Genomic DNA, 57,671 nt, shown 5'->3' with positions numbered 1-57,671 from the left:
CTACTTCGTGTTGTTGTTCAGCACCCTGGGCTTTTACTTCCCGGTGTTTGGCGAGGGCAACACACCGATTGCCATCGTCTGCGCCTCGCTGTTGCTGTGGGCGGTGCATTTTCTGGTGCTGCGCGGCATCAAGGAGGCGGCGTTCATCAACCAGGTGACCACGGTGGCGAAGATCGTGCCGCTGGTGATGTTCATCGTGATTGCCGCCGTGGCCTTTCGCGCCGACATTTTCACCCGTGACATCTGGGGCCTGAGCAACCCTAAGTTCGGCAGCGTGCTCGACCAGGTGCGCAACATGATGCTGGTGACGGTGTTCGTGTTCATTGGCATCGAGGGCGCCAGCGTGTATTCGGGGCGAGCGCAGAAGCGTTCGGACGTGGGCAAGGCCACGGTGATTGGCTTTGTCGGTGTGCTGGCGCTGCTGGTGCTGGTGAACGTGTTGTCGCTGGGGGTGATGACCCAGCCGGAACTGGCGGGCTTGCAGAACCCTTCGCTGGCGACAGTGCTGGAACATATCGTCGGGCCATGGGGGGCGTTGCTGATCAGTATTGGCCTGGCGATCTCGCTGCTGGGGGCGTTGCTGTCCTGGGCGCTGTTGTGTGCCGAGATCCTCTTTGCCACGGCCCGCGACCAGACCATGCCGCGTTTTCTGGCGCGCGAGAACGCCAACCACGTGCCGGCCAATGCGTTGTGGCTGACCAACGTGATGATCCAGCTGTTCCTGCTGATTACGCTGGTGTCTTCGGGGACCTACACCAGCCTGATCTACCTGGCGTCGTCGATGATCCTGGTGCCGTACCTGTGGTCGGCGGCGTATGCGGTGTTGCTGGCGCTGCGAGGGGAGACCTATGCCGGGCATGCCGGGGCGCGGCGCAAGGACCTGTTGGTGGCGCTGGTGGCGTTGGTGTATGCGATCTGGCTGCTGTATGCCGGCGGGCTGAAGTACCTGCTGTTGTCGGCATTGCTGTATGCGCCGGGAGTCGTGTTGTTTGCCCGGGCCAAGCATGAGCAGGGTTTGCCGCTGTTCACCACATGGGAAAAGTTGATATTCGCTGCGGTGCTGATCGGTGCAGGGTTGGCCGCGTATGGGCTGTTCAGCGGAATGTTGAGCCTGTAGCCGCTGCCGTAAGGCTGCGCTCGCCTGCAACGCAGGCGCCTCATTTGGGAGTCCATGCGGACTCCAGCGCAGCCTGTCGGCAGCGGCTACATAAAGGTGTGCAGGACAGTCACACCTTGAACTGATCAACCAGCGTCATCTGCTGGGTCGACAAGGCATTGAGCTGATTGCTCACCTTCGCCGACTCCGCCGCCTGCCCGGTCAGGGTTTCAGTCACGCTGCGAATCGCCGAGACATTGCGGTTGACCTCTTCGGCCACCGCACTCTGCTGTTCGGCCGCGCTGGCGATCTGCAGGTTCATGTCGCTGATCACCGTCACCGCCTCACTGATACGGTCCAGCGCTTCCACCGCCTGATGAATCTGCCCGGCGTTCTCCTGGGCCTTGCCATGGCTGGAATGCATCGTCGCCACCACGCCACGGGTGTTGCTCTGGATACGCTCGATCACCAGGCGGATTTCCTCCACCGAATCCTGGGTACGCTTGGCCAGGTTGCGCACCTCGTCGGCAACCACGGCAAAGCCACGCCCGCTCTCACCGGCACGCGCCGCCTCGATTGCCGCATTGAGCGCCAGCAGGTTGGTCTGCTCGGCAATGCTGCGGATCACCTCCAGCACCGAACCGATCTGCTCGCTGTTGGCCGCCAGGGTCTCCACCTCGCCAACCGCCTTGCTCACTTCCTCAGCCAGCAGGGTGATGTCGCGGGTACTGCGCTCGATGATGGCCATGCCGTCTTTGGCCGAGCGGTCCGCTCCCCGCGCCGCATCGGCGGCGCTCGCGGCACTGTTGGCGACGTCATGGGCGGTGGCGCTCATTTCATTGGAGGCGGTTGCCACCTGGTCGATCTCACGGAACTGCACCTGCATGCCGTCGCTGGTACGGCGGGCGATTTCCGATGACTGATCGGCCGTGGCGCGGGCCTGGGTGATGCTCTGCTTGATCTGCGCAACTGTCGGCTGCAGCTTGTCGAGGAAACGGTTGAAGCCGCTGGTAAGGCGCCCCAACTCGTCCTGGCGGGCGTAGCGCAGGCGCTGGGTGAGGTCGCCGTCACCGCTGGCGATGTCTTCGAGCATGCTTGCCACGGTGTTCAGCGGACGGGTTACGCCAGTGGCGGTCAGCCACATCAGCAGCAGGCCCACCAGGCCGGCAACGACGGCGAACAGCACGACCTTCAGGGTGCCGCTAGTGCGCGCTTCGTCGAGCATGTTTTGCAGGTTGATGGCGTCAGCCAGCAGCACATGGCGCGGCAGGTCGATGAGAATGCCCCAGGCCTTGCTGTCATTGATCGGCTGCACCGGGTACAGCGCGAGTACGGTGTCACCTTGCTCCAGTACCTGCGGCTGACCGCTGGCGAGCTTCTGCAGGGCCTGTTGCCCCTCCTGGCCGATGTGCTTGCCGACCTTGCCGGCTTCGTTGCTATTGGCCGCCAGCAGGCCGCTGGGGGACACGATCAGCAGGTGCCCGGCACCGTCGAAGAGTTCCTGCTGGGCCTTGGCCGCAGCCGCCTGCAGTGCGTCGAGGGAGATATCGACCCCGGCCACGGCGATCACCTTGCCGTTTTGCAGCAAGGGCACGGTGATGCTGGTCATCAGCATCTGCTTGCCGCCGACGGTGTCGGAGTAGGGCTCCAGCAGGCACGGCCGGGCGCTGTTGCGCGAGCAGGTGAACCAGATGTTGTAGGGCGTGCCGCTGAGGTTGATCTCGGTCTTGGCCAGGTCCACGTCGCTGATCACGGTGTTCAGTGCCTGGCCCTGGGCGCGGCTCCAGTAGCTGGCGAAGCGGCCACTTTCGTTGCTCAGGCGTGCCGCGTCGTTGACGAATTCGCTGTCGTGGCTGTCCAGGGCGTTGGGCTCGAATGCCATCCACACGCCGAGGACATCCGGGTTGCGCTTGAACGTGGTGGCCAGGGCCTGGTTGACCGCTTCGCGCAGGTCGGCCGCGGGCAAGCCACGGCTGCTGGCGAGCTTTTGCAGGTCTTGTACCTGGTCGGCGAGGGCGGTGATCAGGGTTTCGCTGTCACTGAAGGTGCGGCGCAGCATCTCGGCTTTTTCGCCAGCGCGTGCTTGCAGCAGGGCCTGCACATTGCGCGTGAGCATGGCGCTGCTGGCCTCGCCGACTTGCTGGTCGGTCTGGCTGGACTGGTAGAGGTTGATGCCGACCACGAGGCTGACCACGCCAAGCAGGCAGAGGCCGGAGAGCAGGACGATTTTCAGGCGGATGGAGAGCGTGTCGAACATGGACGTACTCGCAAAGGGACGTGGCCAATAGCTGACCGAGCCGAGGTGGCTCGACTCGCTGCGTCCATTTAGCGATATAAGGTCATCGGCTTTATGGCTTTAACCGTTAATGCTCGCCGATGAGCGGTCGGCGGTGCTCTGCGGTACGGGTTCCGGGCGTGACCAGATCCACAGGTTGCCCAATGTCATGCCGCCAATGGCCAGAAATACCGGCCAGCGATGGTCGAGGAACGCCAGCATGACCCCGGCACACAGCAGCATGCTGATGGTGGCGCTGACCTTGGCACGGCGCTGGATCAGCTTGCCGTTGCGCCAGTTGCTGAGGATCGGGCCGAACAATCGGTGGTTTTCCAGCCAGGCGCTCAGGCGCGGCGAACTGCGGGTAGCGGCCCAGGCGGCGAGGAGGATGAATTCAGTGGTGGGCAGGCCGGGCACGACGATGGCGACCAGGCCGATGGCCAGGCTCACGTAGGCCAGCAGGCCGAACAGCAGGCGGGAGAGTTTCGAGGCGGGTAGGCGGGTCATGGGCTCATTGACTGCATAGGTAATGTCGGCCACCGCAAGCGGTGGCCGGGCGCAGCGCTTAGGCCAGTTCAGCCTTTGGCGCGGTCGCGTAAGCGTGTTTGAGCAACTCGGTGAAGCGTTCGAACGCAGCCACGGCGCCTTTTTCGGCAGCGGCTTCTTCTTCGGCGCTCAGTTCCAGGCCGTCGAGGATTCGGGTGAATTGCTTCCAGCCTTCGGCACGACCGCCGGCCGGTTCGCCCAGGTGACGGGCACCGAAGGTGTCCGACAGGCCCAGGCCGACAGCGCGCTTGATCAGGAAGGCGGCGCCCAGTTTGGAGCCTTCGGAGACGAAGATCCAGCCCATGGCTGCACCCAGGCTCGGGTTCTGTACGGCGCCGGCGAATTCGCCAGGGACTTCGGTGTCCAGGTCAGCCAGGTCCAGCTTGGCTTGTTCGGCGCGGCAGCGTTCGGCCAGGTCGGGGACGATGGCGATCAGTTGCGGGTCGGTGTACAGCGCCTTGAGTTCCTGTTGGAACAGGTACTGGGCGACGACGAAGCGCGCGAAGCTTTCGCGGGTTTCGAAGGGAGCGTGGGATTTGACCAGTGCATCCAGCTCGGTGTGCGGGGCGTGGGTGAGCTGGTTGAGGCGTTGCGAGCGCAGTGCAGCGCGTTCGGAGTTCGGAGCGGCGGTCATGGTGATTCCTTGCGAAGTGGGCGTGCCTAGTGACTAGACGAATGAGAAGACGCGCGACAGTAAAAAAACCTCACCTGGTGGCGCCCCGTTTGCTGCCTGACTTGTGGGAGCCGGCCTTGCCGGCGATAAGGCCGGCAGTGCGAGGCAACCTATCGCTGGCAAGGCCAGCTCCCACAGAGGCTTGTGCATGACAGCTCTGGTGGGAGCGGGCTCGTCCCGCGATGCGGGGGTCAGATATCCCAGATCAGGTTGATCGCGACATTGCGGCCCGGCATGGTCAGGCGATCGAGGTTGGCGGGTGCGGTGGCACCTGCTTCGCCCAGGCCGTCGTAGCCGCGCACGTCATCCCACTGCCAGTATTTCTTGTCGGTCAGGTTGTACAGGCCGGCGTTGACAGTGATGTCGTTGGTGACTTTGTAGTAACCAGTCAGGTCCAGTACGCCATAACCCGGTGTACGGAACTGCTTGCTGGTGCCGTCTGGCGCAAAGAAGGTGGTGTCGTCGACACGGTTTTTACGCTTGACCAGGGTCCAGCTGAGCAATGCGCCGTACTGATCCTGCTCGTAACCCAGGCCCAGTACGCTGGTCAGTGGGTTGACGCTGTTGAGCGGTTGGCCGGTGTCCTTGTTCTCGCCACGGGCATAGGCAATCGAGCCCTGCGTGTACAGCCCGGCGGGTGCACCGAAGTAATCCAGGTTCAGGCGACCCTTGAACTCGGCACCCTTGATGGTGGCGTGCTTGATGTTGTTGGCTTCGAAGTTCTTGCCAATGTCAGTGCCTTGCACGGCATCTTCGTTGATGAAGTCGCTGTACTTGTTGTAGAACACCGCGACATCGAAGTTGCCCGCGTCGAAGTTGCCGCGCAGACCGGTTTCGTAGCTCTTGCTCGACTCCGGCTCAAGGTTCGGGTTGCCTTGTACGCTGTAGCCTTCACCTGGGTTGTTGAAGCGACCATAAAGCGCCTTGGCCGTTGGTGTACGGAAGCCCTCGGCGTACTGGCCGTACCAGGTGTAGTTGTCGTTGAAGGCATAGGTCACGCCAAGTTTTGGCGATACCTGGTGCCATTTCTTGTCCTCAAGGTTGACCGGTTCGCCGCTGCCGGCGCCAATCCCGCGCAGGAAGTCATCGGTCGCTTTCGGTTCAAGCTTGGTGTAGTCGTAACGTACGCCTGGCAGGAAGGTCCACTGGTTCCAGCGAATCTCGTCCTGGGCAAACAGGCTGTAGGTGTTGACGGTCGGGTCCGGGAAGTCGCTCACACGGGCCAGCGCGGCGGATGGGAAGGGCTGGCCGGCGACGCAACCGAAGCCGGTGGTCAGGCAGGTGGCGTTACCGCTGCGTGAACCAGTGACCTTGTTTTGCTTGAAGGTGGTGCCGTAGGTCAGCAAGTGCTCGGTTTCACCTACGCTGAAGGCTTTGTCCAACTGCAGGTCGAACTGCCACTGGCGGTCCTTGTAGGTGGTCTTGCGATCACGGTTCAGCGTGTAGCGTGGCTGGTAGATTTCTTCCGTACGCTGGTCGGTCTTGCCGATCTGATAGTTCAGGCTCCACTTCACGTTGTCGGCAAGCAGGCTATCCAGCGCAAAATCGTGGTTGATACCGAAGCGCTCACGGGTAACGAGATCGCTACCCGTACGTGCTTTGTACATATTCAACGGGCTCGGTGTGAATGGGCCACCTACAGCGCTGCGCTGGTTAAGGTCGCGATCATCCTTGTAGTGCTCGTACGTCAGCGCCAGGCGCGAATCGTCGGCATAGTTCCAGCCCAGCTTGGCCAGGACGTTGGTGGTCTTCACGTCTTCCGGGTTGGCGGCGGTGCGGCCAAGGCCAGTGCCGCCATGATCGCCATAGGACTCGGTTTCGCGACCATCACGCTGGCTCAGGTGCAGCAGGCCGTCGAAGTCACCCTGGCGCGCGGCCACGGTGCCGGATTTCAGCCAGCTGTTGTCTGCCGAGCTGTAGCCCGTCTTCAGGCGCGCGCCGACGTCCTGGCCCGGCTTGATGATGTCGTCCGGGTCGAGGGTGAAGTAGCTCACCGCGCCACCGATGGCGTTGCTGCCGTACAGCACCGAGGCCGGGCCACGGAGGATTTCCACGCGCTTGACGATTTCAGGGTCGACGTAGTTGCGTTGGGTCTGGGCGTAGGGGCCGAAGAAGTAGCTGTCGGGGATCGACACGCCGTCGATCTGGGTCAGCACTCGCTCACCGTCGATGCCACGGATGTTGTAGCCGTTCAGGCCGCTGCGCTGGCCGGTCCCGCTTACCGAAACACCTGGCTCGTAACGCACCAGCTCCTTGATGTTGTTGACGTTCTGGCGGTCGAGTTGCTCACGGGTCTGGACCGAAACGGTGCTCGGCACCTGGCTGACATCCTGAGCGCTACGGGTCGCGCTCACGGTCACCTGCTGCAAGGCAATCGCCTTGCCGGCACTGCGTTCGATCACGATGTTGTTGGCGCTGAGCTTGCGGTAGTTCAGGCCGGTGCCCATCAGCAGGCGCTGCAGTGCCTGCTCAGGTGGCAGCGAACCCTGCACGCCCGGCGAAACGACGCCGTCAGCCAGTTCGGCGGACAGCCCGACCTGCCAGCCGGTGGCAGCGGTAAAGGCGTTCAAGGCCGAGACCAGCGGCTGCTGGGCAATCGCAAAGCGGTAGTCGCCCATGCGCTGCGCCGGGGCCTTGGCAGGCTCTGCGGCCAAGGCCGGCAGGCTGCAGGCGCCGCTGGCGAGCATGGCAGCAGTCAACAGGGAGAGCGTGCATCGTTGCAGGCCGGGTTTACGTGAAGTGTTGGAAACTCGACGAGTGAAACCAGTAGACATCGAAAGCGCTCCCTGTCGCGCGATTTTATAGGTGCGCCTGACTCAAAAATAAGAATCAGTTGCATTGGCTATAACGAGACGTACGACGGGAGGTGATCGCGTAAAAAAACTTTCAGGTCAGTTCAAAATGACCACGGCCGGGTATTCCTGCAGGCGCGCCGAGGTGATGTGGGCCAGGGAACGCACGGCCTCCAGCGGTTGGTCGAGGCGATAGTTGCCGGTCACGGCGACGTGCTCGAGCTTGTCGTTGGTGTTGATGATGAAGCCTGGGTAGTAGCGGCGCAGCTCGGCCAGCACCTGGCTGAGCGGGCAATTCTCGAACACCAGGCGACCTTCGACCCAGGCCAGGTCTTTCTGGGTGTCGACCCGTTCGCGCTGGCTGAAGCCATTCGGCCCGACGCGGATGCTGTCGCCGCTGGACAGGCGAATGCGCTGGTCGCTGCTGCCCTGCAGGTCGATATCGCCCCGCTGCACGCGGACCTGGGCTTCGCCATCGAGGTAGCGCACGGCAAAGTCGCTGTCCCGCACGCTGGCGCGCAGGGGGCCGGCTTGCAGTTCCAGGGGGCGGTTGAGGCCGCCGGCGACTTCGAAATAGGCTTCGCCCTGATACAGCCGGGCGACCCGCTGGCCGGCATTGATATCGCTGGAAAACGCTGAATTGGTGTTGAGCAGGACCTTGGAGCCATCGTCCAGTTGCACGCGCTGGCGTTCGCCAACCACCGTCAGGTGATCCGCTTGCAGGCGCATCGGCAGGTTGCCGACGGTAAACACGCCAATCAGCAACACGGCGGCAGCGGCCAGCGGCTTCCAGTGCGGGCGCAGGCGGGCCAGGCGCGAAGGGCGTTGAGTGTGGGCGATCTGCCCGGCGATCTGGCGTACGGTATCGCCATGCCACAGGGCTTCGGCTTCGACATAAGCCTGGGCGTTGGCCGGGTCGGCTTCCAGCCATGCTTCAAATGCACGGGTGTCTTCGGCGCTGGCGCATTGCAGGCGAATCAACCAGTCCAGCGCCTGGTCCATGGCACTGTCGCGGGCAGCCGGGTCTGGCGGCGAAGGGCACTGAGGGTCGCTGTCGGTCACGGTGAATCCTGGTAGGTCTTGTCGTTCAAATAATGATCACGCGTATCGGCCAAAGTGGCAAGCGGGCGTCAGTCTCGGTTGAGACGGTCGGCAACCCCTACACAGATGGCCATGATCAGTTTCAGTTCCTTCTGAACCGTGCTGGCGGAGACGTCGAGCTGTTCGGCGATCTCCAGGTAACTGGCGCCGTGCAGGCGGCTGAGGATGAAAATCCGTTGCTGGCGCGCGGTCAGTTGCGCCAGCGAGGTGCTCAGGCGCTTGAGCAATTGTTCGGCGTGGGCGGCGTCTTCGGCGCTGCTGGTGGGGGCGGCGATGTTGTGCACGACCTGCTCGGGGACGTCGTCGAGCATGGTGCGGGCCTGCACGCGGCGGCTGCGCAAATGGTCGAGGGCGAGGTTGCGCGCGGTCTGGAAGACGAACGGCTCCAGGTGCTCGATCGGGTGTTCACCCAGGGCACGGGTGACCCGCAGGTAGGTCTCCTGCAACAGGTCCTCGGCAGTGCTCGGGTTGTCCACCATGCGCTGCAGGGTTCGCAGCAGGGTGACCCGCTGGGCGAGGAAAACGGTGTTGAAGTGGGACTGACTCACAGTGCTACCCGAGCAAAATTTGCGAATGATAATGCTTATCATCGACCCTGTTGGTCAAGCGCTCTGTGGTAAGGACTGTGTAAGGTTTGCGGATGTCAGGGGCAAATCGTCGTCCAGGTATCGCCGGCAAGGCCGGCTCCCACAGGGTTGAAATGTTCATTGTGGGAGCCGGCCTTGCCGGCGATGACGTGCTTATTTACGGTGCATTGCACAGCGCCAGGCAGTTATCCAGCATCCGGTTGGAGAACCCCCATTCGTTGTCGTACCACGCCATCACTTTCAGCAACTTGCCAGTTGCCTTGGTGTGATTGGCATCGAAGATCGACGAAAGCGGGTTGTGGTTGAAGTCGCACGACACCAGCGGCAGGGTGTTGTAGCCGAGAATCTTCGAATGCCGGCTGGCCTCCTGGAACAGCGCATTCACCTCATCGGCACTGGCCTCGCGCTTGAGGTTCAGGGTCAAGTCGACCAGCGACACATTGATCACCGGCACCCTAACCGCCATGCCGGTGAGTTTGCCGGCCAGTTCCGGCAGCACCAGCCCGACCGCCTCGGCGGCGCCGGTCTTGCTCGGGATCATCGACTGGGTGGCCGAGCGCGCGCGGTACGGGTCGCTGTGGTACACGTCCGTCAGGTTCTGGTCATTGGTATAGGCATGAATGGTGGTCATCAGGCCCTGCTCGATCCCCAACTCACGGTGCAGTACCTGGGCGATGGGCGCCAGGCAGTTGGTGGTGCAGGAGGCACTGGAGATGATCTGGTGCGACTGGCGCAGGATGTCATGGTTGACCCCGTACACCACGGTCGCATCCGCGCCTTTTGCCGGCGCCGAGATGATGACTTTGCGCGCCCCGGCAGTAAGATGGGCGGCCGCCTTGGCGCGGTCGGTGAACAGCCCGGTGCATTCGAACACCACATCGATCGCTTCGGCCTTCCACGGCAGGTCTGCCGGGTTGCGGATTGCGCTCACGGCAATCCGGTCACCATTGACCGTCAAGCTTTCCTGATCGAACTCGACGCTGCCCGCGAAGATCCCATGAACACTGTCGTACTTGAGCAGGTGGGCATTGATCGCGCTGTCGCCCAGGTCATTGATGGCGACGACCTGCAGGTCCTGGCGATAGCCTTGGGTATAGAGTGCGCGGAGGATGTTGCGGCCGATGCGACCAAATCCATTGATGGCGATACGCAATGTCATGGAGCTACCTCTGGCAGACCGGGTGAAGCCCGGAAATCGAGCCTCTGACTTCACTGAATCTGATTTTGTTGTTGGAATTACAAGATTATTCGTAAAAAAATAGAAAACAAGCCTTTTTGCTGGCAGTATTTTATTCAATATACAACGAGCGACCGGCCAAGCCGTCCCTCCCGCTACGATCGGCCCTTGCCTTGAGCCTAGGCCGCAATCGTTTGGAAGGGAAACCGCCGCAGAGGTCGCTATCACCGTTAGCCTGGAGTCCAGTACATGCATCCGCGCATTCTTGAGGTCACCGAACGGCTGATCGCCCGTAGCCGTCCTACGCGCGAGCGCTATCTGCAACTGATCCGCGCGGCCGCCAGCGATGGCCCGATGCGGGCAAAACTGCAATGCGCCAACTTCGCCCATGGCGTGGCCGGGTGCGGTGCCGAAGACAAGCACAGCCTGCGGATGATGAACGCAGCCAACGTCGCCATCGTCTCCTCGTACAACGACATGCTCTCGGCGCACCAGCCCTACGAGTACTACCCCGAACAGATCAAGCAGGCCCTGCGCGAAATCGGTTCGGTCGGCCAGTTCGCCGGCGGTGTGCCGGCCATGTGCGACGGCGTCACCCAGGGTGAACCGGGCATGGAGCTGGGCATTGCCAGCCGCGAAGTGATCGCCATGTCCACCGCCATCGCGCTGTCGCACAACATGTTCGACGCAGCGCTGCTGCTGGGTATCTGCGACAAGATCGTCCCCGGCCTGTTGATGGGCGCGTTGCGTTTCGGCCACCTGCCGACGGTCTTCGTGCCGGGCGGGCCGATGCCCTCGGGCATCTCCAACAAGGAAAAGGCCGACGTGCGCCAGCGCTACGCCGAGGGCAAGGCCAGCCGCGAAGAGCTGCTGGAGTCGGAGATGAAGTCCTACCACAGCCCTGGCACCTGCACTTTCTATGGCACGGCCAACACCAACCAGTTGCTCATGGAAGTGATGGGCCTGCACCTGCCGGGCGCCTCCTTCGTCAACCCGTACACGCCGTTGCGTGATGCGCTGACCATCGAGGCGGCGCAGCAGGTCACGCGCATGACCAAGGCCAGTGGCGACTTCATGCCGCTGGGCGAGATCGTCGACGAGAAGTCGCTGGTCAACTCGATTGTCGCCCTGCACGCCACCGGAGGTTCGACCAACCACACCCTGCACATGCCGGCCATTGCCCAGGCCGCCGGGATCCAGCTGACCTGGCAGGACATGGCCGAGCTGTCGGAGGTGGTGCCGACCCTGTCCCACGTCTACCCGAACGGCAAGGCCGACATCAACCACTTCCAGGCCGCAGGCGGCATGGCTTTCCTGATTCGTGAGCTGCTCGACGCCGGCTTGCTCCACGAAGACGTCAACACCGTCGCCGGCCATGGCCTGCGCCGCTACACCCAGGAGCCGTTCCTGCAGGACGGCCGCCTGGTGTGGCGCGAAGGTCCGCAGGCGAGCCTGGACGAAGCGATCCTGCGCCCGGCGGCCAACCCGTTCTCGCCTGAGGGTGGCTTGCGGGTGATGGAAGGCAACCTGGGCCGTGGCGTGATGAAAGTCTCCGCTGTTGCGCCTGAGCACCAGGTGGTCGAGGCCCCGGCGCGGGTCTTCCATGATCAGCAGGCGCTGGCCGATGCCTTCCAGGCCGGCGAGCTGGAGCGCGATTTTGTCGCGGTGGTGCGTTTCCAGGGGCCGCGTTGCAACGGCATGCCCGAACTGCACAAGATGACCCCGTTCCTGGGCGTGTTGCAGGACCGTGGCTTCAAGGTGGCGCTGGTTACCGACGGGCGCATGTCCGGTGCCTCGGGGAAAATCCCGGCGGCCATTCATGTCTGCCCGGAAGCCTTCGATGGCGGGCCGCTGGCGCGGGTGCGTGATGGTGATATCGTGCGGGTGGACGGCGCCAAGGGCACCTTGCTGGTGCGCGTCGAGCCCGACGAGCTGGCCGCCCGTGAGTTGCCGGCCGCACCGCTGGGCAACGACCTGGGCTGCGGTCGCGAGTTGTTCGGCTTCATGCGCATGGCCCTGAGCCCGGCTGAACAGGGCGCCAGTGCCTTCACCTCGGCTTTGGAGAATTTGAAATGAAACCAGCGCTGGTCGGCGATATCGGCGGCACCAATGCTCGTTTTGCGTTGTGGCGGGACAACCAGCTGCACCATGTGCGCGTGCTGGCGACGGCCGACTACACCAGCCCGGAGCAGGCCATCGCGGCCTACCTCGACGAGCAGGGCATTGCTCGCGGTGAGCTGACCGCGGTGTGCTTGGCGGTAGCCGGGCCGGTGCATGGCGATGAGTTTCGTTTTACCAACAGCCACTGGCGGCTGAGCCGCCAGGCGTTCTGCAAAACGCTGCAGGTCGAGCGCTTGCAACTGATCAATGATTTCTCGGCAATGGCGCTGGGCATGACGCGTTTGCAGGAAGGTGAGTTCCGCGTTGTTTGCGAGGGCGAGGCCGACCTGTCGCGCCCGGCGCTGGTCATCGGCCCGGGCACCGGGCTGGGGGTGGGCAGCCTGCTCAGCCTGGGTGATCAGCGCTGGCTGGCATTGCCGGGTGAGGGCGGGCATGTCGACCTGCCGGTGGGCAATGCTCGTGAGGCGGCGATTCGTCAGTTGATCGAGCTGGAGATCGGGCATGTGAGTGCCGAGACGGTGCTCAGTGGTGGTGGGTTGGTGCGCTTGTATCAGGCGATCTGCGCGCTGGACGGGCATGCGCCAGCGTTCAAGTCACCCGCTGAGATTACCGATGCTGCGTTGGCCGGTGATGCCGTGGCATTGAGTGTGATCGAGCAGTTCTGTCGATTCCTCGGCCGGGTTGCCGGGAACAACGTGCTGACCCTGGGGGGGCGTGGCGGGGTGTATATCGTTGGTGGGGTGATCCCGCGATTTGCCGAGCTGTTCCTGCGCAGCGGTTTTGCCGGGAGTTTCGCTGACAAGGGCTGCATGAGTGGGTATTTCAAGGGCGTGCCGGTGTGGCTGGTGACGGCTGAGTTCTCCGGTTTGCTGGGCGCGGGTGTGGCCCTGCAACAGGCTTGAAGGGAGCGATCAACTGTCGTGCACAAAACGCTGTAGCCGCTGCCGACAGGCTGCGCTGGAGTCCGCTAGGGCTCCTGAGAGGTCAAGAGACGGCGCCTGCGTTGCAGGCGAGCGCAGCCTGGCGGCAGCGGCTACAGGGGCAGCGCCTGAGGTGGGCAGACAAGGAACGATACTGTGAGCAAGTCGATACTGCTGGTCGATGATGACCAGGACATCCGCGAACTGCTGCAAGCCTACCTCAGCCGCTGCGGCTTTGACGTGCGCGCCGTGGCGGACGGCCAGGGCTTTCGCCAGGCCCTGGACAGCCATGGCTGCGACCTGGTGATCCTGGACGTCATGCTCCCCGATGAAGACGGTTTCAACCTGTGCCGCTGGGTGCGCCAGCACCCTCGCCAGGCCCAGGTCCCGATCATCATGCTCACCGCCAGCTCCGACGAGGCCGACCGTGTCATCGGCCTGGAACTGGGCGCCGATGACTACCTCGGCAAACCCTTCAGCCCGCGTGAACTGCAGGCGCGCATCAAGGCCCTGTTGCGTCGGGCCGGGTTCGGCCAGGAGCGCGCGGGCGGCGACGTGCTGACCTTCGACGAGTGGCGCCTGGACACGATCAGCCACCGCCTGTTCCACCGCGACGGCGAAGAAGTGATTCTCTCTGGCGCCGACTTCGCCCTGCTCAAGCTGTTCCTTGATCACCCGCAGCAGATCCTCGACCGCGACACCATCGGCAATGCCACCCGAGGCCGCGAGCCGATGCCGCTGGACCGCATCGTCGACATGGCGGTCAGCCGCCTGCGCCAGCGCCTGCGCGACACCGACAAACCCCCGCGGTTGATCCGCACCGTCCGCGGTAGCGGCTACCTGCTGGCAGCCAGTGTTGCGCCGGTCAACTGAGCGCCGCTGGCGCCCGACATTGCCCCGCTCGCTGCTGGGGCGGATGCTCCTGCTGACCCTGCTGGTGGTGCTGCTCGCCCAGGCGTTGTCGAGTGTCATCTGGCTCTCGCAACTGCGCGCCAGCCAGTTGGAAGGGCTGGTCGCCAGTGCGCGCAGCCTGGCCCACTCGATGAGTGCCAGCGTCAGCTACTTCCGTTCGCTGCCGCTGGCTTACCGGCCGATGGTCCTGGACCAGTTGCGCAGCATGGGCGGCACGCGCTTCGTGGTGTCATTGAACGACCGCCCGCTGGACATGCAGGTGCTCCCCGTCACGCCGCGCAAGCAGGCGGTGATCGCGGCGGTGGCTGAAGTGTTGCACCAGCGCCTTGGCGAGCAGATGGACATCTCCGTGGAGTTCGTCAGCCCGCAGGATCTGCGCATCTTCAACAGCGGCCTGAAACTCGACGAACTACCGCGCTCCTGGGCGCATTACGCGCTGACGCTGGAGCCGGTCAACCCGCCGGTGCTGGTCACCCAGATCCGCCTGGGCGAGGGCGAATGGCTGTACATCGCCTCGCTGATGCCCGAACCCTACACCAGCCTTGAAGGTGAAGGCCTGCCGCGCCAGCAGATCTGGTTCATCGGGCTGACCACGGGCTTTTTGCTGTTGTTCATCGGCTTGCTGGTGCACTGGCAGAGCCGCCCGCTCAAGCGCCTGGCACGGGCAGCGCGGGAGATGTCGCTGGGCGCTGACGTCGAGCCGGTGGTGGAAGGCGGCGGCAGCGAGGTGGCCGAGGTGGCTCGCGCCTTCAATGCCATGCGCGAGCGCATCAGCCGATATCTCACCGAGCGCAGCCAGCTGTTCAGCGCGATTTCCCACGACCTGCGCACGCCGATCACCCGTTTGCGCCTGCGGGTCGAACTGCTGGAAGACGAACAGCAGCAGGCCAAGTTCAGCCGCGACCTGGATGAGTTGGAGATGCTGGTCAAAGGTGCCCTGCAATGCGTGAAGGACACCGACATCCACGAAAACATCGAACCGATCGACCTCAACCAGGCCCTCGATTGCCTGATCGAACCCTACCTGGCCAATGGGCGCATCACCGTGCAGGGCAGGGCGCAGACGCCGTACCGGGGCAAGCCGCTGGCGCTGCGCCGCTGCATGGGCAACCTGATCGACAATGCGCTGAAGTACGGCGACCGGGTGCACCTGCATATTCACGACAGCGCCGATGCATTCGTGCTGCAAGTGGATGATGAAGGGCCAGGCGTGCCGGAGCAGCGTCTGGAGCAGGTGTTCGAGCCGCATTTTCGCTTGTCCGGGCAGCAACAGGGCTACGGCCTGGGGCTGGGCATCGCGCGCAACATCGCGCACAGCCATGGCGGCGAAGTCAGCCTGCGCAACCTTCGTGAAGGGGGCTTGCGGGTGACCTTGAGCCTGTCACGCAGCGCTTCCTGAAGAGCATTTGGCAGTGCGACTTCTCAGTCATTATTTCACGTGTTAAATAATTTGCTTCGCGTGTTAAATAATCGAGCCAACCGCCATGACCAGAACCCACCAGCCGATCCAATGCGCCGACGGCTTCGCCTTGAACAGCACGTTGTATGTTCCTGAAGGCCCGGCCCGCGCCCTGGTGTTGTTGAACCCTGCCACCGGCGTGACCGAGCGCATGTACGTGCCGTTTGCCAGCTACCTCACCGAGCAGGGCTTCGTCGTGCTGACCTACAACTACCGGGGCGTGCAGGCGGGCGACTCGGCCAAGGAGGTGAAGGCCGGTTTCAGCACCTGGGCTGATCTGGACGTCGAGGCGGTCACCCAGTGGGCGGCGGCGCGTTATCCGCAGTTGCCGTTGCTGGCGGTCGGCCACAGCTTCGGCGGGCATGCCATCGGCCTGTGCGAAAGCAGCCGCCTGCTCAGCGGCGCCGTGATGATCACTTCCCAGGCGGGCTGCCTGCGCTTTATCCGCCCGCTGGCCGAGCGCCTGCGCGTCACCGCCTTGCTCAAGCTGATCGGGCCGTTCTGTTCGCGGGTGCTGGGCTATGTGCCTGGGCGCAAGCTGGGTATCGGTGAAGACTTGCCGGCCCAGGTGATGCTCGAGTGGTGCCGCTGGACCTCGCTGCGCAATTATTTCTTCGATGATCCGCAAATGAACGCCGTGGCGCGCTTCCAGCGCCCGCGCATGCCGGTGTTGTCGATTGGTTTTGCCGACGACCCTTGGGCGCCCGCCGAGGCCATCGACCTGATGAGCGGCCATCTCACCGCCTGCCAGGTCGAGCGTCGCCAGTACGGGCCTGAGCACAGCAACGGCCAAGCCATCGGGCACCTGGGCTTCTTCCGTGACCGGCATGCCGAGACGCTGTGGCCACAGGTCAGCCAATGGTTGCTGCAGCAGGTGGAGGCGCGGGCCTGATGGAAAGCGATCGTCGTTACGTCTATTTGCTCAACACGGCGCAAAAGCGCCTGCACCGTCATCTCGAGCAGCATGCCGAGCGCCACGCCGGCATCAGCGTGGTCCAGGCCGGCGCGCTGTTTGCGCTTGTCCGCCAGGATGGCGCGCTAAGCGGCGAGCTGGCGGCTACGCTGGACATTGCCCCGTCGGCGATGACCGGGCTGGCGGACCGCATGCTGCGGGCCGGGCTGATCGAGCGGCGTGTCGATGCGCTCGACAAACGTATCAACCGCTTGTGGCTGACCGAGCGCGGTCGCGCGGCAGCCACTACGGCGCAACACGAACTCGCTCCGCTGAACAGGAAGCTCAGCGAAGGTTTCACAGAGGATGAAATGCACGTGGTGGCCCGCTGGTTGTCGGCCGTGGGGCAGCGTTTCTCCTGAGCGTCGAATGTCACAGGACGGTGACATTCGCACGTCCCTTCGTTACTTCCGCTGGCGAGCGGCTGGTTAGACTCCCATGCAGCGCAAGCATCAGACTTGCACCTGCATAACAACAAGAAAGGTTTCCCGCATGAATGCGATCAATCGCCTCGCCGCTGTCGTTGCCCTTGCCTCCCTGCTTCCCCTGAGCGCCCTTGCCGAAGGCCCTGGTACTGTCGAAGTGACGCACTGGTGGACCTCTGGTGGTGAAAAAGCGGCGGTCGATACCCTCAAGAAACAAATCGAAGCAGACGGCTTCATTTGGAAGGACAACGCCGTGGCCGGTGGCGGTGGTGCTGCGGCCATGACCGTGCTGAAAAGCCGCGCGGTGGCGGGCAACCCGCCGGCGGCGGCGCAGGTCAAGGGCCCGGACATCCAGGATTGGGGCTCGCTGGGCTTGTTGACCGAGCTGGACGACGTCTCCAAGGCCAACAACTGGGATGGCCTGCTGCCGAAGAAAGTCGCCGAAATCATGAAGTACGACGGTCACTACGTGGCCGTGCCGGTGAACATTCACCGGGTGAACTGGCTGTGGATCAACCCGCAGGTGTTCGAAAAGGCCGGCGCGAGCGTGCCGACCACGCTGGACGAGCTGTTCGTTGCCGCAGACAAGCTCAAGGCCGCAGGTTTCATTCCATTGGCCCATGGTGGTCAGCCGTGGCAGGACAGCACGGTGTTCGAGGACCTGGTGTTGAGCATCCTCGGGCCGAAGGGCTATCACGCGGCCTTCGTTGACCTGGATGAGGCGACCCTGACCGGCGCGCAGATGATCGAAGTGTTCAAGACCCTGCAGCGCCTGGGCACCTACATGGACCCGAACCGTGCCGGGCGTGACTGGAACATTGCCGCTGCCGAGGTCATCAACGGCAAGGCCGGCATGCAGATCATGGGTGACTGGGCCAAGAGCGAATGGACCGCGGCAAAGAAAGTTGCGGGCAAGGACTACACCTGTGTGCCGTTCCCGGGGACCCAGGGCAGTTTCGCCTACAACATCGACTCGCTGGTGATGTTCAAGCTCAAGGACGCCAACGACATCAAGGCGCAGAACGACCTGGCCAAGGTCGCGCTGGAGCCGAAATTCCAGACCGTGTTCAACCAGAACAAGGGCTCGCTGCCAGTGCGTCAGGACATGGACATGAGCCAGTTCGACGCCTGCACGCAGAAGTCGGCGGCAGACTTCAAGGAAGCCGAAAAGGGTGACGGCCTGCAACCGAGCATGGCGCACAACATGGCGACGACCCTGGCGGTACAGGGGGCGATCTTCGACGTGGTCACCAACTTCCTCAATGACCCAAAGGCGGACCCGGCCAAGGCGGTCAAGCAGCTGAACTCGGCGATCAAGTCGGCCAAGTGATGGTTGGGCACTGACATTGTGGGGGCTGCATCGCCGGCAAGGCCGGCTCCCACAGTAGACCGATGTGCACCCATTACACCTGTGGGAGCCGGCCTTGCCGGCGATGCGGTGCATGGCACCGCCCAGACCTCGAGATTCCCCAATGAGCACTGTTGCCGCACTCAACAAGGCCTCACCCCTCGACGCACTGCAACGCTGGCTGCCAAAACTGGTGCTGGCGCCGAGCATGCTGATCGTCCTGGTGGGCTTCTATGGCTATATCTTCTGGACCTTGCTGATCTCGTTCACCAACTCCAGCTTCATGCCCAGCTACAAATGGGTGGGCCTCACGCAATACGCCAAGCTGATGGAGAACGACCGCTGGTGGGTTGCCAGTAAAAACCTGGCGGTGTTCGGTGGCCTGTTCATTGGCATCAGCCTGCTGGTCGGCGTGCTGCTGGCGATACTGCTCGACCAGCGCATCCGCCGCGAAGGCTTCATCCGCACGGTCTACCTCTACCCCATGGCCCTGTCGATGATCGTCACCGGCACCGCCTGGAAGTGGTTGCTCAACCCCGGCCTGGGCCTGGACAAGATGCTCCGCGACTGGGGCTGGGAAGGCTTTCGCATGGACTGGCTGGTCGACCCCGACCGCGTCGTCTACTGCCTGGTGATCGCCGCCGTCTGGCAAGCCTCGGGCTTCGTCATGGCGCTGTTCCTCGCCGGCCTGCGCGGCGTCGACCAGTCGATCATCCGCGCCGCCCAGGTCGATGGCGCCAGCTTGCCGACCATCTACCTGCGCATCGTCCTGCCAAGCCTGCGCCCGGTGTTCTTCAGCGCGCTGATGATCCTTGCGCACATCGCCATCAAGAGCTTCGACCTGGTGGCGGCCATGACCGCTGGCGGGCCGGGCTACTCCTCCGACCTGCCGGCGATGTTCATGTATTCGTTCACCTTTAGTCGCGGGCAAATGGGCATGGGCTCGGCCAGCGCGATCCTGATGCTCGGCGCGATCCTGTCGATCCTGGTGCCGTACCTGTACTCGGAACTGAGGAACAAGCGCCATGACTAACGCACTCGCGTCCCGTCGCCTGAGCCTCAGCCGCCTGGCGATCTACGCCACGCTGATCGCCGCCTGCGCGGTGTACCTGATCCCGCTGGTGGTGATGCTGCTGACCAGCTTCAAGTCCCCCGACGACATCCGCACCGGCAACCTGCTGAGCTGGCCCGAGGTGATCACCGGGATCGGCTGGATCAAGGCCTGGGACACCGTCGGCGGCTACTTCTGGAACTCGGTAAAAATTACCCTCCCGGCCGTTGTGATCTCCACTTTGCTGGGCGCGCTGAACGGCTACGTGCTGTCGATGTGGCGCTTCCGTGGCTCGCAGTTGTTCTTCGGCCTGTTGCTGTTCGGCTGCTTCCTGCCGTTCCAGACCGTGCTGCTGCCAGCCTCCTTTACCCTCGGCAAACTCGGCCTGGCAAGCACCACCACTGGCCTGGTGCTGATGCACATCGTCTACGGCCTGGCGTTCACCACGCTGTTTTTCCGCAACTACTACACCAGTGTGCCCAACGCCCTGGTGCAGGCTGCGCGGCTCGACGGCGCGGGGTTCTTCACCATCTTCGGGAAGATCCTGCTGCCGATGTCGGTGCCGATCATCATGGTCTGCCTGATCTGGCAGTTCACCCAGATCTGGAACGACTTTCTCTTCGGTGTGGTGTTCGCCAGTGGCGATGCGCAACCGATCACCGTGGCCCTGAACAACCTGGTCAACACCAGCACCGGGGTCAAGGAATACAACGTCGACATGGCGGCGGCGATGATCGCCGGGTTACCGACCCTGTTGGTCTATGTGCTGGCTGGCAAGTATTTCCTGCGTGGGCTCACCGCCGGCGCGGTCAAGGGGTGAAACATGGCAACGCTTGAATTGCGTAACGTCAACAAGACCTACGGCAGCGGCTTGCCGGACACTTTGAAAAGCATCGGGCTGAAGATCGACTCGGGCGAGTTCCTGATCCTGGTCGGCCCGTCCGGCTGCGGCAAGTCGACCCTGATGAACTGCATCGCCGGCCTTGAGCAGATCAGCGGCGGGGCGATCCTGGTCGACGACGCCGACATCAGTGGCATGAGCCCGAAGGACCGCGACATCGCCATGGTCTTCCAGTCCTATGCGCTGTACCCGACCATGAACGTGCGCGACAACATCGCCTTCGGCCTGAAGATCCGCAAGATGCCGCCCGCCGCCATCGACGAAGAAGTCGCGCGGGTGGCCAAGCTGTTGCAGATCGAACACCTGCTCGGGCGCAAGCCCGGCCAGCTCTCGGGCGGCCAGCAGCAGCGCGTGGCGATGGGCCGGGCGCTGGCGCGGCGGCCGAAGATCTACCTGTTCGACGAGCCACTGTCCAACCTCGACGCCAAGCTGCGGGTCGAGATGCGCACTGAAATCAAGCTGATGCACCAGCGCCTGAAGACCACTACGGTCTATGTCACCCACGACCAGATCGAGGCGATGACCCTGGGCGACAAGGTAGCGGTGATGAAGGACGGGCTGATCCAGCAGTTCGGCACCCCGCAGCAGATCTACAACGACCCGGCCAACCTGTTCGTGGCGAGCTTCATTGGTTCGCCACCGATGAACTTCATCCCACTGCGCTTGCAACGCAAGGAGGGGCGCCTGCTGGCCCTGCTCGACAGCGGCCAGGCGCGTTGCGAATTGCCTTTGGGCATGAGCGATGCCGGCCTGGAAGACCGCGAGGTGATCCTGGGGATTCGCCCCGAGCAGATCAGCCTGGCCCCGGCTGAAGCCAATGGCCTGCCGAGCATTCGCGCCGAAGTGCAGATCACCGAGCCGACCGGGCCGGACCTGCTGGTGTTCGTCACCCTCAACCAGACCAAAGTCTGCTGCCGCCTGGCGCCGGATGTGCCGGCCCAGGTGGGTGAGACCCTGACGCTGCAGTTCGACCCGGCCCGGGTGCTGCTGTTCGATGCGCTGACGGGGGAGCGCCTGGGGCTGGTCGGCCAGCCGCTCGCCACGCCAGGTCGCGACAACGTCGCGCAATTCAAGGGTCGCTGAATTCGTTGTAAATCGTGAAAACCATCAAGAACAATAAAACGAGGAAACAGGGGATGGACCATTACAAGCACATCAAGCCGCTGGGCTCGCTGGCGTTGCTGGCGGCCTTTGGGGTCAGTTGCGGGGCGCAGGCTGCCGGCGCCTTTGATCCCGAGTCGAAGTGGATGAGCGGTGACTGGGGCGGCACCCGGACCGAGCTGCTGGAGAAGGGCTACGACTTCTCGCTGGAATACGTCGGCGAAATCGCCGGCAACCTCAAGGGTGGCTACAACGACGACAAGACCGCGCGCTACAGCGACCAGTTCGGCCTGGGTGCGAAGCTGGACCTGGAGAAGATCCTTGGCTGGCATGACGCCGAGTTCAAGCTGGCGATCACCGAGCGTAGCGGGCGCAACCTGTCCAACGACCGCATCAGCGACCCGCGTGCCGGGCAGTTCAGCTCGGTGCAGGAAGTCTGGGGGCGTGGCCAGACCTGGCGCCTGACGCAGATGTGGGTCAAGCAGAAGTATTTTGATGGCGCGCTGGACGTGAAGGTCGGCCGCTTCGGCGAAGGCGAGGACTTCAACAGCTTCCCCTGCGACTTCCAGAACCTGGCGTTCTGCGGCTCCCAGGTGGGCAACTGGGTCGGCAGCATCTGGTACAACTGGCCGGTCAGCCAGTGGGCGTTGCGGGTCAAATACAACCTCACGCCGGAGTTCTTCGCCCAGGTGGGCGTGTATGAGCAGAACCCCTCGAACCTGGAAACCGGCAACGGTTTCAAGCTCAGCGGCAGCGGCACCAAGGGCATGATCCTGCCGGTGGAGCTGGTGTGGTCGCCGAAGGTCAACGACCTGCCGGGTGAGTACCGTCTGGGCTACTACTACAGCACGGCCAAGGCCGACGATATCTATGAAGACGTCAATGGCCAGCCGCAAGGCGTCACCGGCCAGGACTTCAAGTCGCACTCCAGCAAGCATGGCTGGTGGGTGGTGGCGCAGCAACAGGTGACCGCCCACAACGGCGACGCCAATCGCGGCCTGAGCCTGTTTGCCAACTTCACCGTGCACGACAAGGCCACCAACGTGGTCGACAACTACCAGCAGGTCGGGATGGTCTACAAGGGCGCGTTCGATTCGCGGCCCAAGGACGATATCGGCTTCGGCGTGGCGCGCATCCACGTCAATGACGACGTGAAGAAGCGTGCCGAACAGCTCAACGCCGGTAGTGGCATCAGTGACTACAACGACATGGATTTCGTGCCGCTGCAACGCACCGAGTACAACGCCGAGCTCTACTACGGCTTCCACGTCACCAACTGGCTGACCGTGCGGCCGAACCTGCAATACATCAAGCGTCCGGGTGGGGTCGACGAGGTGGACAACGCGATCGTCGCCGGTTTGAAGATTCAGTCGGTGTTCTGAAGCATTTTGTTGTAAATTTACGCCATTCGCGACCGCCATGCGGTCGATCGCTGGCAAGGCCAGCTCCCACAGAAAGCTGCAACCCGAGCTTTTCTGTGGGAGCTGGCCTTGCCAGCGATAGGGCCATAACAATCACTCAGAGTCCAAACCATGCCAGAGCACCCGCTCCAGCGCTTTTTCACCTCGCAGCGGCCGCGGCCGACCTTCGCGTGGGAGCGCTATCAACAGCGCGATGTGCTGATCATCGATCACCCGCAGTGCCAGGCCGTCTTCAGCCGCCAAGGCGCGCAGTTGTTGCATTTCCAACCACGCGGGGAAAAACCCTGGCTGTGGTGCGCGGCCCAATGGCCGCAAGTGGGTGCCATTCGTGGTGGTGTGCCCGTGTGCTGGCCCTGGTATGGCCGTCACCCCAGTGAAGACATGTGGCCGGCCCATGGCTGGGCGCGCCTGCTCGACTGGAAACTCATCGACAGCAGCGAAACCGAGCAGGGCGTGAGCCTGCAATGGCGTTTGCAGCTGTGTGAATGGACTGTCGACCTGCACGCGACCCTGGGCGAAGGCATGGAGCTGGAGCTGCGAACCGAGCACCAGGACAGCCTGCCGTGCCAATTGAGTCATGCTCTGCTGGCCTACTGGCGTATTAGTGACGTTTCTGAGATAGCGCTATCTGGGCTAGAGAATGCACGAGGTTACGACCATTTGAACCGTCAGGCCTGCCAGCAGAAGGGCGCCTTGAGGGTGCATGGCGGCTGCCAGCGGGTGTTCCAGAATGCCGCCACGCTACAGCTGCACGACCCAGCCTGGGAACGCCAGCTGTGCATCGATACCGGCGACAGTGAGGACACCGTGGTCTGGCACCCGGGCAACCGCCCGCTGATGGGCGTCAGTGGCAGCGAGACTCTGGGGTTCGTCTGCGTCGAGGCGGCCAGCGGCAGCAGCGATTGCCTCAGCCTGGCGCCGGGTGAGCAGGCTCATCTGCGCTTGCAGGCGCACTTGCTCAATTGAGCTCGTCATCGATCGGGTAGCGGCTGGCGTTGAGGCTTTCCTTGATCTTGCGCAGGTGCGGCTGGAAGTCCACGCCCCGGCGCAGGGTCATGCCGGTGGCGAGCACATCGAGCACGGTCAACTGGATGATCCGTGACGTCATCGGCATGTAGATGTCGGTGTCTTCCGGCAGCGGGATATTCAAGCTCAGGCTGCTGGCCTTGGCCAGCGGCGAGTCGGCAGCGGTCAGTCCGAGCACCGAGGCGCCGTTTTCCCGGGCCAGGCGGGCAACCTCGACCAGTTCGCGGGTGCGTCCGGTGTAGGAAATGATCACGAACAATTCACCGGTGTGGGCCACCGAGGCCAGCATGCGCTGCATCAGCACATCGGCGTGGGCCGACACGGCAAGGTTGAAACGGAAGAATTTGTGCTGCGCATCCAGTGCCACCGGCGCCGAGGCACCGAGGCCGAAGAAGTGGATCTGTCGGGCCTGGATCAGCATGTCGACGGCGCGGCTGATCAGTTGCGGGTCAAGTTGCTGGCAGGCGCTGTCCAGCGAGGCAATGGCGCTGCCGAAGATCTTCTGGGTGTAGGCGCTCGGATCATCATTGGCTTCCACTGCACGGCTGACGTAGGCCGCGCCGCTGGCCAGGCTCTGCGCCAGTTGCAGCTTGAGTTCCGGATAGCCACTGACGCCGAACGAGCGGCAGAAGCGGTTGACGGTCGGCTCGCTGACCTTGGCGGCCTGGGCCAGTGCAGCAATGCTGAAGCGGGTGGCCTGCTGTGGGTTGAGCAGAATGACTTCGGCGACTTTGCGCTCAGCCTTGTTCAGCTCTTCGAGGCGGCCCTGGATCTGCTCCAGGAGGTTTCGCACGCGGTCCATGGGGGTTCCTTGGGTCGAGAATGCAGCCGGTTGTCGCGGGCAAGCGGCTTTTTGTCACGGTGGCCTATCGTACTGATGGCATGGTTGGCACACCACTTGTATCTGTGAAAGGGGATAAATGTTGTGGTTTTTACTACATTATTCCTTGAAAACTGCGATTGAAAACGGTATTTCTACGTCAACTTGATAAAAGAACCAACATCATGGCCTCGATCACCGTAGAACCTTGCACCTTTGCCCTGTTCGGCGCCCTGGGCGACCTGGCGTTGCGCAAGCTGTTTCCGGCGCTCTACCAACTGGATCGTGCCGGCCTGCTGCATGAGCACACCCGTGTGCTGGCGCTGGCCCGCGAAGCGGGTACGGCGCAGGAGCATCTGGCGGCGATCGAGGCGCACCTGCATGAGTTCGTCGCCAAGGGCGAGATCGAAGCCGAAGTGTTGCAACGCTTTGTTGCCCGGCTGAGTTACCTGCACGTCGACTTCGTCAAGGCCGACGATTACCAGGCGCTGGCCGCGCAGGTTGTGCCCAGCAGCCAACTGATCGCCTATTTCGCCACGCCAGCGGCGGTGTACGGGGCCATTTGCGAGAACCTCGACAAGGCCGGCCTGAGTGCGCAGACCCGCGTGGTGCTGGAAAAGCCCATCGGCCATGACCTGGAGTCTTCGCGTCGGGTCAACGATGCGGTGGCCCAGTACTTCCCGGAAAACCGCGTCTACCGGATCGACCATTACCTGGGCAAGGAGACGGTGCAGAACCTGATTGCCCTGCGCTTTGCCAACAGCCTGTTCGAGACCCAGTGGAACCAGAACTCCATCTCCCACGTGGAAATCACCGTGGCCGAGAAGGTCGGCATCGAGGGGCGCTGGGGCTATTTCGATCAGGCCGGGCAATTGCGCGACATGATCCAGAACCACCTGTTGCAGCTGCTTTGCCTGATTGCCATGGACCCGCCCAGCGACCTCTCTGCCGACAGCATCCGCGACGAGAAGGTCAAGGTGCTCAAGGCCCTGGCGCCGATCAGCGGTGAGGGCCTGAGCACCCAGGTGGTGCGCGGCCAGTACATCGCTGGCTACAGCGAGGGGCACTCGGTGCCGGGGTACCTGGAGGAAGAAAATTCCAACACCCAGAGCGACACCGAAACCTTCGTCGCCCTGCGTGCCGATATTCGCAACTGGCGCTGGGCCGGCGTGCCGTTCTACCTGCGCACCGGCAAGCGCATGCCGCAAAAGCTGTCGCAGATCGTCATCCATTTCAAGGAACCGCAGCACTATATCTTCGCCGCGGAACAGCGTTTGCAGATCGGCAACAAGCTGATCATCCGCTTGCAGCCCGATGAAGGTATCTCGCTGCGGGTGATGACCAAGGAGCAGGGTCTGGACAAGGGCATGCAACTGCGCAGCGGCCCGCTGCAACTGAATTTTTCCGACACCTGGCGTAGCGCGCGGATCCCCGATGCCTATGAGCGGTTGTTGCTGGAAGTGATGCGCGGCAATCAGAACCTGTTTGTTCGCAAGGATGAAATCGAATACGCGTGGAAGTGGTGCGATCAGTTGATTGCCGGCTGGAAACAGTCCGGCGAAGCCCCCAAGCCCTATGCGGCGGGCACCTGGGGGCCGATGAGCTCGATTGCACTGATTACCCGCGACGGGAGGGCATGGTATGGCGATATCTGATTTGCAGTTGCCGGCTTCGGTAACCGCACACGACTACACAACCCCGGCGAAGTTGGCCGATGGCCTGGCGCATGACGTTGCCGAGCGCCTGCGCGCGGCGATTGCCGGCAATGGCGTGGCAACCCTGGTGGTTTCCGGCGGGCGCAGCCCGGTGGCGTTCTTCCAGAGCCTGGTGCAACAGCCGCTGGACTGGTCGAAGGTGGTTATCAGCCTGGCCGATGAACGCTGGGTGCCGGTTGAGCATGCCGACAGCAACGCCGGCCTGCTCAAGCGTTATCTGCTGGTCGGCCCGGTGGCCAAGGCGCGCTTCCTCGGGCTGTACAGCCCGGCTGCCAATCTTGAGGCGGCAGCGCTGCACGCCGATCAGGCGCTGGCCGAGCTGGGCCCGATTGATGTGCTGGTGCTGGGCATGGGCGATGACGGGCATACCGCTTCGCTGTTCCCCGGCAACAGCAACCTTGCCGAAGGCTTGCAGCCAGACGGCGCGCGCCGTTGCCTGCCGATGCTGGCGCCGAGCGTGCCGCATCAGCGCCTGAGCCTGACCCGCCGGGTGCTGGGCAAGGCTGTGTTTACCGCGTTGTCCGTGCAAGGCCCGGGCAAACTCGCTACCCTGCGCGCCGCGCTGGCCGGGGATGACCCGACTGAACTGCCGATTCGCGCATTTCTTCACGCTTCTCTGGATATTTACTGGTGCCCATGAGCCAAGGACCCGCCGTTATGACCACGCTAGAACTTAAGCAGCCGGGTACTTCCATGGCCGACAAGATCGCCCGCATCGACCAGATCTGCAGCCAGGCGAAGATCCTCCCGGTGATCACCATCGCCCGCGAGGAAGACATCCTGCCGCTGGCCGATGCGCTGGCAGCCGGAGGCTTGAAGACGCTGGAAATCACCCTGCGTTCGGAGCATGGCCTCAAGGCCATCCGTGTGCTGCGTGAGCAGCGTCCTGAGCTGTGCATCGGTGCGGGCACGGTGCTGGATCGCAGCATGCTGGCGGCGGTCGAGCAGGCCGGTGCGCAATTTATCGTCACCCCCGGTTGCACCCAGGACATTCTCGAAGCGGGCGTGGAAAGCGCCTTGCCCTTGCTGCCGGGTATCAGCAGTGCCTCGGAAATCATGATGGGCTACGCCCTGGGCTATCGTCGCTTCAAGCTGTTCCCTGCGGAGATCAGCGGTGGTGTGGCAGCGATCAAGGCTTTTGGCGGGCCGTTCGGTGAAGTGCGCTTCTGCCCGACGGGTGGGGTGAACCCGGGCAATCTGAAGAACTACATGGCCCTGTCCAACGTGATGTGCGTGGGCGGAACCTGGATGTTTGAAAGCAGCTGGGTGAAGAACCGCGACTGGGCCCGCATTCAGGCGTGCAGCGCCGAGGCCCTGGCCTTGCTGGACTGATACGAATTCGTTGTGTGCTGTACGGCTTTAGGGGGCGCTTGGTCGGCGCCCCTTTTTTTTGCCTGTAGAACCTATCTCGTGGGAGGCGACCTTGCCGGCGATGAAGCCTGCAAAACAAACAAAAATGCCCGCCTCGTGCAAGGAGGCGGGCATTTCAGCTACTGCATTCAGTCAGTCGCGGCTCATGCCGCCTTGCTGGCTGCCTGCTGGGTCAGCGAGCGGTTCAGGGCGCTGAACAAGGCCTTGAAGCTGGCGGTGGTGATGTTCTCATCGATCCCCACACCGTGCACCGGACGCCCACCCGCCACACGCAGCTCGATGTAGGCAGCGGCCTTGGCATTGGTGCCGGCACCGATGGCGTGCTCGTTGTAGTCCATGATTTCCACGGCTACCGGCAGGCCGGCCACCAGGGCTTCCAGGGCACCGTTGCCCTTGCCGCGCCAGTGCAGGGTGGTTTCACCCTCGCCAGACACTTCCACTTCCACCTTGCTGTTGCCGTTCTCTTCCTGCAGGCGATGGCTGACCATGGCGTAAGGGGCGTTGGCTTGCAGGTATTCGCGCTGCAACAGCTTGTAGATCTGTTCGGCAGTCATCTCCAGGCCCAGGCGATCGGTTTCGCCCTGTACCACCTGGCTGAACTCGATCTGCATGCGACGCGGCAGGCTGATGCCGTATTCCTGTTCGAGCAGGTAGGTGATGCCACCCTTGCCGGACTGGCTGTTGACGCGGATCACCGCCTCGTAGCTGCGGCCGATGTCGGCCGGGTCGATCGGCAGGTACGGGACTTCCCATACGCCGTCTTCCTTCTGCTGGGTGAAGCCTTTGCGGATAGCGTCCTGGTGCGAACCGGAGAACGCCGTGTGCACCAGGTCGCCGACATACGGGTGACGTGGGTGCACCGGCAACTGGTTGCACTCTTCGACGACCTTGCGCACGCCGTCGATATCGGAGAAGTCCAGGCCCGGGTTGATGCCCTGGGTGTAGAGGTTCAACGCCAGGGTCACCAGGTCGACGTTGCCGGTACGCTCGCCGTTGCCGAACAGGCAGCCTTCGGCACGGTCGGCGCCGGCCATCAGGCCCAGTTCGGTGGCGGCCACGCCAGTGCCACGGTCGTTGTGGGTGTGCAGGCTGATGATCACGCTGTCACGACGGCTGACGTTGCGGCAGAACCACTCGATCTGGTCGGCATACACGTTCGGCGTCGACACTTCGACAGTGGCCGGCAGGTTGAGGATGATCTTGTGTTCCGGGGTCGGGTTCCACACGGCAATCACCGCGTCGCAGACTTCCTTGGCGAACTCCATTTCAGTCGCGCTGAAGGTCTCTGGCGAATACTGGAAGGTCCACTGGGTGTCTGGCTGCTGGGCGGCATATTTGACGAACAGCTTGGCCGCGTTCACCGCGATGTCCTTCACGCCTTGCTTGTCCTGGTTGAAGACAATGCGGCGGAACGACGGGCAGGTGGCGTTGTACAGGTGCACGATGGCCTTCTTGGCCCCGCGCAGCGACTCGAAGGTACGCGCGATCAGGTCTTCACGGGCCTGGGTCAGCACCTGGATGGTGGTGTCCGCGGGGATGTGACCGTCTTCGATCAGGGTACGCACGAAGTCGAAATCGGTTTGCGAGGCGGACGGGAACGAGGCTTCGATCTCTTTCACGCCAACGCTGACCAGGGTTTTCCAGAAGCGCAGTTTTTTTACCGCATCCATCGGCTCGATCAGCGACTGGTTACCGTCACGCAGGTCGGAACTGCACCAGATCGGCGCCTGGGTGATGGTCTTCGAAGGCCAGGTACGGTCGGGCAGATCGATGGTTGGAAATGCGCGGTACTTGTTCGAAGGGTCTTTGAGCATGGTCATGGAAGCAATCCTTTTGTGTGCGGCCTTGAAAGGGGCCTGCCGAGCGAATACGAGATGAAAAGGCGAGGCGACGCGATTCAGCTTGGTAGTCGGGCACTGACCAGGCAAAGGCTGCGATGTTGGCGAAGCAGGATGAGGGTCTGGAAGGTCTTCATGTGCTCAACCCTAACCAGTGAGGTGAAAGATGGCAAGCGCTGCGAAAAAATTGAGAGAAATGCTTAAAAAGTCAAAGTTCTCGAGATTTTATAGCGATGCAGTTGCAAAAAGACCGCGCCTGTTGCGCGGTCTTTTGCTTTGGCGCAACCCACGCCTCAGGGCTGGAAGGCCCCGATAAAGATCGCCGGATCGACCCGCGCATCGTTCAGGCTGACGTTCCAGTGCATGTGCGGCCCGGTCGCACGCCCGGTCGCGCCAACCCGGCCGACCACGGCGCCACGGCTGAGCTGCTGGCCGGCTTTGACGTCGATTTTCGACATGTGGCAGAACATGCTGATGAAGCCCTGGCCATGGTCGACGAACACGGTGTTGCCGTTGAAGAAATAGTTGCCGATGAGGATCACCTTGCCGTTGGTCGGGGTCTTGATCGGGGTGCCGGCGGGCACGGCGAAGTCCAGGCCGGCGTGCGGGTTGCGCTCTTCGCCATTGAAGAAGCGACGCACGCCAAAGCGGCTCGACAGCGGGCCGTTGACGGGCTTGTCGAACAGCAGGTTGCTCGGCACGTTCGGGCTGAAGCTGCGGTAGGCGCGTACCTGCTCTGCCAGCTCGGCGTCGATGCGCTTGAGGTCGGCAGGCTCGGGGTTTACCTGGCGCTTGTTCTTCAGGGTGATGCGTTGCTCGGGGTACTTCTTGCTGCCGACGCTGAAGCTCAGCTGGCGCCCGCCCTGGGTCAGGGTCGCGGTGCCGGGTTTTTGCGTCAGCGGCAGGCCGACGATGGCCAGCCAGTTGTCCTGCTCCTTCACCACCAGCACCGGCTTGCCATCGAAGCGGGCTTGCGGCGCCTGGGCGCTCGGGCCGAGGTCGACGACGGCAACGCCGCCGGGTACCGGCTTGTTCAACTGGCGGGTGATATAGCTGGCTTGCGCGGCGCTGGCGAAGGTCAGGCAAAGCATAAGCAGGGGGGCAAGCAAACGGGGCATGAGTCAGTCCAGAAGTGAAAGCGTGACCGGGGTCAGGTGGTTGTCCTCGACGCGCACCTGCAACTCGCCTTCGCCGAGGCGGGCGGTGAGGCGTTGGCCGTTCTGCGTCTGCGCGGCGCTGCGGATCGCCTGGCCGCGCTCGTCGAGCAGGATGCTGTAGCCGCGCCCCAGGGTGGCCAGCGGGCTGACCACTTGGAGGGTTTGCACCTGCGCCTGCAATTGCAGGCGACGGTCCTTGAGGGCTTCGCGCATCGCCCGTGGCAGGCGTTCGGCGAGGTTTTCCAGGCGCTGCTTGTGCAGCGCCAGCGTACGTCCCGGGTGCTGCGCGGCCAGGCGTGTGTCGAGACGCGCCAAGCGCTCGCGGCGCTGGTTCAGGCGTTGTTCGAAGGCGCGGCGCAGGCGCATGTCCAGGTCGTCCAGGCGCTGCGCTTGCTGGCGCAGGCGTTCGCCAGGATGGCGCAGGCGCCGGGTCAGGCCGTCCAGGCGCAGGCGGTCGTGGGCCAGGCGGTTCTGGATGCGCAGCAACAGGCGCCGGTGCAGGCTTTCGAGTCGACGTTGCAGGTCACTGCTGTCGGGCGCCAGCAGTTCGGCTGCGGCTGAGGGCGTGGGTGCGCGGACGTCGGCGACGAAGTCGCTGATCGATACATCGGTTTCATGGCCGACGGCGCTGACAATCGGTGTGACACAGGCGGCAATGGCGCGGGCCACGGCCTCCTCGTTGAAGCACCAGAGGTCTTCCAGCGAACCGCCGCCACGGGCCAGGATCAGCGCATCGAACCCTTGCGCGTCGGCGCGTTGCAGCGCGCGGACGATCTGGTTGATGGCTTCGCGGCCTTGCACGGCGGTGGGGATCAGGTTCAGCTCGACCTGCGGGGCACGGCGGCGGAACACGCTGATGATGTCGCGAATCACCGCACCGGTGGGTGAACTGATGATGCCGATGCGTTGCGGGTGAGCGGGCAGGGCGCGTTTGCGCTCGGCGCTGAACAGGCCCTCGGCACTGAGCTTTTCCTTCAGCGCATCGAAGGCCAGGCGCAGCGCGCCGTCACCAGCGGGCTCGACGGTATCGAGGATCAGTTGATAGTCGCCGCGTCCTTCGAACAGCGAAACCTTGCCGCGCACCTTGACCGCGAGGCCGTCGCGCAGGGCTTGGCGCACGCGGGCGGCGTTGTTGCGAAACAGCGCGCAGCGCACCTGGGCACCGCTGTCCTTGAGGGTGAAGTAGACGTGGCCGGAGGCCGGGCGGGCGAGGTTGGAGATCTCGCCTTCGACCCAGATATTGCTGAACACGTCTTCAAGCAGCACCCGGGCGCGGCCGTTGAGCTGGCTGACGGTCAGGACTTCGCGGTCCAGGCCGAGTCTTTCGAAAGGGTCTCTGATCATGGGCCGCATCATAAAGGAATGTGCCGGGGCTTGGCAGTGCCGGTGCAACACCGCACTTCAGCTCTCAAGCCCGCAGATGCTCAATGAACTGACGCACCAGCGCCCCCGCATCCCGGCGCGACGCCAGCGCCACCGTACTCACGCAGCCGGCATCCGCCAGCGGCACCCAGCGCACCGACGCCGGGGCAATATCGCCCATGCTCGCCGGCAGCAGCGCCACCCCGAACCCGGCTTGAATCAACTGCAACTGCGTAGTCTTGCGCGACACCACTCGCGCAGCCTTGGGAAAGAACCCAGCCTGCATGCACAACTGGGCCGACAGGTAGCTCAGGCCGCCACGCTGGCGATGCGGAATCGAGATGAACAGCTCGTCGCGTAATTGGCGCAATTCCACACAGGCTTCACCCGCCAATCGATGCCCCTCAGGCAGCGCGAGCAATAACGGCTCTTCGAACAATGGCGTGACCTCGACCCCTTCGTGCTGACGCAGCACCGGCAGGCGCAACAGCCCCACCTCCAGGCGGCCTTCAGCCAACTCCTCCAGCTGTGCCTCCGAAGATTGCTGGGCAATCTCCATCTGCACGCCTTCATGCGCGTGCAGGTATCCGCTCAAGCGCGCCAGCAGCACTCCGGTCAGGGGCACCGTGCTGGAGTGGCTGAGGCGCAGGCTGCCGCGCAACCCCTGGCCCACCTCGCGGGCCAGCCTCTCGGCTTTTTCAAGGTCCTGGAGCAGGTGCCGCGCCCTTGGCAGGAACGCCGCGCCGGCTGCCGTCAGGCGCGGCTGACGTGCAGTGCGCTCAAACAGCAGGGTGTCCAGCTGGCTCTCCAGCTCCTTTATCTGCCGGCTCAGCGCCGACTGGGCAATGAACAGTCGCTCGGCGGCGGCACTGAAGCTGCCGCTGTCGGCGATTTCGACGAAGTAACGCAACTGGCGGGTAGAGGTCATTTGAGCTATGCCGTTTCAAGATGGCTGGTGGCTGAATTGCATATTAGTCGGCATGGCTGGCCAATGGCTAAAGTTCGACCGTCTGCCCTCCGCCAACCCAGGTGCTCGCTTGATGCTCTCTACGTTGTCCGCCCAGCTCCCATTCACTGCATTGGAGTGGCTGCCCATCCTGCTCGGCATCGTCGCGGCCTATATCGTCTTCGGTATCGCGGGCTTCGGCACGGCCCTGGTGGCCGGCCCGGTGCTGATCAACTTCATGCCGCTGTCGCACATCATCCCGCTGCTGGTGCTGCTCGATTTTGTCGCCGCCTTCGGCAACTGGCTGCCCGCGCGCAAGGCCGTGGCCCGCAGCGAGTTGCTGCGCCTGCTGCCATGCATGGCGCTGGGCTGCACGCTGGGGGTGGTGTTCCTGCTCAAGCTCAAGTCCGACCTGCTGCTGTTGCTGATGGGCCTGTTCGTCAGCGCCTACGCGCTGTACAGCCTGGCGGTGAAGGTCAAGCCGGCGCAGCTCGCCGGCGGCTGGGCGCTGCCCATGGGCACGCTAGGCGGCCTGTTCGGGGCGCTGTTCGGCAGCGGCGGCTTTCTATATGCCCTTTACCTAAATGCACGGCTGCCGTCCAAGGAGCAGGCGCGCGCCACCCAGAGCGCGCTGATCAGTTGCAGCACGGTGGTGCGCCTGAGCCTGTTCCTGGTTGCCGGGGTCTATGCCGACCTGGCGCTGCTGTTGTTGGCGCTGTGCCTGCTGCCGATGATGGCCCTGGGCTTGTGGCTCGGGCGCAGGCTCACCCTGAAGCTGTCCCGCGAGGCCTTCGTGCGCCTGGTGACCTGGCTGGTGCTGGCCAGCGGCATTGCCCTGATCGGTCGTTACCTGAGTGAGGTAAACTGGCACTTTTGAACATGTTTGGCCGCCGTCATGACTACCCAGAGCATTATCGTCCCGAAGATTTCCACCGTACCTGTGCACGAAGCCCGCGCCCGGGCGATCCTGCGCTGGCTGGTACGCGAGAAAATCGTCGAGGAGCAGCTCAGCACCTGCGGTCGCAGTGGCAATCGCATGGCCTTTGCCATCGCCGAAGGCGCACGCAAGGTGGTCGAGCGCCCGCAGCTGCTGCCCTTCGGTCAGCCGATCAATGGCCTGGAGGTCATCACCAAGCGCTGCATCTATACCCCCACCCAGGACTTTCTTGAAGAAGCCGGCTGCGCCGAATGCCGCCGAGAAGTCGGCGTCGAGCTGTTCGCCAGCCTGGAGGAGTGGACGCCCAGCCTCAGCGACAACTTCACCTGCCCGCGTTGCGGCCATGAAGACGACATCAATGGCTTCCTGTTCCTGCAGCCGTGTGCGTTTTCCAACCTGGGGTTCATCTTCAACAACTGGGCGGCAGCAGGCTTTACTGGCAAATTTGTCGCCGAATTTGCCGACTGGCTGGACCACCCGGTGGCCGTGGTAAACGTCGAGTTGGACGACAACTGACCGAAGGCCTATCTTTGCATTGAGGGAAAGGGTGCGGATGAGTATAATGGCGCGCTTCCATTTTCCCGCCCGGGAGCCCCCGCGATGCTGCGTATTAGCCAAGAAGCCCTGACTTTCGACGACATTCTCCTAGTGCCTGGTTACTCCGAGGTGCTACCTAACGAAGTCAGTCTCAAGACCCGTTTGACCCGTGGCATCGAACTGAATATTCCGCTGGTTTCCGCTGCCATGGACACCGTTACCGAAGCTCGTCTGGCCATCGCAATGGCGCAGGAAGGCGGTATCGGTATCATCCACAAGAACATGACCATCGAGCAGCAAGCTGGCGAAGTGCGCAAGGTCAAGAAGTTCGAAGCTGGCGTGGTCAAGGACCCGATCACCATCGAGGCCGACGCCACCGTTCGTGACCTGTTCGAACTGACCCGCCTGAACAACATCTCCGGCGTACCGGTGCTGCACGATGGCGACCTGGTCGGCATCGTCACCTCCCGTGACGTGCGCTTCGAAACCCGCCTGGATGCCACCGTCCGCGAAGTGATGACGCCTAAAGAGCGCCTGGTCACTGTCCGCGAAGGCGCCGACAAGAACGAAGTCCGCGAGCTGCTGCACAAGCACCGCCTGGAAAAAGTCCTGATCGTCGATGCCGCCTTTGCCCTCAAGGGCATGATGACCGTCAAGGACATCGAAAAGGCCAAGGCCTACCCGCTGGCCAGCAAGGACGACCAGGGTCGTCTGCGCGTGGGTGCTGCGGTCGGTACCGGCAAAGACACTGGTGATCGTGTTGCCGCGCTGGTTGCTGCCGGTGTTGACGTGGTGGTGGTCGACACTGCCCACGGCCACTCCAAAGGCGTGATCGACCGCGTTCGCTGGGTCAAGGAGAACTTCCCGCAGGTTCAGGTCATCGGTGGCAACATCGCGACCGGCGCTGCGGCCAAGGCCCTGGCCGAAGCTGGCGCAGACGCCGTCAAGGTCGGTATCGGCCCAGGCTCGATCTGCACCACCCGTATCGTTGCAGGCGTCGGTGTGCCGCAAATCAGCGCCATCGCCAACGTCGCCGCTGCCCTTGAAGGCACTGGCATCCCGTTGATCGCCGACGGCGGCATCCGTTTCTCCGGTGACCTGTCCAAGGCCATCGTTGCCGGTGCCTCGTGCGTGATGATGGGCTCGATGTTCGCCGGTACTGAAGAAGCGCCAGGCGAGATCGAACTGTTCCAGGGCCGTTCGTACAAGGCTTACCGTGGCATGGGTTCGCTGGGCGCCATGTCCCAGGCCCAGGGTTCTTCGGACCGTTACTTCCAGGACTCCTCGGCCGGTGCCGAGAAGCTGGTTCCGGAAGGTATCGAAGGCCGTGTGCCGTACAAAGGCAGCCTGAGCGCGATCATCCACCAGCTGATGGGTGGCCTGCGTTCCTCGATGGGTTACACCGGCTCCGCCAACATCGAAGAAATGCGCACCAAGCCTGAATTCGTGCGCATCACCGGTGCCGGCATGGCCGAGTCCCACGTGCATGACGTGCAAATCACCAAGGAAGCGCCAAACTACCGCGTAGGTTGATGCTCCCGGCAATACTTGTAAGCGGGGCTGTTTTCAACAGCCCCGTGTCGTTTCCGATTACCACTGACGAGATTGAGTCATGGCCCTCGATATTCACGCTCACCGTATCCTGATCCTCGATTTCGGTTCCCAGTACACCCAGCTGATCGCCCGTCGTGTGCGCGAAATCGGCGTGTACTGCGAACTGCACCCGTTCGACATGGACGACGAAGCGATTCGCGAATTCGCCCCACGCGGGATCATCCTCGCCGGCGGCCCCGAGTCTGTCCACGAAGCCAACAGCCCGCGTGCACCGCAAGCGGTCTGGGACCTGGGCGTGCCGGTATTCGGCATCTGCTACGGCATGCAGACCATGGCCGAGCAACTGGGCGGCAAGGTTGAAGGTTCCGAACTGCGCGAGTTTGGTTATGCCCGCGTTGACGTAGTCGGCAAGAGCCGCCTGCTCGACGGCATCGAAGACCACGTGGATGCCGATGGCGTCCTGGGCCTGGATGTGTGGATGAGCCACGGTGACAAGGTCACCCGCATGCCTGAAGAGTTCCACGTCCTGGCCAGCACCCCGAGCTGCCCGATCGCCGGCATGTTCGACGACACGCGCGGCTACTACGGCGTGCAGTTCCACCCGGAAGTGACCCACACCACCCAGGGTGGTCGCATCCTCTCGCGCTTCATCCTCGACATCTGTGGCTGCGAAGCGCTGTGGACCCCGTCGCACATTGCTGACGACGCGATTGCCCAGGTGCGTGCCCAGGTCGGTTCGGCCAACGTCCTGCTCGGCCTGTCCGGCGGTGTGGACTCCTCGGTGGTTGCAGCGTTGCTGCACAAGGCCATCGGCGACCAACTGACCTGCGTCTTCGTCGACAACGGCCTGCTGCGCCTGCACGAAGGTGAGCAAGTGATGGCCATGTTCGCCGAGAACATGGGCGTCAAGGTTATCCGCGCCAACGCCGAAGAGCAGTTCCTCGGCAACCTGACCGGCGAAGCCGATCCGGAGAAGAAGCGCAAGATCATCGGCCGCACCTTCATCGACGTGTTCGATGCCCAGGCGAGCCAGCTGGACAACATCCAGTTCCTGGCCCAGGGCACCATCTACCCGGACGTGATCGAGTCGGCTGGCGCCAAGAGCGGCAAGGCACACGTGATCAAGTCGCACCACAACGTGGGTGGCCTGCCGGAAGAGATGAACCTGAAGCTGGTCGAGCCGCTGCGCGAGCTGTTCAAGGACGAAGTGCGTCGCCTTGGCCTGGAGCTGGGCCTGCCGTACGACATGGTCTACCGTCACCCGTTCCCGGGCCCGGGCCTGGGTGTGCGGATCCTCGGTGAAGTGAAGAAGGAATACGCCGACCTGCTGCGTCGTGCTGACCACATCTTCATCGAAGAGCTGCGCAAAGCCGATTGGTACCACAAGGTCAGCCAGGCCTTCGTGGTGTTCCAGCCGGTGAAATCGGTGGGTGTGGTGGGTGATGGCCGTCGTTACGCCTGGGTAGTGGCCCTGCGTGCGGTGGAGACCATCGACTTCATGACGGCCCGTTGGGCGCACCTGCCGTACGAGCTGCTGGAAACTGTCAGCGGCCGCATCATCAACGAGATCGACGGTATCTCGCGGGTCACCTACGACGTGTCGAGCAAGCCACCGGCAACGATCGAGTGGGAATGATGTAACGAGAAAGGGCGCCTCAGGGCGCCCTTTTTTGTGGGGCAAAGGGCCTCATCGCCGGCAAGGCCGGCTCCCACAGTTCGTGTGAACCTGGTGATAGCGATATGTAACGCCCAGGCAAGGTGTGGCAGCAGCACAGTGGCGGTTTTCCACCCTCCCTGGTAACTACCGATGAGTGCCGATACTGCACCAACCGAATTGCATGCCACCCTCGACTCCCTCGCCCGCACGGTCATTGGCCGTATTCCCGATCTGCAGCGCATGGCCAACCAGGTTGCCCGCCACCTGCTTGAACCACTGGGCATCCACGACGATCCCGACACCTTCTACTGGCATCGCTTCAGCAACGCCGATTCAAGCTCACGGTCCTACAACGGTTTCGAGCACGCTGGCCCTCCGACCGAGTCCATGACCTTCACCGAGCTGCTGATGCACCGCTTCAGCGCCCACGACCAGGACAATGCCGACCTGCTCAACCTGTGGGGCGGCTTCTACCGGGACGGCCCAGACGCAGCGAAATACGATGAACGCAACGAAATCCGCCTGTTGCCGCAGCGTGTGCTGCCCGCCTTGTGGCGTGTGGATTTCAGTGCGGCCTACCATCAGGCGCTGAGCCATTTCTGGCAGGTCGATGCCGACAACATGCGCACCCTGGTGCGCATCACCGCGCTGTCATCCGCCATCGCGACGAACCAGGCGGGGCGACTGACGCGCGAACAAGTGCAGATCGCCTGCGACGGGCTTGGGGTAGACCAGCCAATGGCCCTGACCCTCGCCGAGCTTGCCGGTGAACGAACTGCCCGCGCAGGCACCACCGTCTCATCGCTGCACCTGGCAGGTCACGGGTTGGTCAGCACACTGTGTATTGCCGCGCCGTCGGGCGCGCGAATGCTCTACCTGGCCGGGGCGACACCTGCATTCATGGCCTTCGACGACGAACGCTCGTTGCAGCAATGGCTGCAGCAACAGCTACGCAGCGATCAGGAGCGTGAACGGTTGCTGAGCCATTGCGCGATTGTCGAACCTGCGGTTGCGCAGGCGCGTGAGAAAACCCTGTTGGGGCTGGCCAATCTTCAGCTCAAGGCCTTCGCAAGGAAACTTGAACTCAAACCGCTCTCCGCAGATGCCTGCGCCTGGCTGCGTGATGGCGTTCACCAGCAGATGCTGACCCAGGCCGATCTGCTGCTGCGCTCCAATGCCGACCTGCGCAAACAACTGTGGATTGGCTACCTTTCAGTCGGCCTGCGCCTGGTAGGGCCCATGGCAGCCCTGGCCTGGCCGGTGGCGCTGGTGGTCGTGGTGGCTGGCACGGCCAACCTGGGCCTGAACATCGAGCAGGCGTTTCGCGCGCACAGCACCGCCGAGCGCAAGGCGGCGTTGATTGGGGCGATCATGGGCGGTGTCGAGTTGCTGCTGAACCTGACCCTGCTGATACCGGCAGCCTGGCCGTCGGCGCAGGCGCTGGAGCCGCTTCAGGTCAGCCTGCCGGCCGAGCTTCCAGTACCACCGGTGGTGGATGCGCAAGGGGTGTTTGTCCTTGAAAGCGGGCAATACATTCACCTGGACGGGATGGTCTACCGGGTTCGCTTCGATGCGTCGCTGCAGTCTTGGCTAGTGGTCGACCCTGAGCGGCCGTTCTCTTTCAACGGCAACTACCCGGTCCGGCTCAACAGCCAGCTGGAGTGGGAGCAGGTCGAGGGTGCCAACCTGCGGGGCGGCGGGGCAAACCAGAGTACTGCCCAGGTGGCCCCCGTCGAAATCCCCATGGAATATGCCTTCAGCACCCCGTTGGCAAACTACGAAGTACCGCTGGCGGCGCGTGACTCGACACGCCAGCTGCTGAGCAACGAGTTCCGGCGCATGCTCAGCGGTGACTACTATTTCCCGGAGTCGCCGCTCAACGAGGTCAAGGACAACCTTGAGCGCCTGCGCGCAGAGCTGCTGGCAGATGCGACAAGGTTCATCGACAGGCTACCGACCACCTTGCCCCGCACCGGTTTGTACTATCCCGACCTGGAGTTGCCGGCCACGGTTGCCTTCCGGCGCTTGTTCGATGAGGCCGAAGGCGTGGTGGTGGGGGAGGCGCATTCCTCCATCGCCAGCAAGCGTTTCCTCATGGAAAACATGCAGGCGATGGCCCGCAACGGCGTCGAGACGTTGTACCTCGAGCACCTCATGAGCGACCTGCACCAGCTTGACCTGGACCTGTTCGCGCGCACCGGCAACATGACCCATGCCCTGGAAGACTATTTGCGCGACCTGGATGTCGGTCATCACACCGACCCCACGGGCGAGTACACCTACATGCAGTTGGTGAAGACCGCACAAAAGCGGGCCATCCGCGTACGTGCGCTCGATTGCGCCGCCAGTTATCGCCTTGATGGCCTGGACATGACCAGTGGCACGCTGCGCCAGAAGATATTCAGCTATTACGCCAGCCGGGTAATCCGCCCACGGCAGGCTGCACCCGGGCGTGGCAAGTGGGTGGCGCTGGTCGGCAACACCCACGTTTGCCGCTACAAGGGCGTGCCGGGCCTGGCCCAGTTGAAGAATGTCACGGGTTTGCGAATCGTCGATGCCGGGGTCGGCCAGGCAACCAACATGACCCCCGACCCGGGCGAGTACTTCGCGTCCTCCATGGGCAACCCCGACGGCGTGGTGCGCGCCGATTGGCGGCTGGCCATCCAGACCCGCACGTTGCCCTATCGCTACCTGGACCCATCGCTGGCGCCGCCGGGGGTTCTACAGCCCTAGGTGCGGCAACTCTTCACTTAATCTTTCGCATTTGCAGGTGTATCGTATTCGCCTCATCGCCACGGCCCGGGGGGCCGCTGGCAGGCTGTTTTCGCATCAAGAGGTACCTGCTCCGATGTCTTTTACCCGTCGACAAATGCTCAAGGGGCTGACCGGCCTGGTGGTGGTTGGCCTGGGCGCCGGTGGCGCCGCCCGTTACTGGCTGGGCAAGGTGGAAGACGATCAGGCAGGGCATGACTACGAACTGATCGCTGCGCCGCTCGACGTCGAGCTGGTGCCAGGGCACAAGACCGAGGCCTGGGCCTTCGGCCCATCGGCGCCGGGCACCGAGTTGCGCGCACGCCAGGGTGACTGGCTGCGGGTGTGCTTCATCAACAAGCTGCCGGTGGCGACCACCATCCACTGGCACGGCATCCGCCTGCCGCTGGAAATGGACGGTGTGCCCTATGTCTCGCAGCTACCGGTGCTGCCGGGCGAGTACTTCGACTACCAGTTCCGCGTGCCGGATGCCGGCAGCTACTGGTACCACCCGCACGTCAACAGCAGCGAGGAGCTGGGCCGTGGCCTGGTCGGCCCGCTGATTGTCGAAGAGCGCGAGCCGACCGGCTTCAAGCACGAGCGCACCCTCAGCCTGAAAAACTGGCACGTCGATGAGCAGGGCAACTTCGTCGAGTTCAGCATCCCGCGTGAAGCCGCCCGCGGCGGTACGGCGGGGCGCCTGATCACCATCAACGGCCAGCCGGATGCGGTGGTCGACATGCCGGCCGGGCAGATCGTGCGGGTGCGCCTGTTGAACCTGGACAACACCCTGACCTACCGGATCAACCTCAAGGGCAACTTCGAGGCGAAGATCTACGCGCTGGACGGCAACCCGGTTACCCCACGCCCGCTGGGCAAGGATTACTGGCTGGGCCCTGGCATGCGCATCTGCCTGGCGATCCGGATGCCGCTGGCGGGGGAAGAGGTGTCCCTGCGTGATGGTTCGGTTCGCCTGGGCACCCTGCGTGCAGTGGCCAGCAGCGAGGCCCCGGGCGAGTGGCCGCCAGCGCTGCCGGCCAACCCGATTGCCGAGCCCGACCTGGCCAATGCCGAAAAGCTCAACTTCAATTTCGAATGGGTCGGCTCGGTGTCGGTGAACACCGAGAACGGCAAGCCGCCGAGCCTCTGGCAGATCAACGGCAAGGCCTGGGACATCACCGACAAGACCTGTGCCGACCGGCCGATTGCGACCTTGAAGAAGGGCAAGAGCTACATCTTCGAGCTCAAGAACATGACCCAGTACCAGCACCCGATCCACCTGCACGGCATGAGTTTCAAGGTGTTGAGTTCCAACCGCCGGACCTTCGAGGAGCAGTACTTCACCGACACCTACCTGCTGGGCAAGAACGAGCGTGCCCAGGTGGCGTTGGTGGCGGATAACCCGGGGACCTGGATGTTCCATTGCCACGTGATCGATCACATGGAAACCGGCCTGATGGCAGCGATCGAGGTAGCGTGATGCGTCAGCCACAAATCATTGATCGCAGCCGCGACCAGGAATTCATGCGCCTGGCCCTGGAACTGGCAGCGCAGGGCGCGGCCCTGGGCGAGGTGCCGGTGGGTGCGGTGCTGGTGCAGCATGGCGAGGTGATCGGGCGCGGTTTCAACTGCCCGATCAGCGGCAGCGACCCGAGTGCGCATGCCGAGATGGTGGCCATCCGGGCGGCGGCGCAGGCGGCGAGCAATTACCGGCTGCCGGGCAGCACACTGTATGTGACGCTGGAGCCGTGCAGCATGTGTGCAGGGCTGATCGTGCATTCGCGGATCAACCGCGTGGTGTATGGCGCGCTGGAACCCAAGGCCGGGGTGGTGCAGAGCCAGGGGCAGTTCTTTACCCAGGGCTTCCTGAATCATCGGGTGCTGTTTGAGGGTGGGGTGCTGGCGCAGGAGTGCGGGACGATCCTGAGTGAATTCTTCAAGGCCCGCCGCGCCAAAAGCTGAAAACTGCCTACAGGAGGAAAGGCCAGCAGGGTTGATCAAGGCTGTGGCGGCTGCTCGGTCGGCTTGGTCTTGTCGATCCCCGGCACATGCAGGTTGCCTTCAGCCACCTGGTTGCCCTCCAGCTGTGGCTGGGTCACCCAGGTCAGGATGTCGTAGTATCGCCGGATGTTGGCGACGAAATGCACCGGCTCACCGCCACGGGCATAGCCATAGCGGGTCTTGCTGTACCACTGCTTCTGCGCCAGGCGCGGCAGCATCTTCTTCACGTCCAGCCATTTGTTCGGGTTCAGCCCCTCGTTCTTCGCCAGCTTGCGCGCATCTTCAAGGTGCCCGCCGCCCACGTTGTAGGCTGCCAGGGCAAACCAGGTGCGGTCCGGCTCTTCGATGGCGTCATCCAGGTCACGCTTGACCACCATGAAATACTTGGCCCCGCCGGTGATGCTCTGCTTGGGATCGAGCCGGTTGGACACACCCATGGCCTGCGCCGTGCGCTGGGTGAGCATCATCAAGCCGCGCACGCCGGTCTTGGAGGTCACTTCAGGCTGCCACATAGACTCCTGATAACCGATGGCCGCCAGCAAGCGCCAGTCCACCTGCTCGACCTTGGCCGAGGTACGGAAGTGCTTCTCGTATTTGGGCAAACGCTGCTGCAAGTGCTGGGCAAAGGTGTAGGCGCCGACATAGCCGAGTACATCCACATGCCCGTAGTAGCGGTCTTTCAGGCGTTGCAGGGTGCCGTTCTTTTGCACCTTGTCGAGGAATTCGTTGATCTCGTTGAGCAAGCTGTTGTCTTCACCCGCCGCCACCGCCCAGCGCTGGTCACGGGAGTCGCCCAGGTCGAAGGCGACCCGCACGTTGGGGAAATACACCTGGTTCATCGCCAGTTCGTTGGAGTCGACCAGGGTCAGGTCGATCTGCCCCTCATCGACCATGCGCAGCAAGTCGACCACTTCCACCTGGTCCGATTCTTCGTATTCGAGCTTCGGATACTGCTTTTTCAGCTCGGCCAGCTGTTCGGCATGGCTGCTGCCCTTGAGCACCAGGATGCGTTTGCCGACCAGGTCACCGGCATCGGTAGGCCGCGACTTGCCGTTGCGGTAGATGATTTGTGGGGTGACTTCAAGGTAGGGGTGGGAGAACCGCGCCTGGGCCTTGCGCTGCTCGCTGCTGACCAGGCCGGCCGCCGCCAGCACCGGGCCGGAAGGCTGGCCGAGCTTGTTGAACAGGTCGTCGAGGTTGTCGGCGGTCTCGATCTTCAGCTCCACGCCCAGATCGTCGGCGAAACGCTTCACCAGTTCGTATTCGAAACCGGTTTCGCCGTTACGGTCCTGGAAGTAGGTGGCCGGGCTGTTGCGGGTCACCACGCGCAGCACACCGTCTTCCTTTACACGCTCCAGGGTGCTGGGTTTTTCAACACAGGCACCGAGCATCAGGAAGAGTCCGGTTGCGATGAGCCATTTGGCGCAGCGCTGGCGCAAAGCTGTCTGGGCAAACATAAGGTGCAGTATACGCAAAGGACCTGACCTGCCATATCTCGACAATGCATAGCTTGTCTGGTAGCACGAAAGCCGATATGACCACGCGTCAGGGGCTTTTATCCCTTCAGTGCCAGGCTTTATCAGCCATTTGAGTGGCTTGCATGGGCTTACCGACATTCGGCCTGCCTCGGATGCAGCGTTTCGAGTGCTGTCGGCAGCGGTTTAGGCTAGAATGCACGGCCTCTAAGCACACCCCCTTCCTGAGGCTGTCCCGACGATGTTGATCCTGCGCGGCGCTCCTGCCCTTTCTGCCTTTCGCCACGGTAAATTACTCGAGCAACTGAGCCAGAAAGTCCCCGCTGTTAGTGGTTTGTACGCTGAATTCGCTCATTTCGCCGAGGTTGACGGCGAACTGACCGCCGACCAACAGCAAGTGCTCGCGCGCCTGCTCAAGTACGGCCCGAGCGTACCAGTGCAGGAGCCTGCGGGCCGCCTGTTCCTGGTCATGCCGCGATTCGGCACCATCTCGCCCTGGTCGAGCAAGGCCAGCGACATCGCCCACAACTGCGGCCTTGAAAACGTCAAGCGCCTGGAGCGCGGTATCGCCTTCTACGTCAGCGGTGAGCTGAGCGAAGCCGATGCAGGCAACGTCGCCGACGTGCTGCACGACCGCATGACCCAGATCGTCCTGGCCAAGCTGGAAGAGGCTGCCGGCCTGTTCAGCCATGCCCAGCCCAAGCCGATGACCTCCGTGGATATCCTCGGTGGCGGTCGCGCGGCGCTGGTCAAAGCCAACATCGACCTGGGCCTGGCCCTGGCCGAAGACGAGATCGATTACCTGGTCACCAGCTTCCAGGGCCTCAAGCGCAACCCGAACGACATCGAACTGATGATGTTCGCTCAGGCCAACTCTGAGCACTGCCGCCACAAGATCTTCAATGCCAGCTGGGATATAGATGGCCAAAGCCAGGATAAAAGCCTGTTCGGCATGATCAAGAACACCTACCAGATGCACAGCGAAGGCGTCCTGTCCGCTTACAAGGACAACGCTTCGGTGATCGTCGGTTCGGTGGCCGGTCGTTTCTTCCCGAATCCTGATACCCGCCAGTACGGCGCGGTGAAGGAGCCGGTGCACATCCTGATGAAGGTCGAGACCCACAACCACCCGACCGCCATCTCGCCGTTCTCCGGTGCCTCCACCGGTTCCGGTGGCGAGATCCGTGACGAAGGTGCAACCGGTCGTGGCGCCAAGCCGAAAGCCGGCCTGACCGGTTTCACCGTCTCCAACCTGCAGATCCCGGGCTTTGAACAGCCATGGGAGCAGACGTACGGCAAGCCTGATCGCATCGTGACCGCGCTGGACATCATGATTGAAGGCCCGCTCGGTGGCGCGGCGTTCAACAACGAGTTTGGCCGTCCGGCGCTGACGGGCTACTTCCGTACCTTCGAGCAATCGATCAATACCCCGCACGGCGAAGAAGTGCGCGGCTATCACAAGCCGATCATGCTCGCTGGCGGCATGGGCAACATCCGCGAAGATCACGTGCAGAAAGCCGAGATTACCGTCGGTGCCAAGCTGATCGTCCTCGGTGGCCCGGCCATGCTCATCGGCCTGGGCGGCGGTGCGGCATCCTCGGTTGACACTGGCGCAAGCTCCGCCGACCTCGACTTCGCTTCGGTTCAGCGCGAAAACCCGGAAATGGAACGTCGCTGCCAAGAGGTCATCGACCGTTGCTGGCAGCTGGGTGACAACAACCCGATCGCCTTCATCCATGACGTCGGCGCCGGCGGTATTTCCAACGCCTTCCCGGAACTGGTCAACGACGGTGGCCGTGGTGGTCGCTTCGAACTGCGTAACGTTCCTAACGATGAACCGGGCATGGCCCCGCACGAAATCTGGAGCAACGAGTCCCAGGAGCGTTATGTTCTGGCCGTTGATGCTGCCGATTTCGAGCGCTTCCAGGCCATCTGCGAGCGCGAGCGTTGCCCGTTTGCGGTAGTCGGTGAAGCCACCGAAGAGCCGCACCTGACCGTTACCGACAGCCACTTCGGCAACAGCCCGGTGGACATGCCGCTGGAAGTACTGCTGGGCAAGCCGCCACGCATGCACCGCTCGGTGACCCGTGAAGCAGAACTGGGCGATGATTTCGACCCAAGCGGGCTGGACCTGAGCGATTCGGTCCAGCGTGTGCTGCATCACCCGGCCGTGGCCAGCAAGAGCTTCCTGATCACCATCGGCGACCGCACCATCACCGGCCTGGTAGCCCGTGACCAGATGGTTGGCCCATGGCAGGTGCCGGTGGCTGACGTTGCCGTCACCGCCACCAGCTTCGACGTCTACACCGGTGAAGCCATGGCCATGGGCGAGCGTACCCCGCTGGCCCTGCTCGATGCCCCGGCCTCGGGCCGCATGGCAATCGGCGAAACCCTGACCAACATGGCCGCCTCGCGCATCGGCAAGCTGTCCGACATCAAACTGTCGGCCAACTGGATGTCCGCTGCCGGTCACCCGGGTGAAGACGCGCGTCTGTACGACACGGTCAAGGCCGTGGGCATGGAACTGTGCCCTGAGTTGGGCCTGACCATTCCAGTGGGCAAGGACTCCATGTCCATGAAAACCCGCTGGGAAGATGAAGGTCGCGAGAAAACCGTGACCTCGCCGCTGTCGCTGATCGTGACCGGTTTTGCGCCTGTCACTGACATCCGCAAGACCCTGACCCCGCAACTGCGCATGGACCGGGGCTACACCGACCTGATCCTGATCGACCTGGGCCGTGGCCAGAACCGCATGGGCGCCTCGATCCTGGCGCAGACCCACGGCAAGCTGGGCAACCAGGCACCGGACGTCGACAACGCCGAAGACCTCAAGGCCTTCTTCGCGGTGATCCAGGGCCTGAACGCCGACGGTCACCTGCTGGCCTACCACGACCGTTCCGACGGTGGCCTGTTGGTCAGCGCAGTCGAAATGGCCTTTGCCGGTCACTGCGGCCTGAGCCTTGAGCTGGACACCTTGACCAGCAAACGCGAGAAAATCTCCGCCATCCTCTTCAACGAAGAGCTGGGCGCGGTGATCCAGGTACGTCAGGACTCTACCGAAGATGTCCTGGCACAGTTCAGCGCTGCCGGCCTGGGCGAAGACTGCGTTGCAGTGATCGGCAAGCCGCTCAACAACAGCGAAGTGCTGATCCAGTTCCAGGGCGAAGAGCTGTTCCGTGGCGACCGCCGCCTGCTGCAACGTGATTGGGCTGAAACCAGCTACCAGATCCAGCGTCTGCGCGACAACGTCGACTGCGCCGATCAGGAGTTCGATGGCCTGCTGGAAGAAGACAACCCGGGCCTAAGCGTCAAGCTGGGCTTTGACGTCAACCACGACATCGCGGCGCCGTACATCAAGAAGGGCATCCGCCCTCAAGTGGCGGTACTGCGTGAGCAGGGCGTCAACGGCCAGGTCGAAATGGCTGCAGCCTTTGACCGCGCCGGCTTCAATGCCATCGACGTGCACATGAGCGACATCCTTGCCGGTCGCGTTGACCTGAACGACTTCAAGGGCCTGGTAGCCTGCGGCGGCTTCTCGTACGGCGACGTACTGGGTGCCGGTGAAGGCTGGGCCAAGTCGGCACTGTTCAACAGCCGTGCCCGTGATGCGTTCCAGCAGTACTTCGAGCGCATCGACAGCTTCACCCTGGGTGTGTGCAACGGGTGCCAGATGATGTCCAACCTGCACGAGCTGATCCCGGGTAGCGAGTTCTGGCCGCACTTCGTGCGCAACCGTTCCGAGCAGTTCGAAGCCCGTGTGGCAATGGTTGAAGTACAGCGTTCGAACTCGATCTTCCTGCAGGGCATGGCCGGTTCGCGCATGCCGATCGCCATCGCCCACGGCGAAGGTCATGCCGAGTTCGAAAGCGACGTGGCGTTGCTTGAGGCCGATCTGTCCGGTTGCGTGGCACTGCGTTTCGTCGACAACCATGGCAAGGTCACCGAGACCTACCCGGCCAACCCGAACGGTTCGCCGCGCGGGATCACCGGCCTTACCAGCCGCGACGGTCGCGTGACCATCATGATGCCGCACCCGGAGCGGGTATTCCGCGCCGTGCAGAACTCGTGGCGTCCGGATGACTGGAACGAAGATGCAGCCTGGATGCGCATGTTCCGCAACGCGCGGGCGTGGGTGAACTAAGGGTGTACAAGCTCGCCTTCTTCGTGCCGCCGAGCCATGTGGAAGTGGTCAAGACCGCTGTGTTCGCCGCTGGCGGCGGACGCATCGGCGACTACGACTGCTGTGCCTGGCAGGTGTTGGGCCAGGGCCAGTTCCGCCCGTTGGACGGCAGCCAGCCGTTTATCGGGCAGAGCGGGGTGCTCGAGCAGGTTGAAGAATGGCGGGTGGAGCTGGTGGTAGCGGATGAGCTGATTAAACAGGTCGTTGCGGCGCTGAAGCTCAGTCACCCTTATGAGACGCCGGCGTATGAAGTCTGGCAGTTGGCGGACTTCTAAAGGCTGATAAAAAAGCCGCAACCCTTTATCGGGGTTGCGGCTTTTTTTTGCCTTGTGGTTTTACAGGGCATTTGGGGCCTCATCGCCGGCAAGGCCGGCTCCCACAGGGAACTGAAGTGCACCTGCTATCTCTGTGGGAGCCGGCCTTGCCGGCGATGCTCTTGAATTCAACCTTTAAGGGCCTGGCTCAACGCCGGCGCCCGATCCCCCAGCAACAAATGCCAGGTGCCCTGCGCCAGCGGGCTGATACCCAGGCAACCCAGCGCCATCAAGCGCGCCCGCGCCACCTTGTCGGCATCCTTGAGCTCAACCCGCACCCGGGTCAGCGCTACGCATTCCACCTTCAACAGGTTGTCCCGCCCACCCAGCGCTTCCAGCCATTCCTCGGCCGGCATCGCCGCCACCGGCGCGACCACCACCGCCACCGGCGCCTGGGCCACCAGCGCGTGCGGCAACTGCGCACGAATCTCGTCGGCAATCACATCCGCCATCGGCCCGACCACTACCTGCAAGCTGCCCCCCGTACCCGGGCGCACCACCGCCATCGCACCCAGCACCTTCAAGGTGCCATCCTGCGCCAGGCCACGGTCCTTGAGCAGCAGCCGCAGCCGCGTGGTGCAGGCATCCACCGACAACAGGTTGGCCGCGCCACCCAGCGCCTCGATATAGCGGCCACCGCGTGGCGTCGTGCTGTTCTCGGCGACATCTTCCGCTGCCGGCTGCTCTTCACGCCCCGGCGTCTTCAGGTTGAAGCGGCGAATGCAGTAGTCGAAAACGAAGTAGTAGACCAGCGCATACGCCAGCCCCAGCGGGAACACCATCCAGCCATTGGTCGAGCGCCCCCAGCCCAGCGCCATGTCGATGGCCCCGCCAGAGAAGGTAAAGCCCAGGCGGATATTCAGCAGGTCACAGATCGCCATCGACAGCCCGGTCAGCACCGCATGGATCAGGTACAGCAACGGCGCGAGGAACATGAAGGCGAATTCGATCGGCTCGGTCACCCCGGTCAGCGCCGAAGTCAGCGCCATCGACAGCAGGATCCCGCCGATCAGCTTGCGCCGGCCCGGCAACGCATGCCGGTACATCGCCAGGCACGCCGCCGGCAGGCCGAAGATCATCATCGGGAACATCCCGGCCATGAACTGCCCGGCCTGCGGGTCGCCGGCAAAGTAACGGGTCAGGTCGCCGGTGACTACGCCGCTGGCAGTCTGGAAGCTGCCGAAGACGAACCACACCAGGTTGTTGAGGATGTGGTGCAGCCCGGTCACGATCAGCAGGCGGTTGAGCACGCCGAAGAAGAACGCGCCGATGCTGCCGCTTTCCAGCATCATCTGCCCGAGGCTGTTGATACCGTTCTGCACCGACGGCCAGACCAGGCCGAACACCAGCCCCAGCGCCACCGCCGACAGCCCGGTGGCAATCGGCACGAAGCGCCGCCCGCCAAAGAACGCCAGGTACTCCGGCAGCTTGATGTCCTTGAAGCGGTTGTACAGCCCGCCGCCGAGCAGCCCGCAGATGATCCCGGCGAGCATGCCCATGTCGATATGCGGGTCGATCACCTTCAGCGTGGCGACCAGCACCAGGTAGCCGATGGCCCCGGCCAGCCCCGCCGTGCCGTTGTTGTCGCGGGCAAAGCCGACAGCGATGCCGATGGCGAAGATCAGCGCCAGGTTGGCGAAAATCGCGTTGCCGGCATCGTGGATCACGGCGATGTTCAGCAGGTCGGTATCGCCCAGGCGCAGCAGCAGGCCGGCAATCGGCAGGATCGCGATGGGCAGCATGAGGGCGCGGCCGAGCCGTTGCAGGCCCTGTATGAAGTGCTGGTACATGGAGGCGCTCCGTTATTGTTCTGTGGTGAGGGTGGAGGTGCGGGTATGTACTTCGCGAATGCCGAAGTCGCGGCAGGCCTGACGCACTGCCTGGGCGCTGGCAAGGCCGAGCAGCTTCTGGCTGAAGGCGCGGCAGTCGCTGGTGTCCAGTTGGCGGATGCGCGCCTTGATCTCACCCACTTGCGGCGGGCTGACCGACAGTTCGCTGACCCCCAGGCCAATCAGTACCGGCGTCGCCAGCAGGTCCGAGGCCAGTGCCCCGCACACGCCGACCCAGCGCCCATGGCGCGCGGCGCCCTGGCAGGTCAGGTCGATCAGGCGCAGCAATGCCGGGTGCAGGGCGTCGACCCGCGCGGCCAGGCCGGCGTGATCGCGGTCCATGGCCAGGGTGTATTGCGACAGGTCGTTGGTGCCGATGGAGAAGAAGTCGGCGTGTTCGGCGAGGCGCTCGGCAAGCAGGGCGGCGGCCGGCACTTCGATCATCACGCCAAGTTCGGCGCGTTCGCTGATGCCCAGTTCAGCCGCGAGACGGTCCAGGCGTTGGCGGATCTCCAGCAGCTCGTCCACCTCGCTGACCATCGGCAACATGATCCGGCAACGCCGCTGCGGGCTGACTTGCAGCAGCGCGCGCAGTTGCTGGTCGAGCAGTTCCGGGCGCACCTGGCCCAGGCGGATACCGCGCAGGCCGAGCACCGGGTTGGCTTCGACCGGCAACGGCAGGTAGTCGAGCTGCTTGTCGCCGCCGACATCGATGGTGCGGATGATCACCGGGCGTTCGCCCATGGCGTCGAGCACGGCCTGATAGGCGCTGCGTTGTTCCTGTTCGTCTGGCGCCGTGTGGCGGTCGAGGAAGAGGAACTCGGTGCGCAGCAGGCCGACGCCGTCAGCGCCCAGGGTCAGCGCATCAGCGGCCTCGCTGGCAGAGGCCACGTTGGCCGCGACCTCGATCACTCGACCGTCACGGGTTCGCGCGCTGACTTGGGCGGCGGCTTGCTGCTGCTTGCGTCGCTCGGCCAGTTGGCGGCGGGCCAGCTCGACTTCATGCAGGCGATCAACTGATGGTGCGGTCTCCACGTGGCCTTGTTCGGCGTCCATCACCAGCACCTGGCCCGGCGCCAGCGCAAGCAAATCAGCACCCAGCGCGACCAGGCACGGCAGGCCACGGGCGCGGGCGAGGATCGCCACATGGGAGGTGGCGCCACCGGCCGCCATGCACAGGCCGGCAATCGAATGCTGGCTGAGTAACAGCAGGTCCGAGGGGGTCAGCTCATGCGCGGCGACAATCGCCGAGGGCGGCAGGTCGAGCTCCCGGCGTTCGCCGAGCAGGGCGCGCAGCACTCGCTGCTGGAGGTCTTGCAGGTCGTTGGCGCGCTCGGCCAGCAGTGGCTTGTCGAGGGCCTTGAGGATCGTGCACTGGGCGTCGATGGCCTGGCTCCAGGCGTGGCTGGCGGCGATGCCGTGCTCGATGTGCTGATGGGCTGCCTCTACTAATGACGGGTCATCGAGCAGGGCCAGGTGCGCTTCGAAAATCTCGGCGGCATCGCCATGCTTGCCTTTGAGGTGCTGCAGGTCGGCGTCGATGGCGGCCTTGACGGCGCTCAGCGCCGCGTCCAGGGCCTGGTGCTGCGGGCCGGGCTCATTGTTTCCTGGGTCGTCCGGCAGGCGCACGCCATCCAGGCGCGCAAGTGGCCCGCTGGCTAGCCCCGGCGAAGCGCAGACGCCATTGAGCACACCGGCTTCATGATTGGCCTTGGGCTTGAGCTGCACAGCGGCGGATGCCGGGGCGTGCTCGCCCACGCTCGGTGTGGCGGCGGCCGCGAGCAGGGCCTTGAGGGCGTGTTCGCTGTCGGGGCCGGTGCAGACGATTTCGACTTCATCCTGCTCGCCGACCCCCAGGCCCATGATCGCCACCAGGCTGTTGAGCGGGGCGACGCGGTCACCGACATGCAGCTCGGAGCGGCTTTTGAAACCTTGTGCGGTCTGGCGCAGTAGGGCGGCCGGACGTGCGTGCAGGCCACCTTGATGCGCGATATGCACGCGGCCGCGAACGGTCTGGCCGGCGTTGTCACCGGTGTTGCTCTTGGCGGCAGCCGCTTTCGGTTCAACTTCCAGCACGGCCTGGCCCAGGGTGACCGGGCGCGTGGTGCAGGGCAGCAAACGGTACTGGTCGCTGTTGCTCAGCAGCATCACGGTGATCAGGCTGGTGCAGTGCTGGGCGACGTAGTCCAGGTCGAAACGGATCAACGGCTGGCCGCGCACCACCTGGCTGTCGGGTTCGACCAGCAGGGTGAAACCTTCGCCTTTCAGCTGCACGGTGTCCAGGCCGATGTGCATGAGGATTTCGGCGCCGTTCTCGGCACGCAGGGTGATCGCGTGGCGGGTGCGAGCGATATGAATGATGGTGCCGGCACAGGGCGCATGCAGGCAGTCGTTGAGCGGGTCGATGGCGATCCCGTCGCCCAGGGTGCCGCCGGCGAACACCGGGTCGGGCACCTGATCCAGGGGCAGCAGCGGTCCTTCAAGGGGCGCATGGAGGGTGATGTTTTTGTTGTCGTGCATGCGAGGCTCCTCGGCGACTCAGTGAGTACGGGTCACTTTGCTCAAGTGACGTGGCTGATCCGGGTCCATGCCACGGGCTTCGGCGAGGCCGGCTGCCATGACGTAGAAACTCTGGATCGCCAGCAACGGGTCGAGGGCCGCGTGGGCGGCGCAGCTCAGGGTCAGGTCGCGTTGGGCGATATCGTCAGGTGCTGCCAGCAGCACGCGGGCGCCGCGTTGGCGCATGTCGTCGGCCAGTTGCAGCAGCCCGGCCTGTTCGGCGCCGCGCGGGGCGAACACCAGCAGTGGGTAGTGCTCATCGATCAGCGCCATCGGGCCGTGACGCACTTCCGCGCTGCTGAAGGCTTCGGCCTGGATGGCCGAGGTTTCCTTGAACTTCAGCGCGGCTTCCTGGGCGATGGCGAAGCCGGCACCACGGCCGATCACCATCAGCCGCTCGCAGTCGCGCAGGGTGTCGATGGCCAGGGACCAGTCTTGCTGAGCCGCTTCGTTCAGGTGCCGGGGCAGGGCATGGGTTGCTTCGAGCAGCGTCGGGTCCTGGCTCCAGTGGGCGACCAGTTGGGCGCTGGCGCTGAGGGTGGCGATAAAGCTCTTGGTGGCGGCAACGCTCAGTTCCGGCCCGGCGTTCAATGGCAGGGTGAACTCGCAGGCTTGCTCCAGCGGCGAGCCTTCGGCGTTGACCAGCGCCAGCGTAGTGGCGCCGCGTGCACGCAGGGCGCGCAGGCTGTCGACCAGGTCCGGGCTCTGCCCCGACTGGGAGAACGCCAGCACCGCCTGGCCCTGAACGCGCATTGGCGATTGCTGCAGGGTGACGATCGACATCGGCAGCGAGGCCACCGGCAAGCCCAGTTGCTGCATGGTCAGGTAGGCGAAGTAGCTGGCGGCGTGATCTGAACTGCCACGGGCAACGGTCAGGGCTACCTGCGGGTTCAGTTCGCGCAGTTGTTCGGCCAGGGCGATGCAGCGGCCTTCGTTGCGCTGCAATTGGTGTTCGACCACGTTGGCCGCGGCCAGGGCTTCTTCAAGCATCTTGGAACTCAAAGCGCTACTCCTTCGACCATCACGCCGATCAGGTTGAGGTTGCGGTCGAGGGTGACCGTGTCGGCCCAGCTGCCTGCTTGCAGGCGGCCACGCTCTTCGATGCCGAGGTAGTCGGCGGGGAACTGCGACAGGCGCTGCGAGGCTTCGGCCAGCGGCAGGCCGATCTTCACCAGGTTGCGCAGCGCCTGGTCCATGGTCAGGGTGCTGCCGGCCAGGGTGCCGTCGGGCAGGCGCACGCCGCCCAGGCATTTGGTGACGGTGTGGCTGCCCAGCTTGTATTCGCCATCGGGCATGCCGGCGGCGGCGGTGGAGTCGGTTACGCAGTACAGGCACGGGATCGAGCGCAGGGCCACGCGGATGGCGCCGGGGTGCACGTGCAGCAGGTCGGGGATCAGTTCGGCGTATTGCGCATGGGCCAGCGCGGCGCCGACGATGCCGGGCTCGCGGTGGGCCAGCGGGCTCATGGCGTTGTACAGGTGGGTGAAGCTGGTGGCGCCGGCCTCGAGGGCGGCGACGCCGTCTTCGTAGCTGCCCAGGGTGTGGCCCAGTTGCAGGCGGATGCCGCGTTCGCTGAGGTGGCGGATCAGCGGCAGGTGGCCGGCGATTTCCGGGGCGATGGTGATCACCTTGATCGGCGCCAGGTCCAGATACGCCTCGACTTCCTCGAGCAGCGCCTGGTGCGCGAAGTTCGGTTGTGCGCCGAGTTTGCCGGGGTTGATGTACGGGCCTTCGAGGTGTACGCCGAGCACTCGGGCGCCGTCGCTGCGCGGTTGGCGGGCGTAGCTGCCGAGCTCGCCGAGTACCTGGGTGAGTTCTTCCTTCGGTGCGGTCATGGTGGTGGCCAGCAGCGAAGTGGTGCCGAAGCGCGCGTGGGTGCGGGCGATGGTGTCGAAGCCTTCGCGGCCTTGCATGATGTCGCTGCCGCCACCGCCGTGCACGTGCAGGTCAATGAAGCCGGGCAGCATGTAGGGCAGGTCGTTGTCATCGGGGTTGCAGGGTTGGCCGTCGATCTGCGCGATGCGGCCGTCGTGCAGGCTCAGGTGGCCACGCACCCAGCCGGTGGGGGTGAGGATATTGGCTTCGCTCATGGGGGCTCCGCGGGGATCAGCGCCGAAGTTCGGCGACGAAGTCGTAGTAGTCGTTACGGCAATAGGTGTCGGTCAGCTCGATAGGGGTGTTGTCTTCGAGGTAGCCGACGCGGGTCATCAGCAGCATCGCAGTGCCGGGCTCGATGCCGACGCGGGCGGCCATGTCGGCGCTGGCGTTGATGGCGCGAATGTGTTGCAGGGCGCGTACCACCGGTTTGCCGATCTGCTCGAGGTGTTCGTAGAGCGAGTCGCCGATGCTGAAGGGGTTGCTCAGCAGGCGCGCGGGCAGGGTGCTGTACTCCACGGCCATGACGATCTCATCGGCTTTGCGCAGGCGCTTGAGGTGGGCGACCTGTTCGGTGGGCGACAGGCTCAGGCGGATCAGTTCTTCGGCCGAGGGCATGCGGATGCTGCGTTCCAGCCATTGGGAGCTGGGTGTGAAGCCTTTCATGCGGAGCATTTCGCTGAAGCTCGACAGGCGTGACAGCGGTTGTTCCAGGCGTGGCGTGATGAAGGTGCCGGAGCCTTGGATGCGGCGGATCAGGCCTTGTTCGAGTAGCACTTCGAGGGCTTTGCGGGCGGTGACCCGGGAGATTTCCAGGGCTTCGCTGAGGGTGCGCTCGGAGGGCAGTGCCTGCTCGGCGCTCCACTGGCCGGCGTGGATCGCCTGTTCCAGGTTGCGGGCCAATTGCAGGTACAGCGGGGTGGCCAGGGTGTCGTCAGGGCGCAGGGCGGTCAACGCGGACATGGCAAGGCTTCGATGGGAAGTGGTCTGGAAAATCTAATACCACTTAGATACCACGTCAATACCAGTTGTCTGGATTGGTGGTGTTGTTGCATTCATCTGTGCCCTCCAAACATCAGGGGAATTGCCTTGCACACGGGTTGTAGCCGCTGCCGTCAGGCTGCGCTGGAGTCTGCAGGGCTCCCTGTAAAGCGACGCCTGCGTTGCAGGCGAGCGCAGCCTGGCGGCAGCGGCTACATGCAAGCTGGTGGTGCCAGCAATCGATTGGATTGAGGCCTATCGCCGGCAAGGCCGGCGACAGAGTCCGTGGGAGCATCATTTTGTTGAGAACCACCGCTTGGGTTCCCACCCTACCGGGCTTGCGAAACAGTGAAGCAACAGGCAGGCGGCACAAATCCAGCGGATAGCGGGGTGCTGCTGTTGCAGGTCAGGTAAGCACCCGTACAGTACGAAGCATCGTTCGATGATTATTTTGTAGTTGAGTGCAAAAAAGCACAGGTTGAAGCACAGGCAGATAAGTACCGTCGCGGCGCTTATGTTTGCGCGAGACAGGCGTGCTCTAAGTGAGTAGGCGATGATGACACCGATGATGGCGCTGACTGTGTAAAGCCAGGGGATCATTCTTCTAGCTCCACGTAGACCTGTTGGCCATTCTTGGCTTGATGTCGAGTTGGGCAGCCTAGTCTTAGAGCGCTGGAGGGTATGTAGGATGGTTCCGAAATTTGTTACAGGCCGCAGGGCTGTTTTCTAGTCCAGGCAAGAAGAGTGATTGAGCGGGTCTGCTTCGCAGCCCATTGCCGGCAAGGCCGGCTCCCACAGAGGAGGTGGCATCACGGACATCTGTGGGAGCGGTCTGGTCCCGCGATGCCTTTGATCTTTCTGGTTGCTAGCGTGTCGGCATGACGTTATCGTTCGCCTTGTCGCTGCAAATTCAGCGACCGGGTTTGGTCGCCCGTTTTGGAGTTGGCGCAACAGCGCCCCATTGACAATTGCAGGCGCTTTTTTTGTGCTCGCAGTTTCGTTTTATGGTGGCTGTGCGCAGGACACCCTCGGGTGTGCCGGTGTCAACTCCGCCGGTCGACCAACCTTCGCACAGCTGCCACCCTTCGTTTGGTCGCGAAACGGTAGCTTCATTTTTCAATGGAGTTGAATTTATGCACGCCTTCAATCTGTCCAGATTTTCTGCCTCCCTCTTCTATCTCATTGCTTCCAAAGGGGCAAAGGGAGTTGTTTATGACTACCTATGACCGCGCTGAAGAACTACGCCATTACCTCTGGACCCTTGAGATCCTGGGTGAAGTACTGGTCAATAACGACAGCTTCGAGGGCAGTGTTGCTGAGCCGCAACTGACAGTGCGAACCCTCAGTGGTGTGCACGAGGCGATCAGGATTCTGGCCCAGCATGCGGGGGAGAAGTGTGGGGAGATGATGGTGCGCATGGAGTGAGGGCAGTTTTTGACCCTTTAGCTTCAGACGCTATGTCCCAAAGACAATTTTCATCGCTGTAACAATTTTGGGAATTGCCCTACATATTACCCGGGGGTCATGACCTAGGCTGCGTGCTTCGACTACAGGGAGTAGCACGCAGTGGTTGTTTGGGTATTCTCGGTGATTGTGATTGTCGGGTATCTGGCCATATTTTGGTTGAAGTTGCGACTGTCCGGCGAGCACCTGAATACGGCAAGGCTTTCTTTGTTCTTGATTTTAAATGGCTTCTTTGTGGTTCCGTATTTGGATATTGTCTATAACGATAAGTTCTTGTTCTTTGGGTATCATCCGGAAGTGGTTTCTGAATATCCTGCTGTAGGGTGGCTGTCGCTTCTATTTGCAATTTTGCATTGTTTTACTTTCCCAGGTAGGAACTGAACTAACTACTGCTTAGTGCTTTTTTCGGTGTTGGTCATAAATTAATTAGTACTTGGCCATCGAGCCCCTTCCGCCCTTACGGC

At 63.3% G+C, this 57,671-nt stretch carries 45 protein-coding genes and 1 pseudogene (1 of these 46 running past the window's edge); 27 read left to right on the top strand and 19 right to left on the bottom strand.

Annotated features, from left to right (window positions below; all coding sequences use genetic code 11):
• On the top strand, positions 1-1,117 hold the 3' portion of the coding sequence (arcD, locus tag M5G11_RS19625; protein WP_273911492.1) for an arginine-ornithine antiporter. 311 nt of this gene lie to the left of the window's left edge; the window shows 1,117 of its 1,428 coding nt (coding positions 312-1,428); its start codon lies beyond the left edge, outside the window; the stop codon is at positions 1,115-1,117.
• A gap of 109 nt (positions 1,118-1,226) precedes the next feature.
• Here the strand turns inward: arcD and M5G11_RS27660 are convergent, their stop codons facing one another.
• The 8 genes and pseudogenes from M5G11_RS27660 to gap all read right to left on the bottom strand — a co-directional run bounded on the left by M5G11_RS27660 (position 1,227) and on the right by gap (position 10,229).
• Positions 1,227-1,982 carry a methyl-accepting chemotaxis protein gene (locus M5G11_RS27660; RefSeq protein WP_420793821.1) on the bottom strand — a complete coding sequence of 252 codons (756 nt, stop codon included), beginning with the start codon at positions 1,980-1,982 and terminating at the stop codon, positions 1,227-1,229.
• 102 nt (positions 1,983-2,084) lie between these two features.
• Positions 2,085-3,155 (bottom strand): annotated as a pseudogene (locus M5G11_RS27655) (methyl-accepting chemotaxis protein); the annotation flags it as partial.
• 297 nt (positions 3,156-3,452) lie between these two features.
• Positions 3,453-3,878 (bottom strand): YbaN family protein, encoded by a 426-nt coding sequence (locus M5G11_RS19615; protein WP_273911494.1) that lies wholly within the window; start codon positions 3,876-3,878, stop codon positions 3,453-3,455.
• 58 nt (positions 3,879-3,936) lie between these two features.
• Positions 3,937-4,551 carry a biliverdin-producing heme oxygenase gene (locus M5G11_RS19610; protein ID WP_273911495.1) on the bottom strand — a complete coding sequence of 205 codons (615 nt, stop codon included), beginning with the start codon at positions 4,549-4,551 and terminating at the stop codon, positions 3,937-3,939.
• 230 nt (positions 4,552-4,781) lie between these two features.
• Positions 4,782-7,364, bottom strand: coding sequence for a TonB-dependent receptor (locus M5G11_RS19605; RefSeq protein ID WP_273911496.1), 2,583 nt, complete (start codon positions 7,362-7,364; stop codon positions 4,782-4,784).
• A 117-nt stretch (positions 7,365-7,481) separates the two neighbouring features.
• Complete coding sequence (locus tag M5G11_RS19600; RefSeq protein ID WP_273911497.1) at positions 7,482-8,444, bottom strand: FecR family protein; 963 nt, start codon at positions 8,442-8,444, stop codon at positions 7,482-7,484.
• 68 nt (positions 8,445-8,512) lie between these two features.
• Entirely contained in the window at positions 8,513-9,031 is a 519-nt protein-coding gene (locus M5G11_RS19595) for an RNA polymerase sigma factor (RefSeq protein WP_273911498.1), read from the bottom strand.
• Between the two features lie 196 nt (positions 9,032-9,227).
• Positions 9,228-10,229 carry a type I glyceraldehyde-3-phosphate dehydrogenase gene (gene gap / locus M5G11_RS19590; RefSeq protein ID WP_273911499.1) on the bottom strand — a complete coding sequence of 334 codons (1,002 nt, stop codon included), beginning with the start codon at positions 10,227-10,229 and terminating at the stop codon, positions 9,228-9,230.
• A 267-nt stretch (positions 10,230-10,496) separates the two neighbouring features.
• Here gap and edd point away from each other — a divergent pair, with 267 nt between their 5' ends.
• From edd to M5G11_RS19530, 12 genes are all read left to right on the top strand, one after another.
• A complete protein-coding gene (edd, locus tag M5G11_RS19585; RefSeq protein WP_273911500.1) occupies positions 10,497-12,323 on the top strand; it encodes a phosphogluconate dehydratase in 1,827 nt (608 codons plus the stop codon).
• Positions 12,320-13,270: a glucokinase gene (locus M5G11_RS19580; protein WP_273911501.1), complete on the top strand. Its 951-nt coding sequence runs from the start codon at positions 12,320-12,322 to the stop codon at positions 13,268-13,270. Before edd ends, M5G11_RS19580 begins: the two co-directional genes overlap by 4 nt.
• 174 nt (positions 13,271-13,444) lie before the next feature.
• The gene (locus tag M5G11_RS19575; protein ID WP_273911502.1) at positions 13,445-14,161 is read left to right on the top strand and encodes a response regulator; all 717 of its coding nucleotides are present in this window, start codon (positions 13,445-13,447) and stop codon (positions 14,159-14,161) included.
• Positions 14,162-14,204: 43 nt separating this feature from the next.
• Positions 14,205-15,599, top strand: coding sequence for an ATP-binding protein (locus M5G11_RS19570; RefSeq protein ID WP_273911534.1), 1,395 nt, complete (start codon positions 14,205-14,207; stop codon positions 15,597-15,599).
• 85 nt (positions 15,600-15,684) lie between these two features.
• Positions 15,685-16,551, top strand: coding sequence for an alpha/beta hydrolase family protein (locus M5G11_RS19565; RefSeq protein ID WP_273911503.1), 867 nt, complete (start codon positions 15,685-15,687; stop codon positions 16,549-16,551).
• A complete protein-coding gene (locus M5G11_RS19560) occupies positions 16,551-16,973 on the top strand; it encodes a MarR family winged helix-turn-helix transcriptional regulator (RefSeq protein ID WP_273911504.1) in 423 nt (140 codons plus the stop codon). Before M5G11_RS19565 ends, M5G11_RS19560 begins: the two co-directional genes overlap by 1 nt.
• Positions 16,974-17,103: 130 nt before the next feature.
• Entirely contained in the window at positions 17,104-18,366 is a 1,263-nt protein-coding gene (locus M5G11_RS19555) for an ABC transporter substrate-binding protein (protein ID WP_273911505.1), read from the top strand.
• A 142-nt stretch (positions 18,367-18,508) separates the two neighbouring features.
• A complete protein-coding gene (locus M5G11_RS19550; RefSeq protein ID WP_273911506.1) occupies positions 18,509-19,417 on the top strand; it encodes a carbohydrate ABC transporter permease in 909 nt (302 codons plus the stop codon).
• The gene (locus M5G11_RS19545; RefSeq protein ID WP_273911507.1) at positions 19,410-20,255 is read left to right on the top strand and encodes a carbohydrate ABC transporter permease; all 846 of its coding nucleotides are present in this window, start codon (positions 19,410-19,412) and stop codon (positions 20,253-20,255) included. The genes M5G11_RS19550 and M5G11_RS19545 overlap by 8 nt, the downstream gene beginning before the upstream one ends.
• Positions 20,256-20,258: 3 nt before the next feature.
• On the top strand, positions 20,259-21,419 hold the full coding sequence (locus M5G11_RS19540) for an ABC transporter ATP-binding protein (RefSeq protein ID WP_273911508.1): 1,161 nt from the start codon (positions 20,259-20,261) through the stop codon (positions 21,417-21,419).
• A gap of 53 nt (positions 21,420-21,472) precedes the next feature.
• Positions 21,473-22,819: a carbohydrate porin gene (locus M5G11_RS19535; protein WP_273911509.1), complete on the top strand. Its 1,347-nt coding sequence runs from the start codon at positions 21,473-21,475 to the stop codon at positions 22,817-22,819.
• Positions 22,820-22,969: 150 nt separating this feature from the next.
• A complete protein-coding gene (locus M5G11_RS19530; RefSeq protein ID WP_273911510.1) occupies positions 22,970-23,824 on the top strand; it encodes a D-hexose-6-phosphate mutarotase in 855 nt (284 codons plus the stop codon).
• On the opposite strand, the gene hexR is transcribed toward M5G11_RS19530, so the two are convergent.
• The gene (gene hexR, locus M5G11_RS19525) at positions 23,817-24,677 is read right to left on the bottom strand and encodes a DNA-binding transcriptional regulator HexR (RefSeq protein ID WP_273911535.1); all 861 of its coding nucleotides are present in this window, start codon (positions 24,675-24,677) and stop codon (positions 23,817-23,819) included. The genes M5G11_RS19530 and hexR overlap by 8 nt on opposite strands.
• Before the next feature lie 212 nt (positions 24,678-24,889).
• Between hexR and zwf the strand changes: the two genes are divergently transcribed.
• The 3 genes from zwf to M5G11_RS19510 are packed head-to-tail and all read left to right on the top strand — an operon-like array spanning position 24,890 to position 27,751.
• Positions 24,890-26,359, top strand: coding sequence for a glucose-6-phosphate dehydrogenase (zwf, locus tag M5G11_RS19520; protein ID WP_273911511.1), 1,470 nt, complete (start codon positions 24,890-24,892; stop codon positions 26,357-26,359).
• A complete protein-coding gene (gene pgl, locus M5G11_RS19515; RefSeq protein ID WP_273911512.1) occupies positions 26,346-27,059 on the top strand; it encodes a 6-phosphogluconolactonase in 714 nt (237 codons plus the stop codon). Before zwf ends, pgl begins: the two co-directional genes overlap by 14 nt.
• A gap of 17 nt (positions 27,060-27,076) precedes the next feature.
• Positions 27,077-27,751 (top strand): bifunctional 4-hydroxy-2-oxoglutarate aldolase/2-dehydro-3-deoxy-phosphogluconate aldolase, encoded by a 675-nt coding sequence (locus M5G11_RS19510; protein ID WP_273911513.1) that lies wholly within the window; start codon positions 27,077-27,079, stop codon positions 27,749-27,751.
• Between the two features lie 182 nt (positions 27,752-27,933).
• Here M5G11_RS19510 and leuA read toward each other — a convergent pair whose 3' ends face one another.
• From leuA to M5G11_RS19490, 4 genes are all read right to left on the bottom strand, one after another.
• Positions 27,934-29,610 carry a 2-isopropylmalate synthase gene (leuA, locus tag M5G11_RS19505; protein ID WP_273911514.1) on the bottom strand — a complete coding sequence of 559 codons (1,677 nt, stop codon included), beginning with the start codon at positions 29,608-29,610 and terminating at the stop codon, positions 27,934-27,936.
• Positions 29,611-29,921: 311 nt separating this feature from the next.
• Complete coding sequence (locus M5G11_RS19500; protein ID WP_273911515.1) at positions 29,922-30,746, bottom strand: M23 family metallopeptidase; 825 nt, start codon at positions 30,744-30,746, stop codon at positions 29,922-29,924.
• A 3-nt stretch (positions 30,747-30,749) separates the two neighbouring features.
• Positions 30,750-32,129, bottom strand: coding sequence for an exodeoxyribonuclease VII large subunit (xseA, locus tag M5G11_RS19495; RefSeq protein WP_273911516.1), 1,380 nt, complete (start codon positions 32,127-32,129; stop codon positions 30,750-30,752).
• Between the two features lie 64 nt (positions 32,130-32,193).
• A complete protein-coding gene (locus M5G11_RS19490) occupies positions 32,194-33,075 on the bottom strand; it encodes a LysR family transcriptional regulator (protein ID WP_273911517.1) in 882 nt (293 codons plus the stop codon).
• A gap of 112 nt (positions 33,076-33,187) precedes the next feature.
• On the opposite strand from M5G11_RS19490, the gene M5G11_RS19485 reads away from it, so the two are divergent.
• The 7 genes from M5G11_RS19485 to tadA all read left to right on the top strand — a co-directional run bounded on the left by M5G11_RS19485 (position 33,188) and on the right by tadA (position 42,491).
• Positions 33,188-33,970 (top strand): sulfite exporter TauE/SafE family protein, encoded by a 783-nt coding sequence (locus M5G11_RS19485; protein ID WP_420793820.1) that lies wholly within the window; start codon positions 33,188-33,190, stop codon positions 33,968-33,970.
• 18 nt (positions 33,971-33,988) lie between these two features.
• Complete coding sequence (locus M5G11_RS19480; protein ID WP_273911518.1) at positions 33,989-34,546, top strand: sugar ABC transporter ATPase; 558 nt, start codon at positions 33,989-33,991, stop codon at positions 34,544-34,546.
• An 84-nt stretch (positions 34,547-34,630) separates the two neighbouring features.
• Complete coding sequence (gene guaB, locus M5G11_RS19475) at positions 34,631-36,100, top strand: IMP dehydrogenase (protein ID WP_273911519.1); 1,470 nt, start codon at positions 34,631-34,633, stop codon at positions 36,098-36,100.
• Positions 36,101-36,179: 79 nt separating this feature from the next.
• Positions 36,180-37,757 carry a glutamine-hydrolyzing GMP synthase gene (guaA, locus tag M5G11_RS19470; protein WP_273911520.1) on the top strand — a complete coding sequence of 526 codons (1,578 nt, stop codon included), beginning with the start codon at positions 36,180-36,182 and terminating at the stop codon, positions 37,755-37,757.
• Between the two features lie 171 nt (positions 37,758-37,928).
• Positions 37,929-40,511 (top strand): membrane-targeted effector domain-containing toxin, encoded by a 2,583-nt coding sequence (locus M5G11_RS19465; RefSeq protein WP_273911521.1) that lies wholly within the window; start codon positions 37,929-37,931, stop codon positions 40,509-40,511.
• Between the two features lie 115 nt (positions 40,512-40,626).
• On the top strand, positions 40,627-42,009 hold the full coding sequence (locus M5G11_RS19460) for a multicopper oxidase family protein (protein WP_273911522.1): 1,383 nt from the start codon (positions 40,627-40,629) through the stop codon (positions 42,007-42,009).
• A complete protein-coding gene (tadA, locus tag M5G11_RS19455; protein ID WP_273911523.1) occupies positions 42,009-42,491 on the top strand; it encodes a tRNA adenosine(34) deaminase TadA in 483 nt (160 codons plus the stop codon). Before M5G11_RS19460 ends, tadA begins: the two co-directional genes overlap by 1 nt.
• A gap of 35 nt (positions 42,492-42,526) precedes the next feature.
• Here tadA and mltF read toward each other — a convergent pair whose 3' ends face one another.
• On the bottom strand, positions 42,527-43,987 hold the full coding sequence (gene mltF, locus M5G11_RS19450) for a membrane-bound lytic murein transglycosylase MltF (protein WP_273911524.1): 1,461 nt from the start codon (positions 43,985-43,987) through the stop codon (positions 42,527-42,529).
• Positions 43,988-44,246: 259 nt separating this feature from the next.
• On the opposite strand from mltF, the gene purL reads away from it, so the two are divergent.
• Both purL and M5G11_RS19440 read left to right on the top strand, forming a co-directional pair.
• Positions 44,247-48,146 (top strand): phosphoribosylformylglycinamidine synthase, encoded by a 3,900-nt coding sequence (purL, locus tag M5G11_RS19445; protein ID WP_273911525.1) that lies wholly within the window; start codon positions 44,247-44,249, stop codon positions 48,144-48,146.
• Positions 48,147-48,148: 2 nt separating this feature from the next.
• Positions 48,149-48,460 (top strand): YqfO family protein, encoded by a 312-nt coding sequence (locus M5G11_RS19440; protein ID WP_273911526.1) that lies wholly within the window; start codon positions 48,149-48,151, stop codon positions 48,458-48,460.
• Positions 48,461-48,627: 167 nt separating this feature from the next.
• Here the strand turns inward: M5G11_RS19440 and nagE are convergent, their stop codons facing one another.
• From nagE to M5G11_RS19415, 5 genes are read right to left on the bottom strand one after another with little or no spacing between them, the layout of a single operon-like run.
• A complete protein-coding gene (gene nagE / locus M5G11_RS19435; RefSeq protein WP_273911527.1) occupies positions 48,628-50,289 on the bottom strand; it encodes an N-acetylglucosamine-specific PTS transporter subunit IIBC in 1,662 nt (553 codons plus the stop codon).
• Positions 50,290-50,301: 12 nt separating this feature from the next.
• The gene (gene ptsP / locus M5G11_RS19430; protein WP_273911528.1) at positions 50,302-52,848 is read right to left on the bottom strand and encodes a phosphoenolpyruvate--protein phosphotransferase; all 2,547 of its coding nucleotides are present in this window, start codon (positions 52,846-52,848) and stop codon (positions 50,302-50,304) included.
• A gap of 18 nt (positions 52,849-52,866) precedes the next feature.
• A complete protein-coding gene (locus M5G11_RS19425; protein WP_273911529.1) occupies positions 52,867-53,889 on the bottom strand; it encodes an SIS domain-containing protein in 1,023 nt (340 codons plus the stop codon).
• Complete coding sequence (gene nagA / locus M5G11_RS19420) at positions 53,886-54,977, bottom strand: N-acetylglucosamine-6-phosphate deacetylase (protein WP_273911530.1); 1,092 nt, start codon at positions 54,975-54,977, stop codon at positions 53,886-53,888. Before nagA ends, M5G11_RS19425 begins: the two co-directional genes overlap by 4 nt.
• A gap of 16 nt (positions 54,978-54,993) precedes the next feature.
• The gene (locus M5G11_RS19415; RefSeq protein WP_273911531.1) at positions 54,994-55,725 is read right to left on the bottom strand and encodes a GntR family transcriptional regulator; all 732 of its coding nucleotides are present in this window, start codon (positions 55,723-55,725) and stop codon (positions 54,994-54,996) included.
• Positions 55,726-56,955: 1,230 nt separating this feature from the next.
• Between M5G11_RS19415 and M5G11_RS19410 the strand changes: the two genes are divergently transcribed.
• Both M5G11_RS19410 and M5G11_RS19405 read left to right on the top strand, forming a co-directional pair.
• Entirely contained in the window at positions 56,956-57,168 is a 213-nt protein-coding gene (locus M5G11_RS19410) for a hypothetical protein (RefSeq protein ID WP_273911532.1), read from the top strand.
• A 141-nt stretch (positions 57,169-57,309) separates the two neighbouring features.
• Positions 57,310-57,588, top strand: coding sequence for a hypothetical protein (locus tag M5G11_RS19405; RefSeq protein ID WP_273911533.1), 279 nt, complete (start codon positions 57,310-57,312; stop codon positions 57,586-57,588).
• Positions 57,589-57,671: the final 83 nt, after the last annotated feature.

The sequence above is a fragment of the Pseudomonas fontis genome (assembly GCF_028656955.1).
In the GTDB taxonomy this organism is placed as follows: Bacteria; Pseudomonadota; Gammaproteobacteria; order Pseudomonadales; family Pseudomonadaceae; genus Aquipseudomonas; species Aquipseudomonas fontis.
The sequence above is the reverse complement of the archived record's forward strand: the minus strand, read 5'-3'. Positions and strand labels throughout refer to the sequence as shown.

Coding starts and splice junctions, on each gene's coding strand:
- M5G11_RS19615 (WP_273911494.1), bottom strand. CDS start 3,878: ATGACCCGCCTACCCGCCTCGAAACTCTCCCGCCTGCTGTTCGGCCTG.
- M5G11_RS19570 (WP_273911534.1), top strand. CDS start 14,205: ATGCTCCTGCTGACCCTGCTGGTGGTGCTGCTCGCCCAGGCGTTGTCG.
- M5G11_RS19500 (WP_273911515.1), bottom strand. CDS start 30,746: ATGCCCCGTTTGCTTGCCCCCCTGCTTATGCTTTGCCTGACCTTCGCC.
- M5G11_RS19610 (WP_273911495.1), bottom strand. CDS start 4,551: ATGACCGCCGCTCCGAACTCCGAACGCGCTGCACTGCGCTCGCAACGC.
- M5G11_RS19540 (WP_273911508.1), top strand. CDS start 20,259: ATGGCAACGCTTGAATTGCGTAACGTCAACAAGACCTACGGCAGCGGC.
- M5G11_RS19510 (WP_273911513.1), top strand. CDS start 27,077: ATGACCACGCTAGAACTTAAGCAGCCGGGTACTTCCATGGCCGACAAG.
- mltF (WP_273911524.1), bottom strand. CDS start 43,987: ATGTTTGCCCAGACAGCTTTGCGCCAGCGCTGCGCCAAATGGCTCATC.
- M5G11_RS19460 (WP_273911522.1), top strand. CDS start 40,627: ATGTCTTTTACCCGTCGACAAATGCTCAAGGGGCTGACCGGCCTGGTG.
- M5G11_RS19485 (WP_420793820.1), top strand. CDS start 33,188: ATGCTCTCTACGTTGTCCGCCCAGCTCCCATTCACTGCATTGGAGTGG.
- M5G11_RS19465 (WP_273911521.1), top strand. CDS start 37,929: ATGAGTGCCGATACTGCACCAACCGAATTGCATGCCACCCTCGACTCC.
- M5G11_RS19480 (WP_273911518.1), top strand. CDS start 33,989: ATGACTACCCAGAGCATTATCGTCCCGAAGATTTCCACCGTACCTGTG.
- M5G11_RS19560 (WP_273911504.1), top strand. CDS start 16,551: ATGGAAAGCGATCGTCGTTACGTCTATTTGCTCAACACGGCGCAAAAG.
- M5G11_RS19415 (WP_273911531.1), bottom strand. CDS start 55,725: ATGTCCGCGTTGACCGCCCTGCGCCCTGACGACACCCTGGCCACCCCG.
- gap (WP_273911499.1), bottom strand. CDS start 10,229: ATGACATTGCGTATCGCCATCAATGGATTTGGTCGCATCGGCCGCAAC.
- M5G11_RS19530 (WP_273911510.1), top strand. CDS start 22,970: ATGCCAGAGCACCCGCTCCAGCGCTTTTTCACCTCGCAGCGGCCGCGG.
- zwf (WP_273911511.1), top strand. CDS start 24,890: ATGGCCTCGATCACCGTAGAACCTTGCACCTTTGCCCTGTTCGGCGCC.
- M5G11_RS19545 (WP_273911507.1), top strand. CDS start 19,410: ATGACTAACGCACTCGCGTCCCGTCGCCTGAGCCTCAGCCGCCTGGCG.
- nagA (WP_273911530.1), bottom strand. CDS start 54,977: ATGAGCGAAGCCAATATCCTCACCCCCACCGGCTGGGTGCGTGGCCAC.
- guaA (WP_273911520.1), top strand. CDS start 36,180: ATGGCCCTCGATATTCACGCTCACCGTATCCTGATCCTCGATTTCGGT.
- ptsP (WP_273911528.1), bottom strand. CDS start 52,848: ATGCACGACAACAAAAACATCACCCTCCATGCGCCCCTTGAAGGACCG.
- M5G11_RS19580 (WP_273911501.1), top strand. CDS start 12,320: ATGAAACCAGCGCTGGTCGGCGATATCGGCGGCACCAATGCTCGTTTT.
- xseA (WP_273911516.1), bottom strand. CDS start 32,129: ATGATCAGAGACCCTTTCGAAAGACTCGGCCTGGACCGCGAAGTCCTG.
- tadA (WP_273911523.1), top strand. CDS start 42,009: ATGCGTCAGCCACAAATCATTGATCGCAGCCGCGACCAGGAATTCATG.
- leuA (WP_273911514.1), bottom strand. CDS start 29,610: ATGACCATGCTCAAAGACCCTTCGAACAAGTACCGCGCATTTCCAACC.
- edd (WP_273911500.1), top strand. CDS start 10,497: ATGCATCCGCGCATTCTTGAGGTCACCGAACGGCTGATCGCCCGTAGC.
- M5G11_RS19605 (WP_273911496.1), bottom strand. CDS start 7,364: ATGTCTACTGGTTTCACTCGTCGAGTTTCCAACACTTCACGTAAACCC.
- M5G11_RS19490 (WP_273911517.1), bottom strand. CDS start 33,075: ATGACCTCTACCCGCCAGTTGCGTTACTTCGTCGAAATCGCCGACAGC.
- M5G11_RS27660 (WP_420793821.1), bottom strand. CDS start 1,982: ATGCAGGTGCAGTTCCGTGAGATCGACCAGGTGGCAACCGCCTCCAAT.
- M5G11_RS19555 (WP_273911505.1), top strand. CDS start 17,104: ATGAATGCGATCAATCGCCTCGCCGCTGTCGTTGCCCTTGCCTCCCTG.
- guaB (WP_273911519.1), top strand. CDS start 34,631: ATGCTGCGTATTAGCCAAGAAGCCCTGACTTTCGACGACATTCTCCTA.
- M5G11_RS19410 (WP_273911532.1), top strand. CDS start 56,956: ATGACTACCTATGACCGCGCTGAAGAACTACGCCATTACCTCTGGACC.
- M5G11_RS19565 (WP_273911503.1), top strand. CDS start 15,685: ATGACCAGAACCCACCAGCCGATCCAATGCGCCGACGGCTTCGCCTTG.
- nagE (WP_273911527.1), bottom strand. CDS start 50,289: ATGTACCAGCACTTCATACAGGGCCTGCAACGGCTCGGCCGCGCCCTC.
- M5G11_RS19550 (WP_273911506.1), top strand. CDS start 18,509: ATGAGCACTGTTGCCGCACTCAACAAGGCCTCACCCCTCGACGCACTG.
- purL (WP_273911525.1), top strand. CDS start 44,247: ATGTTGATCCTGCGCGGCGCTCCTGCCCTTTCTGCCTTTCGCCACGGT.
- M5G11_RS19535 (WP_273911509.1), top strand. CDS start 21,473: ATGGACCATTACAAGCACATCAAGCCGCTGGGCTCGCTGGCGTTGCTG.
- pgl (WP_273911512.1), top strand. CDS start 26,346: ATGGCGATATCTGATTTGCAGTTGCCGGCTTCGGTAACCGCACACGAC.